General features: G+C 70.4%; 51 protein-coding genes and 1 pseudogene (2 of these 52 cut by a window edge). 31 read left to right on the top strand and 21 right to left on the bottom strand.

Going from position 1 to position 57,671, the window contains the following annotated elements:
* Window positions 1–1,359, top strand: the 3' portion of a protein-coding gene (locus MYK68_RS10290; protein WP_247867884.1) for a cation:proton antiporter domain-containing protein. The gene continues 429 nt to the left of window position 1, outside the view; the window shows 1,359 of its 1,788 coding nt (coding positions 430–1,788); its start codon lies off the left edge, out of view; the stop codon is at window positions 1,357–1,359.
* A gap of 456 nt (window positions 1,360–1,815) precedes the next feature.
* Window positions 1,816–1,914, top strand: a pseudogene (locus MYK68_RS10285) (helix-turn-helix transcriptional regulator); the annotation flags it as partial.
* Between the two features lie 254 nt (window positions 1,915–2,168).
* Here MYK68_RS10285 and pgl read toward each other — a convergent pair.
* The 5 genes from pgl to tkt are packed head-to-tail and all read right to left on the bottom strand — an operon-like array spanning window position 2,169 to window position 8,627.
* A complete protein-coding gene (gene pgl / locus MYK68_RS10280) occupies window positions 2,169–2,888 on the bottom strand; it encodes a 6-phosphogluconolactonase (RefSeq protein WP_247868005.1) in 720 nt (239 codons plus the stop codon).
* A gap of 5 nt (window positions 2,889–2,893) precedes the next feature.
* Complete coding sequence (locus tag MYK68_RS10275) at window positions 2,894–3,799, bottom strand: glucose-6-phosphate dehydrogenase assembly protein OpcA (RefSeq protein WP_247867883.1); 906 nt, start codon at window positions 3,797–3,799, stop codon at window positions 2,894–2,896.
* A gap of 31 nt (window positions 3,800–3,830) precedes the next feature.
* Window positions 3,831–5,369 carry a glucose-6-phosphate dehydrogenase gene (gene zwf / locus MYK68_RS10270; protein WP_247867882.1) on the bottom strand — a complete coding sequence of 513 codons (1,539 nt, stop codon included), beginning with the start codon at window positions 5,367–5,369 and terminating at the stop codon, window positions 3,831–3,833.
* A 4-nt stretch (window positions 5,370–5,373) separates the two neighbouring features.
* Window positions 5,374–6,492, bottom strand: a complete 1,119-nt coding sequence (tal, locus tag MYK68_RS10265; RefSeq protein WP_247867881.1) for a transaldolase — start codon at window positions 6,490–6,492, stop codon at window positions 5,374–5,376.
* A gap of 35 nt (window positions 6,493–6,527) precedes the next feature.
* Window positions 6,528–8,627 (bottom strand): transketolase, encoded by a 2,100-nt coding sequence (gene tkt, locus MYK68_RS10260; protein ID WP_247867880.1) that lies wholly within the window; start codon window positions 8,625–8,627, stop codon window positions 6,528–6,530.
* A 244-nt stretch (window positions 8,628–8,871) separates the two neighbouring features.
* Here tkt and MYK68_RS10255 point away from each other — a divergent pair, with 244 nt between their 5' ends.
* The gene (locus MYK68_RS10255; protein WP_247867879.1) at window positions 8,872–9,873 is read left to right on the top strand and encodes a heme o synthase; all 1,002 of its coding nucleotides are present in this window, start codon (window positions 8,872–8,874) and stop codon (window positions 9,871–9,873) included.
* 27 nt (window positions 9,874–9,900) lie between these two features.
* Window positions 9,901–11,130, top strand: a complete 1,230-nt coding sequence (locus tag MYK68_RS10250; RefSeq protein ID WP_247867878.1) for a hypothetical protein — start codon at window positions 9,901–9,903, stop codon at window positions 11,128–11,130.
* On the opposite strand, the gene MYK68_RS10245 is transcribed toward MYK68_RS10250, so the two are convergent.
* Complete coding sequence (locus MYK68_RS10245) at window positions 11,116–11,811, bottom strand: hypothetical protein (RefSeq protein ID WP_247867877.1); 696 nt, start codon at window positions 11,809–11,811, stop codon at window positions 11,116–11,118. The genes MYK68_RS10250 and MYK68_RS10245 overlap by 15 nt on opposite strands.
* Window positions 11,808–12,797: a quinone oxidoreductase family protein gene (locus MYK68_RS10240; RefSeq protein WP_247867876.1), complete on the bottom strand. Its 990-nt coding sequence runs from the start codon at window positions 12,795–12,797 to the stop codon at window positions 11,808–11,810. Before MYK68_RS10240 ends, MYK68_RS10245 begins: the two co-directional genes overlap by 4 nt.
* Before the next feature lie 51 nt (window positions 12,798–12,848).
* On the opposite strand from MYK68_RS10240, the gene MYK68_RS10235 reads away from it, so the two are divergent.
* From MYK68_RS10235 to MYK68_RS10225, 3 genes are read left to right on the top strand one after another with little or no spacing between them, the layout of a single operon-like run.
* Entirely contained in the window at window positions 12,849–14,240 is a 1,392-nt protein-coding gene (locus MYK68_RS10235; RefSeq protein WP_247867875.1) for an MFS transporter, read from the top strand.
* Window positions 14,230–14,655 (top strand): MarR family winged helix-turn-helix transcriptional regulator, encoded by a 426-nt coding sequence (locus MYK68_RS10230; RefSeq protein ID WP_247867874.1) that lies wholly within the window; start codon window positions 14,230–14,232, stop codon window positions 14,653–14,655. Before MYK68_RS10235 ends, MYK68_RS10230 begins: the two co-directional genes overlap by 11 nt.
* 43 nt (window positions 14,656–14,698) lie before the next feature.
* Complete coding sequence (locus tag MYK68_RS10225) at window positions 14,699–15,085, top strand: hypothetical protein (protein WP_247867873.1); 387 nt, start codon at window positions 14,699–14,701, stop codon at window positions 15,083–15,085.
* 164 nt (window positions 15,086–15,249) lie between these two features.
* Here the strand turns inward: MYK68_RS10225 and MYK68_RS10220 are convergent, their stop codons facing one another.
* From MYK68_RS10220 to mptB, 4 genes are read right to left on the bottom strand one after another with little or no spacing between them, the layout of a single operon-like run.
* Window positions 15,250–16,176, bottom strand: coding sequence for a COX15/CtaA family protein (locus MYK68_RS10220; protein WP_247867872.1), 927 nt, complete (start codon window positions 16,174–16,176; stop codon window positions 15,250–15,252).
* Entirely contained in the window at window positions 16,173–16,961 is a 789-nt protein-coding gene (locus MYK68_RS10215; protein ID WP_247867871.1) for an ABC transporter permease, read from the bottom strand. Before MYK68_RS10215 ends, MYK68_RS10220 begins: the two co-directional genes overlap by 4 nt.
* Window positions 16,958–17,908 carry an ABC transporter ATP-binding protein gene (locus MYK68_RS10210; RefSeq protein WP_371308109.1) on the bottom strand — a complete coding sequence of 317 codons (951 nt, stop codon included), beginning with the start codon at window positions 17,906–17,908 and terminating at the stop codon, window positions 16,958–16,960. Before MYK68_RS10210 ends, MYK68_RS10215 begins: the two co-directional genes overlap by 4 nt.
* A 34-nt stretch (window positions 17,909–17,942) precedes the next feature.
* Complete coding sequence (gene mptB, locus MYK68_RS10205) at window positions 17,943–19,706, bottom strand: polyprenol phosphomannose-dependent alpha 1,6 mannosyltransferase MptB (protein ID WP_247867869.1); 1,764 nt, start codon at window positions 19,704–19,706, stop codon at window positions 17,943–17,945.
* A gap of 115 nt (window positions 19,707–19,821) precedes the next feature.
* Between mptB and MYK68_RS10200 the strand changes: the two genes are divergently transcribed.
* From MYK68_RS10200 to trxA, 9 genes are read left to right on the top strand one after another with little or no spacing between them, the layout of a single operon-like run.
* Complete coding sequence (locus MYK68_RS10200) at window positions 19,822–20,580, top strand: helix-turn-helix transcriptional regulator (protein ID WP_247868004.1); 759 nt, start codon at window positions 19,822–19,824, stop codon at window positions 20,578–20,580.
* Window positions 20,577–22,028, top strand: a complete 1,452-nt coding sequence (sufB, locus tag MYK68_RS10195; protein ID WP_247867868.1) for a Fe-S cluster assembly protein SufB — start codon at window positions 20,577–20,579, stop codon at window positions 22,026–22,028. The genes MYK68_RS10200 and sufB overlap by 4 nt, the downstream gene beginning before the upstream one ends.
* Window positions 22,028–23,209 carry a Fe-S cluster assembly protein SufD gene (gene sufD / locus MYK68_RS10190; RefSeq protein ID WP_247867867.1) on the top strand — a complete coding sequence of 394 codons (1,182 nt, stop codon included), beginning with the start codon at window positions 22,028–22,030 and terminating at the stop codon, window positions 23,207–23,209. Before sufB ends, sufD begins: the two co-directional genes overlap by 1 nt.
* Before the next feature lie 50 nt (window positions 23,210–23,259).
* Window positions 23,260–24,036, top strand: coding sequence for a Fe-S cluster assembly ATPase SufC (sufC, locus tag MYK68_RS10185; protein WP_247867866.1), 777 nt, complete (start codon window positions 23,260–23,262; stop codon window positions 24,034–24,036).
* Between the two features lie 5 nt (window positions 24,037–24,041).
* The gene (locus MYK68_RS10180; protein WP_247867865.1) at window positions 24,042–25,304 is read left to right on the top strand and encodes a cysteine desulfurase; all 1,263 of its coding nucleotides are present in this window, start codon (window positions 24,042–24,044) and stop codon (window positions 25,302–25,304) included.
* Window positions 25,304–25,756, top strand: a complete 453-nt coding sequence (gene sufU, locus MYK68_RS10175) for a Fe-S cluster assembly sulfur transfer protein SufU (protein ID WP_247867864.1) — start codon at window positions 25,304–25,306, stop codon at window positions 25,754–25,756. Before MYK68_RS10180 ends, sufU begins: the two co-directional genes overlap by 1 nt.
* On the top strand, window positions 25,753–26,097 hold the full coding sequence (locus tag MYK68_RS10170; protein ID WP_247867863.1) for a metal-sulfur cluster assembly factor: 345 nt from the start codon (window positions 25,753–25,755) through the stop codon (window positions 26,095–26,097). The genes sufU and MYK68_RS10170 overlap by 4 nt, the downstream gene beginning before the upstream one ends.
* Window positions 26,098–26,119: 22 nt before the next feature.
* Entirely contained in the window at window positions 26,120–27,562 is a 1,443-nt protein-coding gene (locus MYK68_RS10165) for a S1 family peptidase (RefSeq protein WP_247867862.1), read from the top strand.
* A gap of 39 nt (window positions 27,563–27,601) precedes the next feature.
* Entirely contained in the window at window positions 27,602–27,967 is a 366-nt protein-coding gene (gene trxA / locus MYK68_RS10160) for a thioredoxin (RefSeq protein WP_247867861.1), read from the top strand.
* Here the strand turns inward: trxA and MYK68_RS10155 are convergent.
* Complete coding sequence (locus MYK68_RS10155; protein ID WP_247867860.1) at window positions 27,964–29,076, bottom strand: lycopene cyclase family protein; 1,113 nt, start codon at window positions 29,074–29,076, stop codon at window positions 27,964–27,966. The genes trxA and MYK68_RS10155 overlap by 4 nt on opposite strands.
* A gap of 68 nt (window positions 29,077–29,144) precedes the next feature.
* Here MYK68_RS10155 and MYK68_RS10150 point away from each other — a divergent pair, with 68 nt between their 5' ends.
* On the top strand, window positions 29,145–30,773 hold the full coding sequence (locus MYK68_RS10150) for an ABC-F family ATP-binding cassette domain-containing protein (protein ID WP_247867859.1): 1,629 nt from the start codon (window positions 29,145–29,147) through the stop codon (window positions 30,771–30,773).
* Between the two features lie 25 nt (window positions 30,774–30,798).
* On the opposite strand, the gene MYK68_RS10145 is transcribed toward MYK68_RS10150, so the two are convergent.
* The 4 genes from MYK68_RS10145 to MYK68_RS10130 all read right to left on the bottom strand — a co-directional run bounded on the left by MYK68_RS10145 (window position 30,799) and on the right by MYK68_RS10130 (window position 35,855).
* The gene (locus MYK68_RS10145) at window positions 30,799–31,056 is read right to left on the bottom strand and encodes a hypothetical protein (RefSeq protein WP_247867858.1); all 258 of its coding nucleotides are present in this window, start codon (window positions 31,054–31,056) and stop codon (window positions 30,799–30,801) included.
* A gap of 160 nt (window positions 31,057–31,216) precedes the next feature.
* A complete protein-coding gene (locus tag MYK68_RS10140; RefSeq protein ID WP_247867857.1) occupies window positions 31,217–32,434 on the bottom strand; it encodes a hypothetical protein in 1,218 nt (405 codons plus the stop codon).
* A 30-nt stretch (window positions 32,435–32,464) separates the two neighbouring features.
* Window positions 32,465–33,034, bottom strand: coding sequence for a TetR/AcrR family transcriptional regulator (locus MYK68_RS10135; RefSeq protein ID WP_247867856.1), 570 nt, complete (start codon window positions 33,032–33,034; stop codon window positions 32,465–32,467).
* Between the two features lie 7 nt (window positions 33,035–33,041).
* Window positions 33,042–35,855, bottom strand: a complete 2,814-nt coding sequence (locus tag MYK68_RS10130; protein WP_283255296.1) for an aconitate hydratase — start codon at window positions 35,853–35,855, stop codon at window positions 33,042–33,044.
* Between the two features lie 225 nt (window positions 35,856–36,080).
* Here MYK68_RS10130 and MYK68_RS10125 point away from each other — a divergent pair, with 225 nt between their 5' ends.
* The 8 genes from MYK68_RS10125 (at window position 36,081) to MYK68_RS10090 (ending at window position 44,285) form a co-directional block, all read left to right on the top strand.
* Window positions 36,081–36,680, top strand: coding sequence for an Rv1476 family membrane protein (locus MYK68_RS10125; protein WP_247867854.1), 600 nt, complete (start codon window positions 36,081–36,083; stop codon window positions 36,678–36,680).
* A gap of 266 nt (window positions 36,681–36,946) precedes the next feature.
* Window positions 36,947–38,377, top strand: a complete 1,431-nt coding sequence (locus MYK68_RS10120) for an NlpC/P60 family protein (RefSeq protein WP_247867853.1) — start codon at window positions 36,947–36,949, stop codon at window positions 38,375–38,377.
* Window positions 38,378–38,521: 144 nt separating this feature from the next.
* On the top strand, window positions 38,522–39,730 hold the full coding sequence (locus MYK68_RS10115; RefSeq protein WP_247868003.1) for an AAA family ATPase: 1,209 nt from the start codon (window positions 38,522–38,524) through the stop codon (window positions 39,728–39,730).
* Entirely contained in the window at window positions 39,717–40,649 is a 933-nt protein-coding gene (locus MYK68_RS10110; protein ID WP_247867852.1) for a DUF58 domain-containing protein, read from the top strand. Before MYK68_RS10115 ends, MYK68_RS10110 begins: the two co-directional genes overlap by 14 nt.
* The gene (locus MYK68_RS10105) at window positions 40,649–41,641 is read left to right on the top strand and encodes a VWA domain-containing protein (protein ID WP_247867851.1); all 993 of its coding nucleotides are present in this window, start codon (window positions 40,649–40,651) and stop codon (window positions 41,639–41,641) included. The genes MYK68_RS10110 and MYK68_RS10105 overlap by 1 nt, the downstream gene beginning before the upstream one ends.
* 16 nt (window positions 41,642–41,657) lie before the next feature.
* Window positions 41,658–42,383, top strand: a complete 726-nt coding sequence (fabG1, locus tag MYK68_RS10100; protein ID WP_247867850.1) for a 3-oxoacyl-ACP reductase FabG1 — start codon at window positions 41,658–41,660, stop codon at window positions 42,381–42,383.
* A gap of 28 nt (window positions 42,384–42,411) precedes the next feature.
* Window positions 42,412–43,248, top strand: coding sequence for an NADH-dependent enoyl-ACP reductase InhA (gene inhA / locus MYK68_RS10095; RefSeq protein ID WP_247867849.1), 837 nt, complete (start codon window positions 42,412–42,414; stop codon window positions 43,246–43,248).
* Window positions 43,245–44,285, top strand: coding sequence for a ferrochelatase (locus MYK68_RS10090; protein WP_247867848.1), 1,041 nt, complete (start codon window positions 43,245–43,247; stop codon window positions 44,283–44,285). Before inhA ends, MYK68_RS10090 begins: the two co-directional genes overlap by 4 nt.
* A 4-nt stretch (window positions 44,286–44,289) precedes the next feature.
* Here MYK68_RS10090 and MYK68_RS10085 read toward each other — a convergent pair whose 3' ends face one another.
* Window positions 44,290–45,084, bottom strand: a complete 795-nt coding sequence (locus MYK68_RS10085) for an Rv1486c family protein (protein WP_247867847.1) — start codon at window positions 45,082–45,084, stop codon at window positions 44,290–44,292.
* A 69-nt stretch (window positions 45,085–45,153) separates the two neighbouring features.
* On the opposite strand from MYK68_RS10085, the gene MYK68_RS10080 reads away from it, so the two are divergent.
* Together MYK68_RS10080 and MYK68_RS10075 are read left to right on the top strand one after the other, a co-directional pair.
* Complete coding sequence (locus MYK68_RS10080) at window positions 45,154–45,981, top strand: DUF3097 domain-containing protein (RefSeq protein WP_247868002.1); 828 nt, start codon at window positions 45,154–45,156, stop codon at window positions 45,979–45,981.
* A 31-nt stretch (window positions 45,982–46,012) separates the two neighbouring features.
* A complete protein-coding gene (locus MYK68_RS10075) occupies window positions 46,013–46,948 on the top strand; it encodes a hypothetical protein (RefSeq protein WP_247867846.1) in 936 nt (311 codons plus the stop codon).
* A gap of 108 nt (window positions 46,949–47,056) precedes the next feature.
* On the opposite strand, the gene MYK68_RS10070 is transcribed toward MYK68_RS10075, so the two are convergent.
* From MYK68_RS10070 to MYK68_RS10060, 3 genes are all read right to left on the bottom strand, one after another.
* Window positions 47,057–47,614 carry a hypothetical protein gene (locus tag MYK68_RS10070; RefSeq protein WP_247867845.1) on the bottom strand — a complete coding sequence of 186 codons (558 nt, stop codon included), beginning with the start codon at window positions 47,612–47,614 and terminating at the stop codon, window positions 47,057–47,059.
* Window positions 47,611–48,195: a sigma factor-like helix-turn-helix DNA-binding protein gene (locus tag MYK68_RS10065; protein WP_247867844.1), complete on the bottom strand. Its 585-nt coding sequence runs from the start codon at window positions 48,193–48,195 to the stop codon at window positions 47,611–47,613. Before MYK68_RS10065 ends, MYK68_RS10070 begins: the two co-directional genes overlap by 4 nt.
* Before the next feature lie 79 nt (window positions 48,196–48,274).
* Window positions 48,275–48,994 (bottom strand): TVP38/TMEM64 family protein, encoded by a 720-nt coding sequence (locus MYK68_RS10060; RefSeq protein ID WP_502798313.1) that lies wholly within the window; start codon window positions 48,992–48,994, stop codon window positions 48,275–48,277.
* A gap of 126 nt (window positions 48,995–49,120) precedes the next feature.
* Here MYK68_RS10060 and MYK68_RS10055 point away from each other — a divergent pair, with 126 nt between their 5' ends.
* The 3 genes from MYK68_RS10055 to meaB are packed head-to-tail and all read left to right on the top strand — an operon-like array spanning window position 49,121 to window position 54,288.
* Window positions 49,121–51,016: a methylmalonyl-CoA mutase family protein gene (locus tag MYK68_RS10055; protein WP_247867843.1), complete on the top strand. Its 1,896-nt coding sequence runs from the start codon at window positions 49,121–49,123 to the stop codon at window positions 51,014–51,016.
* A gap of 6 nt (window positions 51,017–51,022) precedes the next feature.
* On the top strand, window positions 51,023–53,281 hold the full coding sequence (gene scpA / locus MYK68_RS10050; RefSeq protein WP_247867842.1) for a methylmalonyl-CoA mutase: 2,259 nt from the start codon (window positions 51,023–51,025) through the stop codon (window positions 53,279–53,281).
* Between the two features lie 8 nt (window positions 53,282–53,289).
* Window positions 53,290–54,288, top strand: coding sequence for a methylmalonyl Co-A mutase-associated GTPase MeaB (gene meaB, locus MYK68_RS10045; RefSeq protein WP_247867841.1), 999 nt, complete (start codon window positions 53,290–53,292; stop codon window positions 54,286–54,288).
* A gap of 152 nt (window positions 54,289–54,440) precedes the next feature.
* Here the strand turns inward: meaB and MYK68_RS10040 are convergent.
* Window positions 54,441–55,720 (bottom strand): IS3 family transposase gene (locus tag MYK68_RS10040; RefSeq protein ID WP_247867840.1). Its coding sequence is split into 2 segments (ribosomal slippage): window positions 54,441–55,417 and window positions 55,417–55,720, totalling 1,281 coding nucleotides; the frame shifts between segments, so codons are not numbered across the junction.
* Window positions 55,721–56,357: 637 nt separating this feature from the next.
* Here MYK68_RS10040 and MYK68_RS10035 point away from each other — a divergent pair.
* Window positions 56,358–57,671, top strand: partial view of an IS1634 family transposase gene (locus MYK68_RS10035; protein ID WP_502798321.1) — the 5' portion only. It continues 195 nt past the right edge of the window; only the first 1,314 of its 1,509 coding nucleotides appear in the window; it begins with the start codon at window positions 56,358–56,360; its stop codon lies beyond the right edge, outside the window.

The following is a 57,671-nucleotide window of genomic DNA, read 5'->3' as shown; positions in this document are numbered from 1 at the left end:
GTGGTGATCGGTGTGCTCGTGATGCAGGACATCGGCGCGGTGGTGCTGATGTCGGTCTCGCAGGGCAAGCCACCGAGTCCGTGGGCGCTGACGCTGCTGGTGGTCGTGCCGGTGATCTCCTGGAGCACCCGCTACTGGAACCGGCTCGGTCACGGCGAGATGGAAGTGCTGTTCGGCATCGGGATGGCGCTGATTCCCGGGTATCTGCTGTTCACCGCGGTCGGGCTGTCCGGGAGTCTGGGCGCGCTGATCATGGGGATCACGCTGGCGCGCAACCCGGGCGCCGACCAGCTGTCGAACGCGCTGTTCCGGATCAAGGATCTGCTGCTGGTCGGCTTCTTCGTGGCGATCGGCTTCCACGGGATCCCGACCTGGGTGAATCTCGGACTGGGCGCGGCGCTGCTGGTCCTGCTGCCGGTGCAGGCGGTGGGCTACTGGGCGCTGCTGTGGCTGTTCGGGCTGCGCAACCGGACCGCGCTGCTGGCCGCCCTCGCACTCGCGAACTACTCCGAGTTCGGGCTCATCATCGCCGAGGTCGGCGCCGACGACGGCTGGCTGTCCGAGAGCTGGCTGCTGACCCTGGTGGTCGCCGTGTCCGGCGGCTTCGTGGTGGCAGGCTTCCTGAACCCGACCAGCGTGTCCGGGGTGTCCCGGCTGGCGCGGCGACTGCCCGCGCGCCATCCCGACCGGCTGCACCCGGAGGACCGGCCGATCGACATCGGCGACGCCGAGGCCGTCGTGCTCGGCATGGGGCGAGTCGGTTCCGCGGTGTACCGGCAGCTGGCCGACGAGTACGGCTACCGGACGCTCGGCGTCGAGCACGACCCGAATCGCACCGCCTATCTGGAGGAACGCGGCTACCAGGTGATCGAGGGCGACGCCACCGACTACGACTTCTGGACGCGGATGGTCGACACCGGCGGCGTCATCATGATCGTGCTGGCCATGCCCGCGCAGTACGCCAACATCGAGGCGCTGCGCGAACTGCGGCGCATCGGACACAGCGGCGCCGTCGTCGCGTCGGTGGCGCTGTACCGCGAGGACGTGCGCGAACTCGAGGAACTCGGGATCGACGTGGTGATCCACCTGTACCAGGGTGCCGGTGAGGCGCTCGCCGACCGGGCCGTCGAGGCCGTCCGCGCCCAGGGCGGCGAGTCCGCCGCGGCCGGGGCGACCGGACCCGTCGCGACCCCGACCGCCGGTACGGCGGAAACGGGCGACGCGGAGACCGGCGACGCCGCCGAGACCGGGGACGCCCTCGCCGCGCCGCTGGTCCTGGACCGCCACATGATCGGCAACCGCGAGGCCCGCATCCGCGACGACACCCGGATGCCCGGCGAGCCGGGCCCCCTCTCGTAGCAGCGTCGCGACACGGTGGCAGCGTGTCGTTCCCGGAAGCAGCGCCCGCGAGCCCTGACTCCGGACCACGAGGCGACGCTAGGGGGTGGCTCGGAGGTCGATCGGACTCCACGGGCCGGTGGGCCCTCTGCATGACAACAGCACTACGGCGAGTCACGATCGATATATGCGCGCGTGACCGCCCACAGCGCCGCCATCGTCCGAGGGCCGGCCCCGACCGAGGGGGTCGTTTCGACTCGCCACCTCGCCCTTTCGGGCTCGGCGTCGGCTCAACGGGCTGTTGAGGCGGTCGTCATCAACCTGTTGAGCTGACCGTCATCAGCCCGTTGAGCCGGTCAAGCCGCTAGGCGCAGACCGTGTCGAAACGGTCCCGAACACGTGCGGATCGTCGACTACCACTGAAGGGAGCAGCGAGTGGACGTGATCAGCCATCCCGGCGAGCACTTGCGGGAGTACATGGACGACTACGCGCTGTCGCAGCGCGGGCTCGCGCAACATCTCGGCGTATCGGTACGGACCGTGCATGAGATCGTGCACGGACAGCGCGGCGTGTCCGCCGAGATATCCCTTCGGCTCGGCCGCCTATTCGGCCAGAGCGATCTGTTCTGGCTGAATCCAGATGGACTACGACCTGCAGCGCGCCCGCGGCCGGGTCGATCTCTCGGCGATCACGCCGCTCGCCGGGTAGCGGCGCTCCCGCAACACCCGGCTCACCGATCTCATCGGACAGGGGTCGTTTCAACGATGCGGCGTCGAAGGGCTCCCTATCAGGCTCGGGTCGGCTCAACGGGCGGCAGGAGGCCTCGTGCTCAGAGCAGGGAGGCGGCGGCGGTGTCGAGGAACCAGACGGTGCGCTCGGTGCCGTGCGCGCCCGCGCACGGCCAGTCCGCGCGGGCGGCGCCGGCGGCGGCCGCGGCCACCGCTTCGGCCTTCTCGCCGCCGGAGACCAGGAACCAGACCTCACGGGAACGGTTGATCACCGGGAAGGTCAGGGTGATCCGGCGGGGCGGCGGCTTCGGCGAATCCACCACGGCCACCGCGGGCGCGGTCTCCTCGGCCGTCGCCGCGGAATGCGGGAACAGCGAGTTGATGTGACCTTCGCCGCCCATGCCGAGCAAGTGCACGTCGAAGCGCAGATCGTCGCCGATCAGCCCGGCGTACGCGCGCGCGGCGGCGTCGATGTCGTCGCCGAACTCACCGTCCGAGGCAGCCATCGGGTGGACCCGCGCCGGATCGACCGGCACCAGATCGAGGAGCGCCTCGCGCGCCTGCCGTTCGTTGCGTTCCGGGTCCCCGGCGGGCAGAAAGCGCTCGTCGCCCCAGTACAGCTCGACGCGCGACCAGTCGACGGCCGCCGCGTCCGCGGCCAGCGCCCGGAGCAGGCCGATGCCGTTGGAACCGCCGGTCAGCGCGATCGTCGCGAGACCGCGAGCCCGCTGCGCGCGGCCGATCGCGTCGACCAGCCGGGCGGTCGCCGTCGCGACCAGGTCGGTGGAGGTGGGGAATACCAGGTGCTCGGTCTCGCTCACGGTGCTCACTTTCCGATCGTGACGCCGGAGAGGCCGTCCAGCGCGCGGCGATAGACGACGTCGGCGTCGAGGCGCCGCAGCTCCTCGGCGAGGCATTCGGCGGTGGTCCGCCGGTGGAACGGCGCGCGGCCGTCCGGGTGGCCGGGGGAGTGCAGGACGCCGTCGATCCCGTCGACGGTCATCTCCAGCACCCCGTCGGGCCGGGTGAGCCGGATACTCCAGCGGCCGGTTCCGCGGGTCACCGGCACGCCGAGCTCACCGGCCAGCCAGCCGGCGAACAGGTCGACCGAGGGGAGGCGCGACGGGCCGGTGGCGCTCGCCGACAGGATCGGCTGGTGCGGCGGCCGATCGAGTGCCGAGACGAGTGTCGCCCGGAACGGGGTGATCGCCGACCATGCCAGATCGGTGTCGCCGGGGCTGTACGTGGCGCGCCGGGCCTCGAGGAACGCCCACGGGTCGGGGGCGTTGCGCGCATCGGTGATGCGCCGCGACGCCAGTTTGCCCAGCGGATCGGCGGACAGGCAGTCGGGCGCGGCCCCCGGCCACCAGGTCACCACCGGGGTGTCGGGCAGCAGGAACGGCGTGACCACCGCGTGCGCGTGGCCGGCCAGTTCGCCGGACAAGGTCAGCAGCACCACCTCGGAGGCGCCGGCGTCGCCGCCGACGCGGATCTCGGCGTCCAGGCGCACCGGCACCGACCGATCCCCGCGGATCACCACGATCACGCGGCACGGGTGCTCACGACTCACCTCGTTGGCGACCGCGACGGCGGTCTCGGCGACCTCTCCGGGCTCGGTGTCGATGAGCAGGGTGAGGACGCGCCCGACGGTCACCTCGCCGCCGCTGTTGCGCATCCGGACCAGCTTCTTGCTGACCTCCTGGGTGGAGGTGTCGGGCAGTTCGACGATCATTCGCGCGTCCTCCGCATCTCCGGCGCCCCGGTCACGGCCGCCGCCAGCTGCGGCCGGAGCGTTCCATCATCTCGTCGGCGCACTCCGGTCCCCAGGTCCCGGCCTCGTAGGTCTCCGGCGGCTCCGGCGAGGCGGCCCAGGTGTCGAGCACCGGGTCGAGGATCTCCCAGCTGAGCTCCACCTCCTCGTTCACCGGGAACAGCGACGGCTCGCCCAGCAGGACGTCGAGCAGGAGCCGTTCGTAGGCCTCCGGCGAACTGACCGTGAACGCCTCGCCGTAGCTGAAGTCCATGTTGACGTCGCGGACCTCCATCCCGGTGCTGGGCACCTTGGCGCCGAAGCGGATGTTGACGCCCTCGTCCGGCTGGATCCGGATCACCATCGCGTTCTGGCCGAGTTCGGCGGTCATCGACGCGTCGAACGGCAGATGCGGCGCCCGCTTGAAGATCAGCGCGATCTCGGTGACGCGCTTGCCGAGCCGCTTGCCGGTGCGCAGGTAGAACGGCACCCCGGCCCAGCGCCGGGTGTCGACCTCCACCGCGATCGCGGCGTAGGTCTCGGTGGTCGAATCGGGGGAGAAGCCCTCCTCGAGCAGCCCGGGCACCTTCTCCGAGCCCTGCCAGCCGGGACCGTACTGGCCGCGCGCCGAGTTCTCGGCGATCGGCTCGATGTTCCGGGTCGAGATGAGCACCTTGATCTTCTCGACCTGCAACTCGCGCGGCGAGAACGAGATCGGCTCCTCCATGGCGACCAGCGCCAGCAACTGCAACAGGTGGTTCTGGATCACATCGCGGGCGGCGCCGATGCCGTCGTAGTACCCGGCCCGGCCGCCCAGGCCGATGTCCTCGGCCATGGTGATCTGCACGTGATCGATGTAGTGACTGTTCCACACCGGCTCGAACAGCTGGTTCGCGAAGCGCAGCGCCAGGATGTTCTGCACCGTCTCCTTGCCCAGATAGTGGTCGATACGGAACACCGATTCCTCGGGGAAGACGCTGTTCACCAGGGCGTTGAGCTGCCGGGCCGACTCGAGGTCGTGCCCGAACGGCTTCTCGATCACCACGCGCTGCCAGGTGTCGGGCACGTCGGACGTCGCCATCCCGGTGCGCTTGAGCTGCTGCAGCACCGTGGGGAAGGCGTTCGGCGGGATCGCGAGGTAAAACGCGTGGTTGCCGTCGGTGCCGCGCTCGGAATCCAGCTCCGCGAGCGTGTCCCGCAGCAGATCGAACGCGGCATCGTCCTCGAACGACCCCTCGACGAACCGCATGCCCTCGGCGAGCTTGGCCCACTGGGCCTCCCGGAAACCGGTCCGCGAGCGCTCCTCGACGTCCTTCTTGACGAACTCCGCGAAGTCCTCGTGGTCCCACTCGCGCCGGGCGAACCCGACGAGCGCGAAACTCGGCGGGAGCAGCCCGCGATTGGCCAGGTCGTAGATGGCCGGCATCAGTTTGCGCCGCGACAGATCACCGGTGATGCCGAAGATCACCAGCGCGCACGGACCGGCGATCTGCGGCAGCCTCCGATCGTCCGGGTCGCGGAGCGGATTGACCCATCCGCCGGAGGCCGGCACGCCGCTAGCCCTTCGCGGCGGCGAGCTGGGCGGCGGTGGCGCTGAGCAGCTCGCTCCAGGCGACCTCGAACTTGTCGACGCCCTCGGCCTCGAGGACCTCGAAGACCTCCGGCAGATTCACGCCGATCTCGGCGAGCGCGGTGAAGACCGCCCGGGACTCCGCCTCCTTGCCGATGATCGAGTCGGTGTCCACCCAGCCGTGGTCGGCGAAGGCCTCCATGGTCTTGCCGGGCATGGTGTTGACCGTGTCCGGCGCCACCAGCTCGCTGACGTACAGCGTGTCGGCGTAGTCCGGGTTCTTCACCCCGGTCGACGCCCACAGGGCGCGCTGCGGCCGTGCGCCGTGCGCCTTCAGGTCCGGGAACCGGACGCCGAACTCGAAGACCTCGCGGTAGGTGGCGTAGGCGAGGCGGGCGTTGGCCAGCCCGGCCTTGCCGCGCAGCGCCAGCGCCTCGGGGGTGCCGATCGCGTCGAGCCTCTTGTCGATCTCGGTGTCCACCCGGGACACGAAGAACGAGGCCACCGACTCGATCCGGGCGATGTCGTGCCCGTTCTCCAGCGCCGCGTCGAGCCCGTTCAGGTAGGCCTCGATCACCTCGCGGTAGCGCTCCACCGAGAAGATCAGGGTCACGTTGACGCTGATGCCCTCGGCCAGCACCCGGGTGATGGCCGGCAGGCCGGCCTTGGTCGCCGGGATCTTGATGAGCGCGTTGGGGCGGTCCACCAGGTTCCACAGTTCGACGGCCTGCGCGACGGTGGCGTCGGTGTCGTGCGCCAGGCGCGGATCCACCTCGATCGAGACGCGGCCGTCGACGCCGGCCGAGTCGGTGAACACCTGCTCGAACACCCCGCACGCCCGGCGGACGTCGTCGGTGGTGATCGTGGTGATCGCGGTGTCGACGTCGGCGCCCGAGCCGGCGAGCTGCGCGATCTGCGCGTCGTACATGCTCGATCCGGCCAGCGCGGCCTGGAAGATCGCCGGGTTGGTGGTCACACCGACCACCGACCGGCTGTCGATCTGGTCCTGCAGCGCACCCGAGTCGAGCAGGTCGCGGGACAGATCGTCGAGCCAGACCGAGACGCCCGCGGCGGACAGTTCGGCCAGTTTCGGATTCTGCGTCATGGGGGTTCCTCCGATTCGTCCGGTACGGGTGGGAGTCAGCGGCCGAGCAGACGGCGGGCCGCCGCGGCGACCGCGTCGGCGGTGATGCCGAACTCCTCGTACAGCTTCTGGTAGGGAGCCGAGGCGCCGAAGTGCTCGAGCGAGACGATCTCGCCGGTCGACTCGGAGATTCCGCCGCCGCCGTGCACCAGCCGGTACCACGGCATGGCGATGCCGGCCTCGACGACGACGCGCGGCACACCAGCCGGCAGCACCGAATCGCGATACGCCTGGTCCTGCTCATCGAACCACTCGATCGACGGCATCGAGACCACGCGGGCCGCGACGCCCTCGGCGGCCAGCGCCTCGGCGGCCTCGACGGCCAGCGCGACCTCCGAGCCGGTGCCGATGAGGACCACCTCGGGGGCGACCGCCGGATCGGACAGCACGTAGCCGCCGCGGGCCACGCCCTCGTACGACGTCCCGGCCAGCACCGGCACATTCTGGCGGGTCAGCGCCAGACCGACCGGGGTACGGCGACGGCCGAGCAGGTGACGCCAGGCGTGTGCGGTCTCGTTGGCGTCGGCCGGCCGGACCACGTCCAGGCCGGGGATCGCGCGCAGTGCGGCCAGGTGCTCCACCGGCTGATGGGTGGGGCCGTCCTCACCGAGGCCGATCGAGTCGTGGGTCCAGACGTAGATCGGGTCGATCTGCATCAGGGCGGCGAGCCGCACCGCGGGACGCATGTAGTCGGCGAACTGCAGGAAGGTGCCGGCGTACGGGCGGGTCGGCCCGTGCAGCACGATGCCGTTGAGGATGGCGCCCATCGCGTGCTCGCGGATGCCGAAGTGCAGGGTGCGGCCGTACGGGTCGGCGGTCCAGGTGGAGGTGCTGATCGACGCCGGGCCGAACGACGTCGCGCCGTCCATGGTGGTGTTGTTGGAACCGGCCAGGTCGGCCGAGCCGCCCCACAGCTCCGGCAGTACCGGACCCAGCGCGGAGAGCACCTTGCCCGACGCCGAGCGGGTGGCGACGGCCTTGTCGCCGGCCTCCCATGACGGCAGCGCGTCGGTCCAGCCCTCCGGCAGCGCCTCGGCGTACAGCCGGTCGAACAGCGCCTTGCGCTCGCCGTTGGCGGCGGCCCAGGCGTCGAACTCGACCTGCCAGGCGGCCCGCTCGGTGGCGGCGCGATCGGCGAGTGCGCGGGTGTGCGCGATCACCTCGGCCGGCACCTCGAAGCTCTGCTCGGGATCGAAGCCGAGAATCTTCTTGGTGGCGGCGACCTCGTCGGCGCCCAGCGCGCTGCCGTGCGAGGCGCCGGTGTTCATCTTGGTCGGAGCCGGCCACGCGATGATGGTGCGGATGAGGATGATCGACGGCTTGTCGGTGACGCTCTTGGCGTGCTCGACGGCCTTCTCGATCGCGACGATGTCCTCGCCGCCCTCGATGTGCTGCACGTCCCAGCCGTACGACTCGTAGCGCTTACCGGTGTCCTCGGTGAGGGCGATCTGGGTGTCGTCCTCGATGGAGATGTGGTTCTGGTCGTAGAAGACGATCAGATTGCCGAGTTCCTGGGTGCCGGCCAGCGACGACGCCTCGGAGGTGACGCCCTCCTCGATGTCGCCGTCGGAGGCGATCACGTAGACGTGGTGGTCGAAGGGGCTGTCGCCGGCCGGGGCGTCCGGATCGAACAGGCCGCGCTCGCGGCGGGCCGCCATCGCCATGCCCACCGCCGACGCCAGACCCTGGCCGAGCGGACCGGTGGTGATCTCGACGCCCTTGGTGTGGCGGTACTCGGGGTGGCCCGGGGTCAGCGAATCCCAGGTGCGCAGCGCCTCGAGGTCGCCCAGTTCCAGGCCGAAACCGCCGAGGTACAGCTGGATGTACTGGGTGAGGCTGGAGTGGCCGCAGGAGAGGACGAAGCGGTCGCGGCCGACCCACTCCGGATCCTTCGGGTCGTGCCGCATCACACGCTGGTAGAGGGTGTACGCCAGCGGGGCCAGGCTCATCGCCGTGCCCGGGTGACCGCTTCCGCAATGCTGGACCGCGTCCGCCGCGAGCAGCCGGGCGGTGTCGACCGCCCGGGTGTCCACGTCAGTCCAATCGTCAGGGTGTACCTGCTTGGTCAGCTCGGCGATCTGTTCTGTAGCGGTCACGGTTCGGGGATCTCCTGAGGGTGTGAAACGGCTGATTCCCCCAGCCTAGGGCATAGGGCCGACGTTCGTCCGGCCAGGACGGGCCGATCGCGCGCGGCGGACCCGATTCTCCGCTCCGCCGCGCGAGGGCTACCATTCGAGGCGAAGCAGCCCTTCGGGAGAACTCTCCGTGGTGGCTGGCGTGCGCGCCGGTGCGCACTTCTCGAGCAGGCAAGGGAGCCAGGCGTTGAAGATCGGGCAAAGCGTGGATTCAGACGCTTCCGCCAGCGACTCCTCGTCGTCCCCGGATCCCGCGGCGGCACCGGCAGTACCGGCGACGATCCCGGCCCGGATCAAGGCCACGGCGGGCGCCTACATCGCGCTCACCAAGCCCCGGGTGATCGAGTTGCTGCTGGTCTCGACCATCCCGGTGATGCTGCAAGCCCACCGCGGGCACGTCGACATCGTGCTGATCCTGGTCACCGTCGTCGGCGGCTGGATGGGCGCGGCGAGCGCCAACAGCCTGAACATGGTCGCCGACGCGGATATCGACCAGAAGATGAAGCGCACCCAGCGCCGGCCGCTGGCCCGGCACGCGGTGCCGGTGCGCAACGCGCTGATCTTCGGCATCGTGCTCGCCGCCGCGTCGTTCGTGACGCTGTACTACGGCACGGCCGACGACGCCGGGCACCGCTCGTTCCTGCCGTCGATCCTGGTGATGATCACCATCGCGTTCTACGTGTTCGTGTACACGCTGATCCTCAAGCGGCGGACCTGGCAGAACGTGATCTGGGGCGGCGCCGCCGGGTGCATGCCGGCGCTGATCGGCTGGGCGGCGGTGACGCACAGCCTCAGCTGGCAGCCGTTCGTGATGTTCCTGGTGGTCTTCTTCTGGACCCCGCCGCACACCTGGGCGCTGGCCTGGCGCTACCGCGAGGACTACGCGGCCGCGGGCGTGCCGATGCTGCCGGTGATCGCCACCCCGGAGCGGGTGACCCGCGAGATGCTGATCTACACCTGGCTGACCGTGCTCACCTCCTTCGCGCTGATCCCGGTGACCAGCTGGATCTACCTGGTGGTCGCGGTCGGCACCGGCGCCTGGTTCCTCTGGTACGTCACCAAGCTGTACGTGAACACCCGGCGCGGCGCCGAGGTGAAGCCGCTGAAGATCTTCCTCAAGTCCAACGAATACCTGGCCCTGCTGTTCTGCGGTCTCGCGGTCGACGCGGTGCTGAACCTGCCGACCATCTCGTCATACTTCTCCTGACCGGCGCCCGTCTGGGACAGTGAGCCGATGAAGCACAGTTCCGTCGTCCCGCTGCTGGGTGTGCTGATCGCGGCGGTCGCCGCCGTCGGCGGCATGGTTCTGGCGTGCGTCGCCGAGGCGGCCGGCTGGCGCGTGGTCGGTGCGCTGATCGCCGTCGTCGTCCCGGTGGCGATCCTCACGTGGCTCCGGAGCCGCTATCCGTCGGCGGCCCTGATCGCGCTGATCCTGATCCCGACCGCCCTGTTCGCCGTCGGGATCACGGTGGTCGCGATGATGTCGGACAGCCGGGCCGGCGGTGCGGGGGCCGGGCCGCAGCCGGGCGGCGGCGCGCCGGTCACCGAGGAGCTGCCGGCCGATCCGCAGGGCGAGTTGCGTGCCGCGCTGGACCGCGCCGATCAGCTGGTCCCGAACGGCTCGCGCAGTGTACTGGAGATCCGCATCAGTGATCTGTCGACGTCGCTGCGCGTGTACGACCCGGCCACCGGCGACGCGGTGTACGCCAGTCGCAGCGACGGGCGGTGGTATTCCGCGGACCGCAGGCGTGCCACCGACCGGCGCACGTTCTCCCGCGCGGACATCGACCGACTCGACCTGAACGCCGCGACACCCGAGGTGGCGAAGGCGGCGGCCGCGCTGAAGATCACCGGATCGCATCCGGCCGACGGGATCACGCTCTCCCGGCGCAGCGACGACCTGCTGGTCGCCGAGTATCAGATCGACATGCACGCGATCCAGGTCGACGCCGCCGGGCACGTCGCGCCGACCACCGATGCGGCCTTCCTCGGCACCGCGATGCCGCTGCTGCAGAAGGTGATGCGGCAGTACCGCCTGGACCCGGCGGCGCCGCTGGTGCGGGAGATCGACTTCATGGCGCTCGCCGAGGGATCGTCGTCGGTGTTCGCCTCGGCGATCCAGAACTCCGGCGGGGTCAACGTGGACTTCACCGGCGGTCCCTACGAGTCGTTGAAGATCGTGCCCGGCTGCTTCCCCGAGCTGCGGCCGCGGAACTCGCGGGAGAGCGCGGGTTTCCGGGCCGATACGGTGACCACCGCGGCGCTGGTGAAGGCCCGCGACGACCTCTTGGCCCGGAACGACCTGAAGCCGTTCGACGGCGACCTGGTCGCCTTTCAGGCCGGACCGGCGCCCGGTGACCGGTCCGGTGACGAAGTGATCATGATGCGGACCGGGCCGATCGGGGTGCGCGCCGAAGGCGTCTACGCCCTAAACGGCACCTTCCTGCGCTCAGGTCTGTGGTGACTCGAGGGAGCGCTGCACCTGCTTGGTGAGTGCGTCCTGCATCGGCGCGGGCGCGGTGACGACGCCGCGCTCGGACAGCTTGTCGAGGCTGCCGATCACCTTCTCCAGATAGGTCGCCCGTTCCGGGCCCGCGGTGCCCTCGGCGTGCTGCAGCAGGCCGAGGGCCCGGCGGCATTCGCCGGCGTCGGTGTCGTCGAGATGGCCGGTGCCGGTGGTGCGCGCGTACCGGTCGGCGGCCGCCCAGTCCGTGCGGAGCATGCTCACCGCGTCGACGTACTCCTGCGCGTCGTCGTCTCCGGGGTAGGAGTCGGTGCGCAGGGATCCGGCCAGGTCGAGGGCGTCGTGGAAGTTCACGATCGGCGGGGCGCTCAAGTCCCACATCGCCGGGTAGCGCAGCAGCATCGACGGATCGAGTTCGTAGACGCCGTAGGCGGCGAGGATGTCGTCGTGATGACCGGTCGCGGCGGTCCAGCGCTCGCGGCGCGCCTGCCGGCCGTCCCGGGCGGCGGGCGCCGCCGTCCCGGCGCCGGGGAACGCCGCCACGATCACGCCGAGGCCGAGGAGCAGGGCGAGGCAGATGCTGAGGGCGACCGCGCTCATCGGCCGGACGGCCGCCAGCAGCACGACGGCCACGGTCACGGCGATCCCGATACCGGCCCGGGCAGGCGACACCCGTGTCACGGGAGGAGCGCCGTCGAGCCGGTCGTCTGCCGGTTCTCCAGGTCGCGGTGGGCCTGCGCGGCATCGGCCAGGGGATAGGTCTGTCCGACGCGGATCACGACGTCGCCGTCGGCGACCGCCTCGAAATACTCGCCCGCCCGCCACGCCAGCTCGTCGGGGGCGGCGATGAAGTGGGCGAGCGTCGGTCGGGTCACCGACAGCGAGCCGAGCGGATTGAGCCGCTGCAGATCGAACGGCGGCACCGGTCCGCTGGCGGCGCCGAACAGCACCACCGTGCCGCGCACCGCGGCCGATTCCAGGGACTGCTCGAAGGTGGCGGCGCCCACGCCGTCGTACACCACGGGCACGCCGTGTCCGTCGGTCAACTCGCGTACCCGGGCGGGGATGTCCTCGTGATAGCGAAGCACCGTCTGCGCGCCGGCGGCGAGCGAGAGTTCGGCCTTGCGGTCGCTGGACACCGTGCTGATCACCCGGATCCCAGCGCGCGTGGCGAGCTGCGTGAGGATCAGGCCGACGCCGCCCGCGCCGGCGTGGACCAGGACCGTGTCGCCGGCCCGCGGCTGCGCGCTGCCGCCGGCCCGCTGCGGCAGGGACGGATTCAGCAGGTAGTGCGCGGTGAGGCCGCGCAGCAGCGACGATCCGGCCGTCTCGTCGGAGACGCCGTCGGGTATCCGGAGCGCCCGTGCCGCCCGGACGACGACCAGTTCGGCGTAGCTGGCCGGCGCATCGCACCAGGCCACCCGGTCGCCGACGGCCAGTCCGTCGACCCCGGCGCCGAGCGCCACGATCTCGCCTGCGCCCTCGTGGCCGGGCACGTAGGGCAGGGCGATCGGGTAGAGACCGTGCCGGAAGTAGGTGTCGATGAAGTTCACCCCGGCGGCGCGGACCCGCACCAGGATCTCGCCGGGGCCGGGCGCCGGATCCGGGACCGGCCCGTACCGCAGGACCTCGGGACCGCCGGTGGACGTCACAGTGATCGCGCGCATGACTTCAGTGTGGCACGCGGCGCGGACAGTTGTGTTTATACAATTGATCGGGTGACCGGTCCCGCACCGCTCTCGACGAGCCGCAAGCGCGCCGTGCTCATCACCTGCTGCACGGCGATCCTCATCTCGACGATGGATTCCACCATCGTCAATCTCGCGCTGCCGACGATCGGCCGGGAGTTGCACGCCTCGCTGTCCCACCTGCAATGGGTGGTGGACGGCTACACGCTGACCCTGGCGAGCCTGCTGCTGCTGTCCGGGGCGATCGCTGACCGCTTCGGACGGCGGCGGGTGTTCCAGATCGGCCTGACGGTCTTCGCCGCCGGATCCCTGCTGTGCAGTCTGGCGCCGAACATCGAGGTGCTGATCGCGGCGCGGTTCCTGCAGGCGGTCGGCGGCTCGATGCTCAACCCGGTGGCGATGTCGATCATCACCGTCGTCTTCACCGACCGCGTCGAACGCGCCCGCGCCATCGGTGTCTGGGGCGCGGTCGTCGGCGTCTCGACGGCGGTCGGTCCGATCGTCGGCGGCACGCTGATCGACTCCCTCGGCTGGCGGTCGATCTTCTGGATCAACCTGCCGATCTGCGCCCTCGCCCTCGTCCTCACCGCCGCGGTGGTGCCCGAATCGCGCTCGGCGAGCGCCCGCCGCCTCGATCCTATCGGCCAGGTGCTGGCCGTTCTCGTCCTCGCCACCCTGGTCTTCGCGCTCATCGAGCGGCGGCCACTGCTGTTGCTGGTCACCGCCGCCGCCTTCGCCGCCTTCCTCTGGCACGAGAACCGGCACCGGGCGCCGTTCATCGATCTGCGCTTCTTCCGGAGCTTCCCGTTCTCGGCCGCGACGATGACCGCGATCGTCGCCTTCGCCGGTTTCGGCGCCTTCCTCTTCACCATGTCGATCTATCTGCAGTCCACCCGGCAGCTCAGCGCCGTCTCCGCGGGCCTGGTCTATCTGCCGATGGCGCTGGCCGTCCTGGTGATGTCGCCGCTGTCGGGCCGGCTGGTCGGCCGCTACGGGGCGCGGCCGTCGATGGTGAGCGCCGGCGCCGTGATGACCGTCGCCGCGGTGCTGCTGGCGCTGATCGGCGACGACACGCCGATTCCGGTCGTCGCCGCGGTGATGGCGGTGTTCGGCATCGGGTTCGGTCTGGTGAACGCGCCGATCACCAACGCGGCGGTCAGCGGGATGCCCATCGACCGCGCCGGGGCCGCCGCCGCGGTCGCCACGACGAGCCGGCAGATCGGCATCAGCGTCGGTGTCGCCCTGTGCGGCGTGCTGGCCGGCGCCGCGCTGTGGTCCACGGTGGCCGTCGCGATGGTCGGCGTGATCGTGCTCGGTGTCGTCTCGACCGGTGCCGCCGCTGACCGCTCTCTGCGGCGCGTCGCCCCGCTGTTCGACGACGACCCCGTCACCCGGACCGAGGCGGTGAGCGATGCCCGCTGAGCCGCAGCCGGACCCCGACGAGGTGTGGTCGCTCCTGGTGCACGCCGTCTTCGACAGTCGTGACGCCTGGCGCCGCGCGGTCGCCCGGCGCACCGGTCTCCCGTTCTCCCGGGTCCGGGTCCTGCGGCGCCTCGATCGAGGGCGCCCGCTCAGTCTGAAGGAACTCGCGCACGCGGCGGCTATGGACGCACCGGCGACCACGGTGGCGGTCAACGAGCTGGCGGCGGCCGGACTGGTCTCGCGCGACGTCGACCCCGCCGACAAACGGCGCCGCCTGGTGTCGCTGACCGCCGCCGGCCGCGCCGCGGTGGCCGTCGCCGACGCGACCCCCGACCCGGCGCCCCCGGAACTCGCCGCCTTCAGCGGCGACGACCTGCGGACCCTCGCCGGGCTGCTCCGCAGACTGGCACCGTGACGGCTGTCGTGGGCGGCGAGACCGCGCCGCTATCATGAGACCCATGACCGAAGAGACCACCGCCCAGACCGCGAACGACGCACCGGCCGAGTCCGCGCCGGGCAAGGGCGTCGTGAACTCGATCCGCGGCTACGTCGCCACGGAGGACGGCGCGGCCAAGGCCGTGCTCCAGCCCGCCGGGTCGGCGGGCGTCCGCATCACCCTGGTCGGGGAGAAGGACGGCGTGCTCGGCGACCGCGTGGTGCCCAGCCTGGACGACGCCCGCGAGGTGGTCGCCGCCGTCGACGGCCTCGAGACCGCCGAATGGGATCGCGAGCTCACCACCGCCGCCACCACCGGCCCCAAGCACTGGCGCAAGATGGCCGGCTGGGTGGCCAACTCCTCGCGGTTCCCGAAGCCGCGCAACCGCAAGGTCGTCGACTACCGCTGACCGCGGCCCCGCCGCAAGCCGTGGCGACCGAGCTGGCTTTTTGCTGGTCGAGCCGCCTAAAGCTGGTCGAGCGGAGTCGAGACCAACACCTCTCGACCGGGTGAGTGGTCTCGACTCCGCTCGACCATCATGTGGAGTCCGCTCGCCCGCCATGTCGCGGATCGTCAGGACAGATCGCGGGTACGACCGGCCTCGACCGCCGAGAGCAGCAGGAAGGTGGCGCCTGCCATCAGGAGGGCGGAGCCGAACATGTGCAGGATCACCAGCAGCATCGGCAGGTGCGTCAGGTACTGCACGTAGCCGATCACGCCCTGCAGGATCAGGATCGCGGCGAACCAGAGCGACGCGCGGCGCCAGGCGAGGTGGGCGAGGAACGCCAGGGCCAGCAGGCCGATGGTGGCGCCGACGAGCGTCCAGACGGCATCCACGTGCAACTGGGTGGCCTGCGTGGGCTGAAGCCCGTTGCGGTGTGAGTGCTCGTCACCGGAATGCGGACCGGAGCCGGTGACCACCGTCCCGAGGTACACGGTGATCCAGGTCAGCAGGTAGACGACCCACGCGAGGAGCAGGCCGAGCCGGGCGATCACCGAATCGCGGGGGAGGGCCACCTCGTCGACGGAGGCTGCCGCCCCGGCGGGGCGGGTCCGGTAGACCAGCCAGGTCGCCAGCGAGATGATCGCCATGGTCAGCACGAAGTGCAGCGCGACGACCCACGGATTCAGCTTGGTGAGGACCGTGATGCCGCCGATCACCGCCTGCAGCGGGATGCCGAGGGCCACCCAGGTCGCGAGCTTCCGGGCCACCCGGTCCTTCGGCCGATAGCGCATCGCGGCCAGCCAGGCACCGATCGCGACCACGACCAGCACCCACGTCAGCATCCGGTTGCCGAACTCGATGAGACCGTGATAGCTCACCGGCGGCGTGTACTTGCCGTCGCCGCACTGCGGCCACGTGGGGCAGCCGAGGCCCGATCCGGTGACGCGGACGGCACCGCCGGTCACCACCAGCAGGATGTTGGCCGCAAGGTCGGCGACCGCCCACGCGAAGAGGAAACGCAGTGACGGAGTCCGGAAACCGAACCAGTTACTCATTCGAACTTGAACCACCTGATAGCGAGCGCGCCACCGACGGCGGCCCAGAGGAGAAGCACGACGATCCCGGCGACGTCGAACGAGGAGTGCGCGGTGGCCCGGGTCAGCGCTTCGGTGAGCGCTCCGGAGGGGGTGCAGCGCGCGAGGATCTTGACCGCGCCGGGCACCTTGTCGTCGTACACGACGAGGCCGGCGAAGGCGAGCAGGACGAACCAGATCAGGTTGCCCAGCGCCAGGACCACCTCGGCCTTGAGGGTGCCGCCGAGCAGCAGGCCGAGCGCGGCGAACGCGAGGGTGCCGAGCGCGATCACCAGGATGCCGATCGCCAGGCCCGCGGCCGACGGCCGCCAGCCGAGCGCGAGGGCGATCAGCCCGATGATCACCGCCTGGCCGGCGACGACGATGACCACCGCGAACGACTTGCCCGCGATGATGCCCCAGCGCGGGATCGGGGTGGCCCCGAGGCGCTTGAGGGCGCCGTAGCGCCGGTCGAAGCCGACGGCGATGGCCTGACCGGTGAACGCGGTCGACATGATGGCGACCGCCATGATCGCCGGGACGAAGGTGGTGACCCGCGCGGCGGTGGTGTCGCCCGCATCGGTGGTGAGCGGGAGCAGGCTCAAGCCGATCAGCAGGGTGACCGGGATGAACAGGGTGAGGAGAAGCTGCTCGCCGTTGCGGATCAGCAGCAGCAGTTCCATGCGGGTCTGGGCCGCCAGCATCGCCGGCAGCGGGGCCGGGCGCGGGGCCGGGGCGAAGGTGCCGGGGGCGAAGCGGTTACTCATGCGCGCACCTCGCGTCCGGTCAGGCTGAGGAAGACCTCTTCGAGGCTGTCGGTGGCCGCGGTGAGCTCGGTGGCGAGGATGTCGTGCTCGGCGCACCAGGCGGCCACCCGCGCGACGAGGTCCGGGGTCACCGGGCCGGTCACCGTGACGGCGTTCGCGCCGGGCGCCGCGCCGCAGCGGTAGTCCGCGCCGAGCACCGCCTCCAGATCGGCGGGGGCGACGGGGACGGCGGTCACCAGCCGGAGCCGGTCCTGCGCGTGCGCGCCGGTCAGATCGGCCGGGGTGCCCGCGGCGACGACCCGCCCGCGATCGATGATGACGATCCGGTCGGCCAGTTCCTCGGCTTCGTCGAGCAGATGGGTGGTGAGCAGGACGGCGACGCCGTCGTCGCGCAGCCGGGACACCAGCTCCCACACCAGGATGCGGGCGTGCGCGTCCAGGCCGGCGGTCGGCTCGTCGAGGAAGACCAGTTCGGGGCGGCCGACCAGCGCGCACGCGAGAGCGAGTCGTTGCTGTTGCCCGCCGGAGAGCCGGCGGTAGGGCGTGCGCGCGCAGTCGGCGAGGCCGAGGGTGGTCAGCAGCCACTCGGGGTCGAGCGGGTCGGCGCTGTAGGCGGCGCACAGCGACAGCATCTCGGCGGCCTTCGCGCCGGGATAGGCGCCGCCTCCCTGCAGCATCACGCCGATGCGGGCGCGCAGGGCGTCGTTGTCGGCGATCGGGTCGAGACCGAGGACGCGGACCTCACCGGCGTCGGGCGCCGCGAAACCCTCGCAGATCTCCACGCTGGTGGTCTTGCCTGCGCCGTTGGGGCCGAGGAGGGCGAGGATCTCGCCGCGGGCCAGCTCCAGATCCAGGCCGTCGACCGCGGTGACGTCGCCGAATCGCTTGACCAGTCCGGTGACCTGAACGGCCGGAATGGAAGCGGGATCGGAGGGCACGACCAACAGCCTAGGCCCCGGGCGCGGTCGCCCGGCAGGCGGGTCAGCGGCGGCGCCGGGCCCGCATCCACCGCCGGAGCGGGTGGTCGATGAAGAAGAACACACTGGTCACGAGCATGACGGCGACGCCGGTCGCCAGCGATTGCAGCACCGTCAGCGGCGGTGTTCCGGAGGCGGCGGGCATCACGACGATGGCGATTATCGCCGAGATCACAACGGTGGTGATCCGGAACCAGCGCGTGGTGGCCCACGCGGCGAGCGGGATGACGGCCCACAGCAGGTACCAGGCCTGCACGAAGGGGAACAGCACCACCACGGTCGCCATCGAGATGCCGAGTCCACCGAGCGGATGGATGCGGCCGGACAGGCACGCCAGCAGCCACCGGACCACGAAGAGCGCGGCGATCAGCTCGCCGATCGGGCGGGCGATCTCCAGGATGGCCTCGGTCTGCTCGCCGAGACCCAGCCACAGGCCGAGCCGGCCGGACACCACGCCCAGCAGCGTCGGCATCGACATCCACGAGCGGACGATGCCGCCGGTGGAGAGCGTCCGCGTCCAGCCGAAGCCGAGGCCGGTGCCCAGGCAGATCGCGACCACCACCACGACCATCACCGTCGCGGTGACCAGCCCGGCGGCCAGCAGCGCCCGGATCGACTCGCGCGACCGGTCCCACCACTGACTCCGCGGGGCGTTGCGCAGGGCGGGCAGGGTGGCGCCCCAGCGGCGGGCGAGGGCGACGCCGACGAAGCCGAGGGCCAGCATCGAGGCGACCTTGATCATCGCCGACGCCGAGATCATCGCGATACCGGCCAGCAGCAGCCAACCGGCCGGCGACGGCCGGTAGCCGCCCGGCACCCAGAGCCGCCGGATCCCGTAGATCGCGCGGAAGCTCCATTCGACGCCGACCAGCATCATGCCGATCATCAACGACTCGTTATGGATGCCGCCGACCAGGTGGATGATGGTGAGCGGATTCATGGCGCCGAGCCAGAGCGCCGCCACCGACGACACGCCGCAGCGATGGGCCAGGCGCGGCAGCGCCCAGACGATCATCGCCAGCCCGCACAGCGCGAGCAGCCGGTGCAGCGCGATGCCCGCCGTGATGTCGTAGCCGGTGACCCGGGTGATCTGTTCGCCGAGCCACAGGAACAACGGGCCGTAGGGCGCCGGCGTGTCCTTCCAGAGGTTCGGCACCGACACGGTGAGCGGGTGGTCCACGCCGAGGCCGCGCATCGGGCTGTACCGGTAGGGGTCCATCCCCCGATAGGCGATCGCGCTCTGCGCGAGATACGAATAGACGTCCTTGCTGATCAGCGGTGGTGCGACGAGAAGCGGCGCGATCCACATCACCAGCGTCCGGTCGGCCTGCCGCCGTGACATCCGGCGCACCGGGCTGCGGTTCTCCGCGACCTCCACGCCGTAGCGGCCGATCGCGTAGCGCCCGAGCAGGATCCAGGCCGCGACCAGGATCATGGTGCCGCCGATGGTGAGGGTCAGCGCCGTGGAGAACATCCGCGACGGCAGCGACAGCACCCGCATCCCGACGATCGGGTTCTGCAGAACCGGCATCATACCGGTGCCGAGCGAGCCGATCAGGATGAGCACCGTCCCGGTGGTGCCGAACAGCCGGATGCGGCGCAGCCGCTTGTTCTCCAGCGCGTTGAGCGGGCCGACCTCGTGCTCGTCACCGTGCAGCCGGGCCAGGGTGACGCCGTAGTCGCCGGTCGCATCGCTGTCGGTGTTCCGCGACGGCCGGGACAGGCCGAGGTAGTCGAGTGCCGGGCGCACTCCGGGAACTTGCCGCACGGGTGAGACTCTAGGGCATGGCCGCGTCCGGGCCGGTGCGGCGACGTCGCCCGCGCTTAGGTCACCCTTGCTGGAACGCCCGGAATAATTACGTCACAATAATGTTGTGAAAAGCGTGGACGACGGAAGGCCGCTGCTCGCCGAGCAGCCCGCGGAAGGATCTGGTGCCGATGGCCAGACCCGCGCCGCCGTCGTGTCTCTGCTGGTCGACGAGGGTCCGCTCACCGCGAGCGACATCGCCGAACGCCTCGGCATCAGTCCGGCCGGGGTGCGCCGTCACCTCGACAATCTGGCGTCCGCGGGCGACGTGGAGACCGCCGCTCCCGGTTTCGGGAAGGGCGGCCGCGGCCGGCCCGCCAAATGGTTCCAGCTCAGCCCGGCCGGGCGCGGCAAACTGCGGCACGCCTACGACGACCTCGCCGGTGCGGCGTTGCGCAAGCTCCGCGAGATCGGCGGACAGGACGCGGTCGATGCGTTCTCCCGCGACCGGATCGACGGGATCGTCGCGCCGGTCACCCCGGCGACCGGCGACGGCGACGTGATCCGCGCCGTCACCGAGATCGCCGACGCGCTGACCAGCGCAGGCTATTCGGCGAACGTCCGCGAGGCCGGCACCGGCGTACAGATCTGCCAGCATCACTGCCCGGTGGCGCACGTCGCCGCCGAGTTCCCCGAACTCTGCGAGGCCGAGACGCAGCGCTTCACCGATCTTCTCGGCACGCACGTCCAGCGGCTCGCCACCATCGCCAACGGCGACTGCGTCTGCACCACCCACGTTCCACTGCATCCCCCGCCGGATACGCTCCCGCACGTCCGGCCCCTGCCAGTCCAGCCCCACAGTCCCGCACACCCCGACGGAAAGGCCTCACGATGACGGTCACCGATCCCGCCGCGACCACCGCGCCACCGGCACCGCTGTCCCAGGAAGAGACGATCGCGTCCTTCGACCGGTACGGCTACGGCTGGTCCGACAGCGATGTCGCCGGTGCCTCGGCACAGCGCGGCCTGTCCGAGGCCGTCGTCCGCGACATCTCGGCGAAGAAGAACGAGCCCGAATGGATGCTGGAACAGCGCCTCAAGGCGCTGCGCATCTTCGACCGCCAGCCGATGCCCCGCTGGGGCGCCGACCTGGACGGCATCGACTTCGACAACATCAAGTACTTCGTGCGGTCCACCGAGAAGCAGGCCCAGTCCTGGGAGGACCTGCCGGAGGACATCAAGAACACCTACGACCGGCTCGGCATCCCGGAGGCGGAGAAGCAGCGCCTGGTCGCCGGTGTCGCCGCCCAGTACGAGTCCGAGGTGGTCTACCACCAGATCCGCGAGGACCTGGAGGAGAAGGGCGTCATCTTCCTGGACACCGACTCGGGCCTGCGTGAGCACCCGGAGATCTTCCAGGAGTACTTCGGCAGCGTGATCCCGGCCGGCGACAACAAGTTCTCCTCGCTCAACTCGGCGGTCTGGTCGGGCGGCTCGTTCGTCTACGTCCCGCCGGGCGTGCACGTGGAGATCCCGCTGCAGGCCTACTTCCGGATCAACACCGAGAACATGGGCCAGTTCGAGCGGACCCTGATCATCGTCGACGAGGGCGCCTACGTGCACTACGTCGAGGGCTGCACCGCGCCGATCTACAAGTCGGACTCGCTGCACTCGGCCGTCGTCGAGATCATCGTCAAGAAGGGCGGCCGCTGCCGCTACACGACCATCCAGAACTGGTCGAACAACGTCTACAACTTGGTCACCAAGCGTGCCAAGGCCGAGGCCGGCGCCACCATGGAGTGGGTCGACGGCAACATCGGCTCCAAGGTCACCATGAAGTACCCGGCGGTCTGGCTCACCGGCGAGCACGCCAAGGGCGAGGTCCTGTCGGTGGCGTTCGCCGGCGAGGGCCAGCACCAGGACACCGGCTCCAAGATGGTGCACCTGGCGCCGTACACGTCGAGCAACATCGTCTCAAAGTCGGTGGCGCGCGGCGGCGGGCGGTCGTCGTACCGCGGCCTGATCAAGATCAACCCGGGCGCCCACGGCAGCCGGTCGACGGTCAAGTGCGATGCGCTGCTGGTGGACCAGATCAGCCGCAGCGACACCTACCCGTACGTCGACATCCGCGAGGACGACGTCACCATGGGCCACGAGGCCACCGTCTCCAAGGTCAGCGACGACCAGCTCTTCTACCTGATGAGCCGCGGCCTCACCGAGGACGAGGCCATGGCCATGGTGGTCCGCGGCTTCGTGGAGCCGATCGCCAAGGAGCTGCCGATGGAGTACGCCCTGGAACTCAACCGGCTCATCGAGCTGCAGATGGAAGGAGCGGTCGGCTGATGGCGGCCCCCACGGACAGGTCCACCGATACGACGTCCCCCGTCGTCAACAAGGGCGAGCTGTTCAGCTCGTTCGACGTCGAGGCCTTCGAGGTCCCGAGCCAGCGCGAGGAGGCGTGGCGGTTCACCCCGTTCCGCCGCCTGCACGGGCTGCACGACGGCACCGCGGTCGCCACCGCGTCGACCACGGTCACCGCCGAAGGCCTCGGCGCCGGCGTCCGGCTGGAGACCGTCGACCGCACCGACCAGCGGCTCGGCACCGGCGGTGTGCCCTTCGACCGGGTGGCGGCGCAGGCGTTCTCGTCGTTCACCGAGGCCACCGTGGTGACCGTCGAACGTGAGGCGCAGGTCGCCGAACCGGTCGTCGTGACCGTCACCGGTCCGGGCGAGGGCCAGGTCGCCTATTCGCACATCCAGATCCACGCCGAGGCCTTCAGCAAGGCGACCGTGGTGATCGATCAGCGCGGCGGCGGGGTGATCGGCGAGAACATCGAGTTCGTGGTCGACGACTCCGCGCACCTGACCGTGGTGAACGTGCACGACTGGGACGACGATGCCGTGCACGTCGCCGCCCACCACATCGGCATGGGCCGCGACGCGGTGCTCCGGCACGTCGCGGTGAGCCTGGGCGGCAAGACCGTCCGGCTCTCCCCGCGCGTCCAGTACCGCGCGCCCGGCGGCGACGCCGAACTGTGGGGCCTGTACTTCGCCGACGCCGGTCAGCACCTCGAGCAGCGGCTGCTGGTGGACCATTCCGCACCGCACTGCCGGTCGCAGGTGGTCTACAAGGGCGCCCTGCAGGGCGATCCGTCCGGCGACAAGCGCGGCGAAGCGCACACCGTCTGGATCGGCGACGTGCTGATCCGGCCGAGCGCCGAGGGCACCGACACCTACGAGCTCAACCGCAATCTGGTCCTGACCGACAACGCGCGCGCCGACTCGGTGCCGAACCTGGAGATCGAGACCGGCGACATCGTCGGCGCCGGTCACGCCAGCGCCACCGGCCGGTTCGACGACGAGCAGCTGTTCTACCTGCAGTCGCGCGGCATCCCGGAAGAGCAGGCGCGCCGCCTGGTGGTCCGCGGCTTCTTCGGCGAGATCCTCGCGAAGATCGCCGTCCCGGAACTCCGCGAGCGTCTGGCCGCCGCCGTCGAAGCCGAACTCGAATCCGCCGGCGCCTGATCATCCCTTCCGACGGTCGAGCACCGTCGAGACCTCGAGAAAGAGAATTCGTGAGCACCCTGGAAATCCGCGACCTGCACGTCGACGTCGCCTCCACCGATCCCGATGCCGAGCCGATCCACATCCTCAAGGGCGTGAACCTGTCGATCGACTCCGATCAGACGCACGCCATCATGGGCCCGAACGGCTCCGGCAAGTCGACGCTGGCGTACGCGATCGCCGGTCACCCCAAGTACGTCGTCACCCAGGGCTCGATCACCCTGGACGGCGAGGACGTGCTGGCGATGAGCGTCGACGAGCGCGCCCGTGCCGGTGTGTTCCTGGCCATGCAGTACCCCGTCGAGGTGCCCGGCGTCTCGACGTCGAACTTCCTGCGCAGCGCCGCCACCGCGGTCCGCGGGGAGGCCCCGAAGCTGCGCCACTGGGTCAAGGAGACCAAGGAGGCGATGGCCGAGCTCGAGGTCGATCCGTCGTTCGCCGAGCGCGGCGTCAACGAGGGTTTCTCCGGCGGCGAGAAGAAGCGCCTGGAGATCCTGCAGCTGGCCCTGCTCAAGCCGAAGTTCGCGGTCCTCGACGAGACCGATTCGGGTCTGGACGTGGACGCCCTGCGCGTGGTGTCCGAGGGCGTCAACCGCTACAAGGAGCGCGTGCACGGCGGCGTGCTGCTGATCACGCACTACACCCGCATCCTGCGCTACATCAAGCCCGACTTCGTGCACGTCTTCGTCGACGGCCGCGTGGTGGAGTCCGGTGGCCCCGAACTGGCCGACGAGCTGGAGGAGAACGGCTACGTGCGGTTCACCTCGGCGGCGGCCGCCGCGAGCTGATCGGCGTGACTACGACGGTCCCGACCTTCGACGTCGCGGCGGTGCGCGCGGATTTCCCGATCCTGGCCCGCACCGTCCGCGACGACAAGCCGCTGGTCTACCTCGATTCCGGGGCCACCTCGCAGCGCCCGCTGCAGGTGCTCGACGCCGAGCGCGACTTCTTGCTGACCCGGAACGCCGCCGTGCACCGCGGCGCCCATCAGCTGGCCGAGGAGGCGACGGACGCCTATGAGCACGCCCGCGCCCGGATCGCCGGTTTCGTGGGCGGCGCGGTCGACGAGATCGTGTTCACCAAGAACGCGACCGAGGCGCTGAATCTGGTCGCCTACACCCTGGGCGACGACCGGGCGGCCGGCCTGTTCGGCGGCACCCCGCTGGGGGAGGGCGACACCGTCGTCATCACCGAACTGGAGCACCACGCGAACCTGGTGCCGTGGCAGGAACTGTGCCGCCGCACCGGTGCCACCCTGCGCTGGTACGGGGTGACCGACGACGGTCGCATCGATCTCGACTCGCTGACCCTGGACGACACCGTCAAGGTGGTCGCGTTCACCCACCAGTCGAATGTCACCGGTGCCGTGGCCGACGTGCCCGAGCTGGTCCGGCGGGCCCGCGAGGTGGGTGCGCTCACCGTGCTCGACGCCTGCCAGTCGGTGCCGCACCTGCCGGTGGATTTCGCGGCCCTGGGCGTCGACTTCGCCGCCTTCTCCGGGCACAAGATGCTCGGACCGTCCGGCGTCGGTGTGCTGTACGGGCGCGCCGAGCTGCTGGGGCAGCTGCCGCCGTTCCTGACCGGCGGCTCGATGATCGAGACCGTCACCATGGAGGTCTCCACCTACGCGGCACCGCCGCAGCGCTTCGAGGCCGGGGTGCCGATGACCTCGCAGGTGGTCGGGCTGGCCGCGGCCGTCGACTACCTGGAGAACATCGGGATGGACGCGGTCGCCGCGCACGAGCACGAGCTGACCGCGCACGCGCTCGAGCGGCTCACCGCGATCGACGGGCTGCGCCTGGTCGGCCCGGCCACCGCCGAGAACCGTGGCGGCGCCGTCTCGTTCGTCGTCGACGGCATCCACGCCCACGACCTCGGGCAGGTCCTCGATGACGAGGGGGTGGCCATCCGCGTCGGCCACCACTGCGCGTGGCCGCTGCACCGCCGGATGGGCGTCGCGGCCAGTGCCCGCGCCTCGTTCGCCCTCTACAACACGACCGCCGAGGTCGACGCGCTGGCCGGTGCGATCGTCACGGCGCAGGAGTTCTTTTCCTGATGCGTATGGAGCAGATGTACCAGGACGTGATCCTGGACCATTACAAGCACCCGCACGGGCGCGGTCTGCGCGACCCGTATGACGCCCAGGTGCATCATGTGAACCCGACCTGCGGCGACGAGGTGACGCTGCGCGTGCACCTCGACGACGGCGTGGTGGCCGACGTGTCGTACGACGGCCAGGGCTGTTCCATCTCGCAGGCGTCCACGTCGGTGCTGTTCGACCAGATCGTCGGCCTGTCGATCGACGACGCGCTGGCGGCCGTCGACTCGTACAACGCCATGCTGACGTCCCGCGGCGCCGACGCCGGTGACGAGGACGTGATCGGCGACGGCATCGCCTTCGCCGGGGTCAGCAAGTACCCGGCACGCGTCAAGTGCGCGCTGCTCGGCTGGCTCGCCTTCAAGGACGCCCTCGCCCAAGCCCACCTGAAAGAGCGGAATCTGACATGACCGAAGTGAACGAACCGCAGACCTCGCTGCCCACCTACGACGACGTCGAAGAGGCCATGCGCGACGTCGTCGACCCCGAGCTGGGCATCAACGTCGTCGACCTGGGCCTGGTCTACGACCTGAGCATCAACGACGACGCGTCGGTGAAGGTCGACATGACGCTGACCTCGCCGGCCTGCCCGCTGACCGATGTGATCGAGGATCAGACGCGCGGCGCGCTGGTCACCAGCGGCCTGTGCACCGACGTGGAGATCAACTGGGTCTGGCTGCCGCCGTGGGGTCCGGACAAGATCACCGACGACGGCCGCGAGCAGCTGCGCGCACTCGGTTTCACCGTCTGAGGGCTGTGATAGTTTCACCCGGGTGAGGCTCCTCCTGCGCGCCGCGTCCTTGACCTCGGCGTTTCTCCTCGCGCTGCTCTGTGCGGCGCCCGCCGCCGCCGAGCCGAACGATTCGGAGATCTCGGCCGCGATCCGGTCGTCCCTGGTCTACCTGCAGAGCGAGTACACCGCGCGGGTTCAGGTGCCGTTGCGGTCGGGCCCGCAGTGGACCCCGCCGCTGACCGTGCAGGCCAGCTGCACCGGCTACATTGTCGACCCGGCCGGGTACGTGGCGACCGCCGGGCACTGCGTCAACGGCAAGGAACCGACCCTGCTCGACGATTTCCGCGCCGAGGCGGTGCGGATGACCGGCCAGAGCCAGAATGCATCGGACAGCTGGATCCAGCAGAACGCGCAGGTGGCGATTCACGACAAGTGGCCGGTCGCGGGCGAGTCCGGCGACGACGGCGCCGCGGTCACGGTCAAGCTTCGGCAGGCGGACGGTGCCGGGCAGGTCTTCGCCGACTGGGTTCCGGTGTCGGTGGTCGCGTTCCAGAGCTTCGAGCAGGGGGACAACGCGGTGGTGCGTATCGCCGCGCCGCCGAAGAAGCTTCCCGCGCTGGCGATCTCCGACCGCGCCCCGGAACCCGGGCAGGACGTGGTGTCGGCCGGCTTCCCCGGCGCGGTGCAGCTGACCAACGACTCCGACAAGCTGGCGCAGCCGTCGTTCCAGTTCGGCAAGGTGTCGTCGCGGCAGACCGCGGACAGCGGGCTGTACCGGACCGAGATCTCGGCGACGCTCGGCAAGGGCATGTCGGGCGGCCCGACGGTCGACGCGCAGTCCCGGGTGATCGGCACCAACTCGGCGTACGCGGCGCTGACCGACGACAAGGCCACCTTCAACTTCATCACCGACAACATCGCCCTGCGGTCCTTCCTCACCCAGAACGGCGTCACGCTCGCCGCCGTCGATGCGGCACCGTCGTCGTCGTTCCCCGGCCGGTGGCTTTGGATCGGTGTGGGTATCGCGGTGGCGGTGGTCGTCGTGGTGATCGCGGCGGTCACGGTGCTGCTACGCCGGCGCCGGCGCCGGACGCCCGCGGGTCCGCCGCCCGGTCCTGCGCCGTTCGGACCGGTCGGCGGGCCGCCCGGACCACGGCCGTACGCCGGTTCACCGGTCGCCGGACCGCCCCGCGGACCGGGTTTCGCCGCGCCACCCCGCCCGGGAGGACGTCCCGGCCCCCAGCAGGCACCGCCGCGCCCGGCACCGCCCCGGCCACCGATGCCGGCCCGCGCGGCGCCCGTCCCGCCCCCACCGCGGGAGGCGCCGACCGTGCTGAACCAGCCGCGGCCCGGCGGCGCCACCGCCGGCTTCGGGGAACAGCCGACGGTGCTCGATCAGCCGAGGCCGGTCCTGCCGGCCGATACCCAGGGATCCGCCCCTCCCGGTGGCGGTAGTGCCCCGGGCGGCGGGCCGTCCCGGTAGCCTCGGGAATATCCCGGTGTCACCGATGTTGAGGAACACATGAGCACTATTGAACTGACCGGCGAGAACTTCGAGCAGACCATTCTGGACAGCGAGATCGTCCTGGTCGATTTCTGGGCGTCGTGGTGCGGCCCGTGCCGCCAATTCGCGCCCACCTTCGAGGCCGCCTCGGAGAAGTACCCGAACCTGGTGTTCGGCAAGGTCGACACCGAAGCCGAGCAGCAGCTCGCCTCGGCGGCGAGCATCCGCTCCATCCCGACGCTGATGGTCTTCAAGAAGGGCCACCTGGTGTTCAACGAGGCCGGCGCCCTCCCGCCGCAGGCACTCGAGTCGCTGGTGGAGCAGGTCGAGGCCCTCGACGTGGAGAAGGCGATCGCCGAATCCCAGGCGCAGGGCAACGACTAGCGAGAGCGTCCAGCCCAGACGGCGCGCCCGGCGAGTCTCACCAGGCGCGCTTTCTGCTGTCCGGGGAGCGCCCGGAAGACCGCCCGCATCGTGGCAAGCGTGCCCCGCAGGTCGTCACGACCGCCGAGGTAGGCGCGCTGGCGGTGCACCGGCAGCCCGAAGAAGGCGTCGAAGAACGCGGTCAGTTCGCGGCCGTCGAACCCGAGCAGCACCGCCAGGCCGACCAGCCGGAGACGGTAGGTCCAGCGGGCGCGCCGGGGCCACAGCGCGCGCACCGGATCGCCGCCGCGTGCCAGCGCCGCCGCGAGGCCGTCCGCCGCGCCCAGCGAGGCGGCGATGCTGTACCCGGTCGCCGGGTGCATCAGCCCGCCGGCGGCGCCGTAGCGCGGCACACCGTCCGGTGGCCGCCACGGCGCCGGCCCGGGGTGGAGCGGGAAGTCGACCAGTTCGGGTTCTGCGCCGCCGGGTTCTGCGCTGCCGGCGCGTCGTGCGTTCCGGGCGGCGAGCACGTCCAGCGGGACCGGGGGAGCTCCGGCCAGGCAGGTCTCCTCGATCAGCCGCCGCCCGCCGCCGAGGCCGACGCGATAGCTGAACGTGGGCGCCGCCGCACCGGTCTGCCGCCAGTCCATCAGCACCATCTCGGTCCCGTCGCCGGAGACCACCGCCCCGTAGGCGGTCTGCCGGGGGATCCGCGGGTCGGTGGCCCCGCCGCCGCGGGCGTCGATCACGTGGTCGGCGGACAGGAGCCGGCCGTCGTCCAGCCGGACCGTGTGCGCGGTGATCTCCCTCGCCCGCGACGCCTCGAGGCGGGCGCCGTCGAGCGTGAGCGCGCGCTGCAGGGAGGGTGCGTCGAGCACGCAGTAGCGGCGCCCGACTTCCCGGCGCTCCGGGGTGAAGACGGTGAAACTGGTTGCGTCGCAAGCGATCACGTCGCGGGGCAGCCACCCGGGCAGGTCGTCGTCGAACATCCCGAAGGTCGACCGCCACGCAGCATCCGGTGCCGGGTCGACGACGGTGACCGACATCCCGTGCACCAGCGCGCGATGCGCGAGGGCCCGGCCGGCCGGTCCGGCGCCGACCACCAGCAGGGTGCACGCCGACGAGGTCATGGGGCCAGGGTAGGGGATGACGGCGACGATTTCGGGGGGCGCCGGGCCCGGCGGTAGCATGGCTCGTCGTGATCACCGCGACCGACCTGGAGGTTCGAGCGGGCGCCCGGACCCTGCTGTCCGCGCCCGGCGATGCCCTGCGCATCGCCCCCGGCGACCGCATCGGCCTGGTGGGACGCAACGGCGCGGGCAAGACGACGAGCCTGCGCATCCTGGCCGGCGAGACCGAACCGTACGCCGGTTCGGTGCGCCGCAGCGGGCCCATCGGTTATCTGCCGCAGGATCCGAAGGAGGGCGACCTCTCCGTCCTGGCCAAGGACCGGGTGCTGTCCGCGCGCGGTCTGGACGAGATCCTGGCGCAGATGACCAAGCAGCAGGTCATCATGGCCGAGGCCGTCGACGACAAGAAGCGCGATCAGGCGATCGCCAGGTTCTCCCGGCTCGAGGAGCGTTTCGGCACGCTCGGCGGTTACCTCGCCGAGTCCGAGGCCGCTCGTATCTGCAACAACCTGGGCCTGCCCGACCGGGTGCTGGAGCAGGAGCTCGCGACGCTGTCCGGCGGTCAGCGCCGCCGCGTGGAGCTGGCCCGGATCCTGTTCGCCGCCTCGGACGGGTCCGGCAAGTCGGACACCACCCTGCTGCTCGACGAGCCCACCAACCACCTCGACGCCGACTCCATCTCGTGGCTGCGGACCTTTCTGCAGAATCACGACGGCGGGCTGGTGGTGATCAGCCACGACGTCGAACTGCTGGCCGATGTCGTGAACCGGGTGTGGTTCCTCGATGCGGTGCGCGGCGAGGCCGACGTCTACAACATGAACTGGCAGCGCTACCTGGATCAGCGTGCCACCGACGAGCAGCGTCGCCGCCGCGAACGCGCCAACGCCGAGAAGAAGGCCGGGGCGCTGCGTGCGCAGGCCGCCAAACTCGGGGCCAAGGCGACCAAGGCCACCGCGGCGCAGCAGATGCTCAAGCGCGCCGAGAAGATGATCGACGAGCTCGAAGAGGAGCGGGTGGCCGACCGGACCGCGAAGATCCGGTTCCCGGAGCCCGCCGCGTGCGGGAAGACGCCGCTGACGGCCACCGAACTGACCAAGGTCTACGGGTCGCTGGAGATCTTCACCGGCGTCGACCTGTCGATCGACAAGGGCAGCCGCGTCGTCGTCCTCGGCCTCAACGGTGCGGGTAAGACGACGCTGCTGCGCATCCTCGCCGGTGCCGAGCAGCCCGACCTGGGCACCGTGGAGGCCGGGTACGGCCTCAAGCTCGGCTATTTCGCGCAGGAACACGACACGCTCGACGATCGGGCGAGCGTCTGGGAGAACATCCGGCATGCGGCGCCCGACGCGGGGGAGCAGGACCTGCGCGGGCTGCTCGGCGCCTTCATGTTCACCGGCCCGCAGCTCGAACAGCCGGCCGGGACCCTGTCCGGCGGCGAGAAGACACGTCTGGCGCTGGCCGGGCTGGTGTCGTCGGCCGCCAACGTGCTGCTGCTCGACGAGCCGACCAACAACCTCGACCCCGTCTCGCGCGAGCAGGTCCTCGAGGCGCTGCGCAGCTACACCGGCGCCGTCGTGCTGGTGACGCACGACCCCGGCGCCGCCGCGGCCCTCGATCCGCAGCGGGTGATCCTGCTGCCGGACGGCACCGAGGACCACTGGTCGGACGAGTACCAGGAGATCATCGAGCTGGCGTGACCGCCGCCGACACGACGGTGCGCGCTCAGCGCACGGTGACCCGCACGCCGCAGGCGCGCAGGTGGTCGAGCCGGGTGTCGTCGAAGAGTTCCCGCGGCAGGAAGTAGAAGAGGTCGCGGCAGTAGAGGAGAACGACGCCGTCTCGAACGTTCGCCCTGGTCAGGGTGGTGTAGTAGATGCGGACGATCTGGCTGCCCACCACGGCGATGTCCGCGAAATGGGGGGTGAAGGCGGCCTCGTAGCGATACTCGGGCGCCCGTACTCCGGCGGTGGCGCGCCGCATCGATGCCGCCGGTGAGGAGTGCCCACCGATCCGGGGTGTAGCAGCAGATCACCACGGACAGTGACGGCGCGGTCACAGTGAGGATGGACGTGGTGGGGGTGGACACAGAAGACTCCCGGATCGCTGAACTTAGGTAAACCTTCGCTAGCTTAGGGGATACTTATCCGAAGTGAGAACCCGGATCGTCCGCGAAGCGGCGCAATGCGGTGGAGATCACGTCCGTGTTCAGCCGGTCCGGGTGGAACGACACGCTCAGGGTCACGGCGCCGTGCACCCCGACGGAGGCGAGAGTCAGATCGCCCGGTCCCATCGGATCGACGCGCCCGTAGAAGGCCGCACGCTGGGTGTCGAGCCAGCCGAAGCGCCGGAACTCGGCCATCTCGTTGATACCGGAGAACAGCAGCCGCGGCCGTCCCGGCCACGACTCGCCCGCCGGGGTGCGGCCGCTCAGCAGCATCGAGCCGGCCGTGACGCTGCTGCGGACCGCACTCGCCACCGGCCGCCCCGAGGCGATCGTCTCGGTGATCGCGTGTTGCAGCGCGGCGGGGTCGTCGCCGGGCCGGTGGCGGAATTCCAGCCCGGCGACGAAGTTGCCCAGCGGATTGGTGCCGGATTTCAGATAGCGGCGCAGATCCACCGGGATCGCGATGTCGTCGTGCAGGGTGAGGCCGGCGTCGTCGAACGCGCGGACCATGCCGCACAGCAGCAGCGTCTTGAGCGACGCGCGGACACCGCGGAGGTCGCGCCAGCGCCGGATCTCCGCGACCGCCGTCGCGTCGAGACTCGCCGTCTCGACGCTCACCGGCAGCACCGGCCCCGCCGAGGCCGGTGCCGCCGCCGGCGGTTCGATCGGATCGGGCAGCCCCTCGAGGATCGTCAGCACCCGCCTGATCCGTCGCGGATCGCTGCCGAAGACACGGGCGGTCGCGGTCGCCAGCCCGGCGCGGCGGCCCCCGACGCCGCGATACAGCTCGGGCGACGGCGTCAGCAACCCGGTGACCGCCATCTTGACGTAGAGCGCCAGCTGGATCTCGCCGATGCCGTGGTCGTGCTCGGTGAGCAGGTAGTCCCCGGCAAGGGTGACCGACAGCGGGCGGGCCGACCGCGCACCGCGCAACAGCCGCAGCGGATCGGCGGGCGCCGCCGCGGTGGACACCGCGGCGGCGAGCCGCTGCGGATCGTGACGCCAGCGCCAGCGGCCGGCGGCCGGCCGCAGCCCGATCCGGGTGGCGGGGCCGAGGGCGGCGAAGGCCAGCAGTCGTTCCCGCGCGGTCTCCTCATCGGGGAGCTCGAGCGGACCCGCCACCGCGGCGACACGAGTGCCGGCGTGCATCCGGTCCAGCACGGTCGCGCGCACGGACGACGGAGAACGATCCACCCCGTGATGGTAGCCGTAGGTGAGGGAAGCCTAACCAATCGGGGCGCGGACCGAGGCCTCCACCATGTCGAGCACGGCGTGCAGATCGTCGGTGGACTGGCCGGTGGCCAGCCGGGTGATCAACCCGTCGAGGACGACGTCGAGGTAGGTCACCAGCACCTCCGTCGGCACGTCCTTGCGGAGGCTGCCGTCCTCGCGCTTACGCTCGAGCCGGGCCAGCGTCACCGCCTCCAGATCGGCGGAGTGCGCCGCCCACGCCTCGGCGAAAGCCGGATCACTGCGGATCTTCCGCACGATCTCCAGCCGGGTGCCCAGCCACTCGAAGTCCTTCGGCCGCGCGAGCATGTCGCGCATCACCTGCACCAGACCCTCCTGGGCCGCCACATCGGCCATCCGCTCGGCGTCCTCGCGGGCCAGGGCCAGGAACAGGGCTTCCTTGTCCTTGAAGTGGTGGAAGATCGCACCGCGCGAGAGCGCGGTGGCCTCTTCCAGCCGCTTCACCGTGGCGCCGTCGTATCCGTACTCGGCGAAACAATGCCGCGCGCCGTCGAGAATCTCCCGACGGCGCGCGGCAAGCCGGTCATCGCTGACCTTCGGCATGAACTGATCAGGCCTTGATCATGTTCCGCAGGACGTACTGCAGGATGCCGCCGTTGCGGTAGTAGTCGGCCTCACCGGGGGTGTCGATCCGGACCACCGCGTCGAACTCGACGACGTCGCCGTTCTCCTTGGTGGCGGTGACCTTCAGGGTCTCCGGGGTCACGCCCTCGTTGAGCTTCTCCAGACCGGTGATGTCGAAGACCTCGGTGCCGTCCAGACCCAGCGTCTTGGCGTTCTCGCCGGCCGGGAACTGCAGCGGGACCACGCCCATGCCGATGAGGTTGGAGCGGTGGATGCGCTCGAACGACTCGGTGATCACGGCCTTGACGCCCAGCAGCACGGTGCCCTTGGCGGCCCAGTCACGCGAGCTGCCCGAGCCGTACTCCTTGCCGCCCAGCACGACCAGCGGGATGCCGGCCTTCTGGTAGTTCTGCGACGCGTCGTAGATGAAGCTCTGCGGGCCGCCCTCCTGGGTGAAGTCGCGGGTGTAACCGCCGGACACGCCGTCGAGCAGCTGGTTCTGCAGGCGGATGTTGGCGAAGGTGCCGCGGATCATCACCTCGTGGTTGCCACGACGGCTGCCCAGCGAGTTGTAGTCCTTGCGGGCCACCCCGTGGCTGTCCAGGTACTGCGCGGCCGGGGTGCCGGGCTTGATCGGGCCGGCCGGGCTGATGTGGTCGGTGGTGACCGAATCGCCGAGCAGCGCGAGCACGCGGGCGCCCTTGATGTCGGCGACCGGAGCCGGCTCCATCGTCATGCCGTCGAAGTACGGGGCCTTGCGGACGTAGGTCGAGTTCTCGTCCCACGCGAAGGTGTCGCCGTCCGGGGTGTTCAGGCCCTTCCAGCGATCATCGCCGTCGAACACCGTCGCGTACGACTTGCTGAACATGTCGGCGTTGATGGCCGACTTGATGGTGTCGTCGATCTCCTGCGCCGACGGCCAGATGTCCTTCAGGAAGACGTCGTTGCCCTCGGTGTCCTGGCCGAGCGGCTCGGTCTCGAAGTCGAAGTCCATGGTGCCGGCGAGGGCGTACGCGATGACCAGCGGCGGGGAGGCCAGGTAGTTCATCTTGACGTCGGGGGAGATGCGGCCCTCGAAGTTGCGGTTACCGGACAGGACGGCGGTGACGGTGAGGTCTTCCTCGTTCACCGCCTTGCTGATCTCCTCGGGCAGCGGACCGGTGTTGCCGATGCAGGTGGTGCAGCCGTAGCCGCCCAGGTAGAAGCCGAGCTTCTCCAGGTAGGGCCACAGGCCGGCGGCCTCGTAGTAGTCGGAGACCACCTGCGAGCCGGGCGCCATGTTGGTCTTGACCCACGGCTTGGAGGTGAGGCCCTTGTCCACGGCGTTGCGGGCCAGCAGACCGGCACCGATCATCACCGACGGGTTCGAGGTGTTGGTGCACGAGGTGATACCGGCGACCGCGACGGCGCCGTGGTCGAGCACGAAGGTGTTGCCGTCGGAGGTCACCGTGACCGGCTTGCTCGGGCGGCCCTCGGCGCCGTTGGCGGCCGACGGGACCACCGAGTCCTCCTCGGCGAACGACAGCTTGGCCTCGGTGGGCGAGACGGCCGGCGGGTCGGACGCCGGGAAGCTCTCGTCCAGGCCCTCGTCCAGGCCGTTCTGCGGGGTCGGGTGGTTCTCCTCCACGTAGTTGTGGATGTCCTTGCGGAACGCGACCTTCGACTCCGACAGCAGGATGCGGTCCTGCGGGCGCTTCGGGCCGGCGATCGACGGCACGACGGTGCCCAGGTCGAGCTCCAGGTACTCCGAGTAGGCCGGCTCGTGGTCGGCGTCGTGCCACATGCCCTGTTCCTTGGCATAGGCCTCGACGAGCGCGAGCTGCTGGTCGCTGCGGCCGGTCAGACGCAGGTAGTTGATGGTCTCGGCGTCGATCGGGAAGATCGCGCAGGTGGAGCCGAACTCGGGGCTCATGTTGCCCAGCGTCGCGCGGTTGGCCAGCGGCACCTCGGCGACGCCCTTGCCGTAGAACTCGACGAACTTGCCGACCACACCGTGCTGGCGCAGCATGTCGGTCACGGTCAGCACGACGTCGGTGGCGGTGACGCCCGGCTTGATCTCACCGGTCAGCTTGAAGCCGACGACGCGCGGGATCAGCATCGACACCGGCTGGCCGAGCATGGCGGCCTCGGCTTCGATGCCGCCGACGCCCCAGCCCAGCACGCCCAGGCCGTTCTCCATGGTGGTGTGCGAGTCGGTGCCCACACAGGTGTCCGGGTAGGCCTGGCCGTTGCGGGTCATCACGACGCGCGCGAGGTGCTCGATGTTCACCTGGTGGACGATGCCCATGCCCGGCGGCACGACGCGGAAGTCGTCGAACGCGCCCTGGCCCCAGCGGAGGAACTGGTAACGCTCACCGTTGCGCTGGTACTCCAGCTCCACGTTGCGCTCGAAGGCGTCGGCGCGGCCGAAGACGTCGAGGATCACCGAGTGGTCGATCACCATCTCGGCGGGGGAGAGCGGGTTCACCTTGTTCGGGTCGCCGCCGAGCGCGGCGACGGCCTCGCGCATGGTGGCCAGGTCGACCACGCAGGGCACACCGGTGAAGTCCTGCATCAGGACGCGCGCCGGGGTGAACTGGATCTCGACGCTCGGCTGGGCATCCGGATCCCAGTTCGCGAGGGCGTTGATGTGGTCGGCGGTGATGTTCGCGCCGTCCTCGGTACGCAGCAGGTTCTCGGCGAGAACCTTCAGCGCGTACGGCAGCTTCTCGGTGCCGGGAACGGCCGAGAGGCGGAAGATCTCGTACGAGTCGTCGCCCACCTCCAGGTTGCCGCGGGCGCCAAACGAATCCTTGCTCAAGGTGTGCTCCACTCTCGTTGTGCGTGTTCGCCGGCGGGCTGCGCCGACGGGGGATCTCCGGAGCAGTCGCGAGCGGGCTGAACGCCCTCGACTGCTGCCCCCTCATCATAGCAGTACGCGCGTACTGGTTGGAGACTATGGGCAACACGACGCGCCGCGCCACGACCGCGCCGCGGGCCTGCCGTAAGGTGAGCGCGTCCCCATCCCGTCCGTCAGGAGCACCGCATGACCCCGGGCCCGGCCACCTTCACGCTCGCGAAGCCCGCCGACACCACGGCACAGTGGGCCGGCCTCGACCTGCCCGCGATCACCACGCAGCTGAAGAAGACCGGCGTCTACGCGCCGGCCGACCAGGCGCCGGCGCTGCAGAAGGTGGTCGATCGCGCGGATGCGGACGGTCACCACCTGCACGTGGTCGTCCTGGACCAGTCGTACAGCCCGTTCACCGTGTACCGGGACATCGCCACCAAGTTGCAGACCCAGGTCGGCGGCACGGTGATCGTGATGGGACCGAACGGCCGGGGCACCGCGTCGAACGAGTTCAGCCGGGTGCAGCTCGAGGACGGCACGAGCGAGGCGCAGACCATGGCGCCCGCCGCGGCGGCCGCGCACATCTACGACCGCGCCACCGCACCGTACGTCAACTGGACGGTGGTGACGATCCTGCTGATCGTCGTCGTGGTGATCGGCGCGGTGATCGCCCGCTGGACGACTCTGCGGGCCCGGCGCGCCGCCGGCCCGGCGGCTCCGCCCGCCACCGGCTCCGGCGACACCGGTGCCGGCGATGCCGAGCCGTCCGCACCGGCCGGTGCCGGCGACGCATAGACCGCCACCGCTTCTCTGACAAGACCCCGATCCGGGGATCCGTCTGGGCGTTACCGAACTGTGATTCGAGTTCGGCGCTCCGCTTTGCCCTGTTCACTGCGTTTCCGCAGGTAATCACCACCGTGTAATTCAGTTGCCCGGGTTTTCGGTGTGGTTCATGTGACGTACGGTGCAGTAGACACATTTGAGTAACCAGGGGACAGGCGGACTGCTGAGGCAGATGCGCCCGGGGTTACGCGATGGGCCTAAGTTAGGGAGATCCTCGGTTGAAGCAAGCAGCCAGCACCGCGCGCCGGACGTTGCGCGGCAGTGCCGTGGGCGCGCTGATCGTCGTCGGCGCGCTCACCGCCGGCACCGCCGGAGCGGATCCGCAGACCTCGCCCGCCGCCGGCCTCGTCAATCAGATCGCCGACGTCGACCAGCACCTCGCCGATCTGTCGTCGCTCGTCGCCGCGAAGCAGGAGAACGTCAACAAGGCGCTCGTCGACTTCCAGAGCGCTCTCGCGGCGCAGCAGGTGGCCGCCGCGGCCGACGATGCGGCCCAGTCCGCGCTCGCCAAGACCCAGAAGCAGGTCGAGGCCGCCCAGCAGCAGTTCAACGACCTGATGCGCCTGGTCAACCGGCAGGGCAACAACCTCGGCACGATGACCGACTACGTGTCGTCGTCCGACCCGGACAAGGTCCTCGAGAAGATGACCAGCGTCGACCAGGTGGCCCGGCAGCAGCGCGCCACCATCACGCGGCTGCAAGTGGTGCGCAACCAGCAGGCCAACCGGGTCGCGGCGACCACCGCGACCAAGCGGCAGGCCCAGGCCGCGGCCAAGGGTGCCGCCGGCCGGCGCAACGCGGCGATCGAAGCGGTCAACGACGCCCGCAAGGCCGTCGACTCCGAGCAGACCAAGCGCGCCGGCCTGCTGACGCAGCGCGCCGCGCTGACCGCCAAGCTGAACAAGCTGCGCGGTGTCCCGGCCCCCGCGCCCACGCCGGGTGACGTTCTCGGCGACGCCGCCAAGAAGCTCCCGTCGATCCCCGCCGAGGGCGAAGCCGGGGACCCGCTGGCGCAGGCCGCCGACGCGGTGGCGAAGCTGGCCGTCGACACCGGTCAGCAGCTGCTGGCCAGCCTGCTCGGCAGCACGCAGATCCCGCAGTCGGACCTCCTCAACGAGCTCGGTATCGGCGGCACCTCGCCCGGCGACGCGATCAGCAGACTCGGCACCGGCTCGCTCGGCTCGCTCTTCGGCGGGGGCGGCGGCCTGGCCCGGCCCGGACTGCGCGGACCGCAGGCCGTCGAACTGGTCGTGAACCGCGCCAAGTCACAGCTCGGCATGCCGTACGCGTGGGGCGGCGGCGACGCCAACGGCCCGACGCTGGGCATCCGCGACGGCGGCGTGGCCGACAGCTTCGGCGACTACAACAAGGTCGGCTTCGACTGCTCCGGCCTGATGGTCTACGCCTTCGCCGGCATCGGGATCGACCTGCCGCACTACACCGGCTACCAGTACACGGCGGGCCCGCATTACCCGCTGTCGCAGATGCAGCGCGGCGACATGATCTTCTACGGCCCCAACGCCAGCGAGCACGTGGCGATGTATCTGGGTGACGGCACCATGATCGAGGCGCCGCAGTCCGGCGACGTCGTCAAGATCTCGCCGGTCCGCACCGACGGCGCCATGCCCGACGTCGTGCGCCTCACCTGAGCCCCGCCCGCGGCCGGTAGGCTTTGCGGCAAAGCCCGATCGACGGAGCCGCGCGCTCCACCGCCACCGAGGAGTCCCGGTTTGAGTTCACCCGCCGCTGAGAACACGCTCACCCCCGAGGACGTGAAGCTCCTCGAACGAGCGATGTACGAGGTCAAGCGCGTCATCGTGGGTCAGGACCAGCTGGTCGAGCGGATCCTCATCGGTCTGCTCGCCCGCGGCCACATCCTTCTCGAAGGTGTGCCGGGCGTGGCCAAGACCCTCGCCGTGGAGACCTTCGCGACGGTGATCGGCGGCAGCTTCGCCCGCGTCCAGTTCACCCCCGACCTGGTGCCCACCGATCTGATCGGCACCCGCATCTACCGGCAGGGCCGCGAGGAGTTCGACACCGAACTCGGCCCGGTGGTGACCAACTTCCTGCTCGCCGACGAGATCAACCGCGCCCCCGCCAAGGTGCAGTCGGCCCTCCTCGAGGTGATGGCCGAGCGGCACGTCTCGATCGGCGGCGTCACCTACCCGATGCCCGATCCGTTCCTGGTGATGGCGACGCAGAACCCGATCGAGAACGAGGGCGTCTACCCGCTGCCCGAGGCGCAGCGCGACCGCTTCCTGTTCAAGGTGCTCGTCGACTACCCGTCGGTGGAGGAGGAGCGCGAGATCGTCTACCGGATGGGCATCACCCCGCCGACCGCGTCGCAGATCCTCGACCCGGCCGCCACCATCCGGCTGCAGCAGGTCGCCGCGAACGTGTTCGTCCACCACGCCCTCGTCGACTACGTGGTGCGGGTGATCAACGCGACGCGCCGCCCGGCCGACCTCGGCCTCACCGACGTCGCGACCTGGCTGAGCTACGGCGCCTCGCCGCGCGCGACGCTCGGCATCGTCGCCGCCGCGCGCGCCCTCGCCATCATCCGCGGCCGCGACTACGTGATCCCGCAGGACGTCGTCGAGATCATCCCGGACGTGCTGCGTCACCGCCTGGTGCTCAGCTACGACGCGCTCGCCGACGAGGTGACCCCGGATCAGATCATCACCCGGATCCTGCAGACCGTCGGCCTGCCGCAGGTCAGTGCCGCGCCGGTGGCATCGCAGCCGGCACCGGCCGCACCCGCCCAGCAGGCGGTACCGCAGGCCGCGCCCGCACCGCCGGCGGCACCCGCCCAGCCCGCGCCCGCGCAGCAGGCTCCGGCCGTGCAGCAGACTCCGGCCGTGCAGCAGGCGCCGGCCGCGCCGCCGTCGATGGTGGTCGTCCAGCAGTCGCCGTCCGCGGCCGCGTCGCAGCCGGCGACCGAGCAGCCGACCCAGGTGCAGGCGCGTCCCGCCGCGCAGCCGGAGGGTCATGTCGGCCAATAGCGACCTGCCCGCGCTGCACGGCGGCCGCCTCGACGACCCCCAGCTCACCGCGGCGCTGAACTCGCTGGAACTCACCGTGCGGCGCAAGCTCGACGGTGTGCTGCAGGGCGCGCACCTCGGCCTGATCCCGGGCCCCGGCTCGGAACCGGGCGAGGCGCGGCCCTATCAGCCCGGCGACGACATCCGGCGGATGGAGTGGTCGGTCACCGCCCGCACCACGCAGCCGCACGTGCGGCAGATGATCGCCGACCGCGAGCTGGAGACGTGGATCGTCTTCGATGCCTCGGCGAGCCTCGACTTCGGGTCCGGCGCGCACACCAAACGCGATCTGGCCGTCGCCGCGGCCGCCGCGATCGTGCACCTCACCGCCGGCGGCGGCAACCGGCACGGCGCGATCATCGTGACCGGCGACTCGGTGGTGCGCATCCCGGCCCGGGCCGGTCGCGCGCACGCCCGGAATTTGCTCCAGGCCCTGGCGACCACGCACCGGAGCGCCGCCGGGGTCCGCGGCGATCTGAACGCCGGACTCGAGGCGCTTCGCCGCCCGCAGCGCCGCCGGGGCCTGGCCGTGGTGATCAGCGACTTCCTCGGCCCGCTCGACTGGACCCGGTCGCTGCGCGCGATCGGCGCGCACCACGAACTCCTCGGCGTCGAGGCGCTCGACCCGCTCGACGTCGCGCTGCCGGACGTGGGACCGGTGACCCTCGCCGACGCCGAGTCCGGCGAGATCGTCGAGATCGACGTGACCCCGCGCCTGCGCGACGACTTCGCCGCCGCCGCCGCGGCCCACCGCACGGAGGTCGACGGCGCGTTCCGCGGCTGCGGCGGTGCCGTCCTCACGCTGCGCACCGACCGGGACTGGATCGCCGACACCGTGCGCTTCGTCGGCCGTCGCCGCCGGGCGGCGGGGGTGCGCTGATGGGCGGGCTCTTCTCCCACCCGTGGTGGCTGCTGTCGCTGCTGCTGGTCGCGGCGCTGATCGCCGCGTACGTGATCGAGATGCGCCGCCGCCGGGTCCGGGCGCTGCGCTTCGCCAACCTCGACGTGCTGCGCTCGGTGGCGCCGAGCAAGCGCAGCCGCCTCAAGCACGTCCCGTTCGCGATCCTCGCCGTGGGACTGGTGCTGCTCTGCGTCGCGCTCGCCGGCCCGCAGGCCGAGCGGAACGTCCCGCGCAACCGGGCCACCGTGATGCTCGTCGTCGACGTGTCGAACTCGATGAAGGCCACCGACGTCGCACCGTCGCGACTGCAGGCCGCACAGGCCGCGGGCAAGCGGTTCGCCGATGAGCTGACCTCCGGCATCAATCTGGGCCTGGTGTCGTTCGCCGGCACGGCGTCGACGCTGGTCTCGCCGACCCCCGACCACAACGCCACCAAGAACGCGCTGGGCAAGCTGAAGCTGGCCGACAAGACCGCGACCGGGGAGGGTATCTTCGCCGCCCTCGACCAGATCCAGACCCTGAACTCGGCGCTCGGCGGCAAGGCTGCCGCCCCGCCCGCGCACATCGTGCTGCTGTCCGACGGCAAGCAGACCGTCCCGGACAGCCCGGACGATCCGCGCGGCGGCTTCACCGCGGCCCGCAAGGCCAAGGAGGAGCACATCCCGGTCTCCACCATCTCGTTCGGCACCCTGAACGGCACCGTCGAGCTTCCGGGCCCGAACGGGCAGACCGAGCGCGTACCGGTGCCGGTCGACGACGACACCCTCCGCAAGATCGCCAACCTGTCCGGTGGCGAGTTCTACACCGCGTCGTCGCTGGACGAGCTGAACAAGGTCTACTCCACGCTGCGCAAGCAGATCGGCTACGAACGCCAGCGCGGCGACGACTCCCGGCCCTGGCTGATCGGCGGCACGCTGCTGGTGCTGGCCGGAACCGCCGGAGCCCTGTTCCTCAACCGGCGTCTCCCGTGAGATAGGTTGGACAACCATGACAGACAGTGATTTCACCCCGCGTTCGGTCCTCGTCACCGGCGGCAACCGGGGCATCGGCCTGGCCGTCGCCCAGCGTCTGGCCGCCGACGGGCACAAGGTCGCGGTGACCCACCGCGGCTCCGGCGCCCCCGAGGGGCTGTTCGGCGTGCAGTGCGATGTGACCGACACCGAGTCCGTCGACGCCGCCTTCAAGACCGTCGCCGAGCACCAGGGTCCGGTCGAGGTCGTCGTCGCCAACGCCGGCATCACCGAGGACACGCTCATCATGCGGATGAGCGTCGACAGCTTCGAGAACGTGATCGATGCGAACCTCACCGGCGCCTTCCGCGTCACCAAGGCCGCGACCCGCGACATGCTCAAGAAGCGCTGGGGCCGGTTCATCTACCTCGGCTCGGTGGTCGGCCTGATGGGCACGCCCGGCCAGGCCAACTACGCGGCATCCAAGGCCGGCGTGATCGGTCTGGCCCGCTCGGTGACCCGCGAGCTCGGCGGCCGCAACATCACCGCGAACGTGGTGGCGCCCGGTCTGATCGACACCGACATGACCCGCGCGCTGCCCGAGGACTACACCAAGACCGCGGTCGACCAGGCCATTCCGGCCAAGCGCATGGGCCAGCCGGAAGAGGTCGCGGCCGTCGTCAGCTTCCTCGCATCCGACGATTCGGCGTATGTCACGGGCAACGTGATCAACGTCGACGGCGGCCTCGGCATGGGCCACTGACCTCTCTACTTCAAGGAGCACATCTCTCGTGAGCGGAATCCTCGCAGGCAAGACCATCCTGGTGACCGGCATCATCACCGATGCCTCCATCGCCTTCGCCACCGCGGCGCAGGCGCAGGAGGCCGGCGCCACCGTGATCATCACCGGCATCCCGGAGCGGCTGCGGCTGATCAACCGGATCGCCAAGCGGCTGCCGCAGGAGGTGCCCGACGCGATTCCGCTGGACGTGACCGACGAGGAGAGCCTCGGCGCACTGGCCGACGCCGTCCGGGCGCTGGCCCCGCAGGGCGTCGACGGCGTCGTCCATTCGATCGCCTTCGCCCCGCGCACCCTGATGGGTCCGGACGCGCTGCCCTTCCTGGAAGGCCCCGGCCCGGACGTCGCCAAGAGCTTCGAGATCTCCGCGTGGAGCTACGCCTCGCTGGCCCGCGCCGTGCTGCCGGTGATGAACGAGGGCGGCTCCATCGTGGGCATGGACTTCGATCCGCGCACCGCCATGCCCGACTACAACTGGATGGGCGTGGCCAAGGCCGCGCTGGAGTCGGTCAACCGGTACGTCGCGCGCGAGGTGGGCTACGCCAAGCGCGTCCGCTCCAACCTGGTCGCCGCCGGCCCGATCAAGACGCTGGCCGCCAAGGCGATCTCCGGCACCGCGACCGACGACGCCAAGAAGCTCAACATGCTCAACGAGTATTGGGACGGCGCGTCGCCGATCGGCTGGAACGTCGACGATCCGACCCCGGTCGGCAAGAGCGTCGTGGCCCTGCTGTCGGACTGGCTGCCGGCCACCACCGGTTCGATCGTCTACGTCGACGGCGGTGCCAGCCACAACACCTGGTTCCCGGAGAACCTCCTCAACCAGTGACCTTCACGGCACTGCTGTTCCTCTCGTTCGGCGGGCCCGACGGCCCGGACGACGTCCGCCCGTTCCTGGAGAACGTCACCCGGGGCCGCGGGATCCCGCCCGAGCGCCTCGACGCTGTCGCCGAGCACTACCTGCATTTCGGCGGGGTGTCGCCGATCAACCGGCTCAACCTCGACATGATCGCGGCGCTGCAGGCCGAACTCCGCACCCGCGGCGTCGACCTGCCGATCTACTTCGGCAACCGGAACTGGACGCCGTACGCCGCCGACGCCGTCACGCAGATGTGGGCCGACGGGCACCGTCGTGCGCTGGTCTTCCCGACCTCGGCGTGGGGCGGGTACTCGGGGTGCCGGCAGTATCACGAGGACATCGCGCGGGCCCTCGAAGAAGCCGGTCACGACAGCGGGGACATGGTGCTGCGCAAGCTGCCGCAGTACTGGTCCGAGCCCGGCTTCCTCGCCGCCGGAGTGAGCGCGGTACGCCGCGCCCAGGCCGAAGTGAGCGACGGCCCGCCCGCCCGGCTGGTGTTCACCGCCCACTCGATCCCGGTGTCGGCCGATGCCGCGGCCGGGGTGTCCGGGCCGGGCGGCGGTCACCTGTACTCGCGTCAGGTGGCGGAGGCCTCGGCGCGGGTCGCCGCCGAGCTGGGCATCGACGACTACGACGTCGTCTGGCAGTCCCGGTCCGGCCCGCCCCAGGTGCCGTGGCTGGAACCGGACATCTGCGACCATCTGGAAGCCCTCGCCGAGCAGGGCGTGGGCCGGGTGATCGTGTTCCCGATCGGCTTCGTCTCCGACCACCTCGAGGTGGTGTGGGACCTGGACCACGAGGCCCGCGAACTGGCCGCGGAGCTCGGCCTCGAATACGTGCGCGCCGACACCGTCGGCACCGATCCGGAGTTTCTCTCGATGGTCGCCGGCCTGATCGAACGCTATGCCGGCGGCGGGGGAGACCTCGAGGCCTTCGGCTGCGGCGACAACGGCACGGTGTGCCGGCCGGGCTGCTGCGAGCCGCCGCGCCGCCGCCCCGCGCACTGATCCGTCAGCGGCGATAGTCGCGCAGCAGGGTGTTGATCGCGCCGGCCCGCGCTCGGCGGGTCAGCGCCGACAGCCGGCGGAGTTCGGTGTCGGCGGTGTCGAGCTGCGCCGCCGACGCCCCGAGGTCACCGCCGGCCAGATCGACGATCGCGTCGATCTGCGCGGCCGTGGCGAGGATCCGGTCCACGCGCGGCCGGTCGTGCGGCGGCAGGTCCAGCAGACCGGCCCGAGTGCGGGCGGCGAGGGCATCGCGCAGATCGGCCGGGCCCGACGAGCGGGGACCGGTCAGTCCGGCGATCACCGCGGCCGCCTCGCCGACGGCCTCGCGCAGCTCGTATTCCAGTTCGCCGACGCCGCGGTCGCCGCCGAGCGCTTCGACGTCGAGCGGTTGCTCCACGACGCGCACGGTCCAGCGGCAGCGTTCGGCGGTGCCGCGGGCGGTGATCGACAGCGGGGTGCCGCCGGGACGGGCGATCAGCAGGACCTCGGCGGTGGCGAGCACCTCGGCGTCGAGCAGGCCGGGACCGAGTCCTTGCGCATCGCCGGGCGCGGGAAACACCACCGCGGCCGCGGGCGCCTCACCGACCAGGCGGATCAGCTCCAGGGCACTCGCTCCCGAAGCGATCGGGGCGCCCGGCGCCGCATCGACGTCGTGCACCTGGGCGTAGTCGTGCAGGGTGTGCAGGACGTCGTCGGGCGCGGCGCTTCCGGCACGCCAGGCGGCGGCCCACAGGGCGAGCGCCGACGCGGGCCAGGCGCGCAGCAGGGCGTGACCGGATTCCGGCAGTGATCTAGACATGACGTCACCACGATACGCGGAGCGTCGCACCGCCGATCGCGTCCGCGTCGCCTACCCTGAGCACCCGTGATGGACGATCGCTACGGACGTGACGTACTGGCGCAGCCGCGCAGGCAGAAGCCGAAAGCCCCCGAGGTCGCCGGGGAGATGGGCCTGGTGGTCGAGGACGCGGCGACCGGCTACTGCGGCGCGGTGGTCGGCTGGGAGAAGACGTACGCCGCCGACATGGTGCGCCTGGAGGACCGGCGCGGCGCGACCCGGGTGTTCCACGCGTATCCCGCGGCGTTCCTGATCGACGGCAAGCCGGTCACGCTCGTCCGGCCACGGGGCCGCGGACCGAATCAGCCGAGCCGGATCCAGACCGCGTCCGGTTCACGGGCCCTGCCCAAGCAGCGGGCGCGGACCGCCCGGGCCAGCCGGATCTTCGTCGAGGGCGTGCACGACGCGACGCTGCTCGAGCGGGTCTGGGGCGAGGATCTGCGCGCCGAGGGGGTCGTGGTGATGAGCCTCGACGGCCTGGACAACCTCGACGACGCGCTCGCCGACTTCCAGCCCGCCCCGCATCGGCGGGCGGGGGTGCTGGTCGATCACCTCGTCGCGGGCACCAAGGAGGCGAAGCTGACCGCCGAGGTGGGTCCGAACGTCCTGGTCTGCGGCCACCCCTACATCGACGTGTGGGAGGCGGTGAAGCCGTCCGCGGTCAAGATCGCGGCCTGGCCGACCATCCCGCGCGGCACCGACTGGAAGACCGGGATCTGCGAGGAGCTCGGCTGGGGCACCCCGCAGGACGGCTGGCGCCGGGTACTGGGCGCCGTCTCGAGCTTCCGCGACCTCGAGGTCCCGCTGATCCGCAGCGTCGAGGAACTGATCGACTTCGTCACCGAGCCGCCGGAGTAGCCCTGTCGTGGGTGTGTTCCATGCTTGGCACATGAGTGAAGGACTGCTGTACGTCGCATGTTCGTGCTTCCGGGAAGGCCGCACCTCCGAACCTCCGCTTCCGCCGGAGAGGCTCGATCTCGACCGGTTCGGCAACGTCAAGCGGGTGGTCGATGCTTCGCCGGAGGACTCACCGGAATACCTGCAACTGTGGCGGTCTGGGCGGGCGTGTGAGCATACGGACATGCAGGTGTGGGAAGAGCTTTACCACGGACGTCGCCGAGAGTGGTCGAGCGATCTGGTCGAGGATCTGCTGACACGTCCCGCGTACCGCCACATCGCGGACGTGCTTCACCGGCCCGCCAGTGCGATGGCGGAGGTCCTCGTCGAGGCCCACGAGGCGGAGGTCGCGCTGTCGGAACTGCGAGCGCTGTGCGCGTTGCCGACCAGCATGGAGACGCGCATCGTGATCGATGAGCAAGGTGAAGCGTCGCGTCCCGTCGATGGAGCAGGTTTTCGCGGCGAACGTGACTTCGCCCGGATCGGCGTCTCCCAGGACGCGTACCCGGAAAGCACAGCGGGCGAGATCGGCGAAATCGGAGTCTCGGGTGTCGAGGTCGTCGTCCGAGACCTCGGGAGCGGCGCCGAGCGTATCCGGTCGACCACCGTCGAGGTGCTCCAAGACAGCGCGGTCTCGGTCGAATTCGGCGGGTACCGGATGTATCGGACGGTGTTCATACCACCCGGTACACCGGGCGCCGTCTGGCGATGGGCACCGCGACTCTCGTTCACTCCGGCCCAGGCCAGAAGAAGGGGACCGGACATGCCGCTGGAGACATCGCTGCGGGTTGAGACGCGTGATCTCACGATGCCGGAACTGGACCACGACCTCGCCGTGTTCGAGCTGATCCTCGCTGCCTCGGTCGACACCGGAAACCCCGTGGTCAGCTACTACACCGGGTGCAGCGGTGGGTACGACATCTTCTGACGCGTCCGGTCCCTCAGAACATCGGCCGCCTCAGCGCCGCGGGCGGCGATATTCCCTCGGTGCGCCGTATTCGGCCGGTGTTCTGCGGCCGATCCGCGCGGGGCGCGATCAGCGCCCCAGGAGCACGCCGATCCCGGCGGCCGCACAGGCCCAGAGCACCGAGGCGAAGGTGCCGAGGATGAACTGCTCGCTGGCATGGTGTTCGCGCAGTTGCGGGAAGCGCGCCAGGCCCTTGATCCCGAGGATCACCGCGATCCCGGCCGGCCACCCGAGCAGCAGACTGACCGCGACCCCGGTCCGTTCCAGCAGGCCGATCACGCGGCCGCCGCGCAGCGGGGGATCCGGCGCCGGGTCGTCGTAGTTGTCGTTGCGGGTGGGGATGCCACCGATGGCCAGCACCGTCCGGACCACCGGTCCGCCGGTCACCGCGGCGGCGATCACCGCCACCACCCGGCCGGCGATCAAGTCGTATGCCGGCAACGCGGAGCCCACGGCCGCGACGATCGCCGCGGCGGCCAGCAGCACGACCATCACCGCGGTCAGGACGCGGTCGGCGCCGCGCACGACACGATCCGGGTAGGTGTCGTCGGCGGCGAGTCGTGCCCGGCCGGGGGCCGCCACCACCGCGATCACGATCGCCACCACCAGCAGCACCACGGCGGTCATCGGTCCTCCTCGCACATCGTCATCAGCCGTACCGTCAGGTTCTCCGCGTCCGGCTGGAGATCCCAGCGGGCCGCGCGCAATCGCAGCGACACCGCCTGCGGCGAGATGCCCAGGCGCTCAGCGGCTTCGGCTTGTGTCAATCCGGCCGCGGCCAGGGCGACGGCCTCCCGGCCCGCCGGGCTCCGCGCGGTCAGCAGGTCGATCAGCAGGCATGCCGCCGTCTGCGCGCTCTGGCACCAGACCGACGGACCGGCCACCTGCAACGGCACCCGCCGGCCCTTGGCCGCTTCCACCGCCCGGCGTGCGGCCTCGAAGGCCGGCCCGCGGCCGGCGCGCGTCTGCTCCGGGAGCGGCTGCTCGACGTCGTCGACGCCGATGCCGACACTCCAATGGCCCGAGGAGACCAGGTCCACCGCCACCGTGGCGACGACCGCCGGGTCGTCGAAGATCGCTTCCACCTCGTCACCGGCCGTCCGATCGAAACCCCGGACCGCGACGGTGTCGCGGAAGCGGTCCAGCAGATGCGGCACTCGGTCCAGGTCGGTACGACTGGATCGCTGGTCTGCGGTGATCACGAACATGACTGACCTCGATTCAAGTCCTGAAGCTTGAATGCCTCTAATCAAGTATTGAGGCTTGATCTTCGAATATCAAGCCTCATCACTTGACCGGCATCCGCGCGTCCACGATCAGCCCGATCACGCCGACCGCGAACAGCCCGCCCGAGATCAGGATCATCACCGGGCTCGCCTGACCGGCCAGGGCGTCGCCGAGGAAGACCACGGCGGCGGTCCCCGGGATGGTGCCGAGCACCGAGGCGACCGTGTAGGGGATCGGCCGCACCGACGACAGCCCGGAGGCGTAGTTGAGGACCGAGAACGGGCAGAACGCGATCAGCCGGAGCGAGCCGACGGCCAGCCAGCCGCGTCGTTCCAGGCGTTCTTCGATGGTCCGGAACACCGCGCGATCGAGATAGCGCTGCGCCCGTGCGCGGCCCAGGCGGCGGGCCAGCGCGAAGGCGACCACCGCCGCGAACGTGGTGGCCAGCATCGAGCCGGCGAAACCGACCGCCGGGCCGAACAGGACGCCGGCGGTCACGGTGAACGCGGTCCGCGGCATCGGCGCGATGGTCACCACCGCGTACGCCAGGAAGAACAGCACCACGAACCACGGGCCCACCGCGTCCGACCACTCGCGGACTCGGCCGACCGAGGGCAGCGGCGCGAAGTAGGCCGCCGCCAGCACGGCGACCACCACGGCCAGTCCGCCCACCGCCCGCCAGACGGTCACCCGCCCGGCCCCCGCCGGGGCCGGCGCCACCGTGCCGGTGGCCAGGTCGACGGGCTCCTCGACGGCGCGGGGACGACGGGGGAGGATCACCCCGGTAAGTCTAGGCAGTGCCGGCGAGTGGCCCGCTTCACGATGGACCGCGCGTGGCCGCGAACACAGATCCGATATTGTGCATGGGGGCGCACAGTCCAGCGACCATGGAGGATCCCGCAAGCCATGACGGCCGACATCACGCACACCAGGCAGCAGCTCGACGACGACTACACCCGGTGGTCGACGGCCGCCGCGGCAGTCCTGGCGAAGGGGCGCCGATGCGATCCCGCCGATCTGCCCGCGACCCCGGAAGCGCTGCTCTCCACGCAGACCCGCGACGACGACGTGGTGGTCCGCCCGCTCTACACCCGCAAGGACGAGACCGGTGAGCGCGGCCTGCCCGGCGCCTTCCCGTTCGTCCGCGGCGCCGATCCGGCGCGCGACGTGAACCAGGGCTGGCGCGTCACCGAGCGCTTCGGCGACCTGCCCGGCCAGAGCGTCGAGGGTGTCAACGAGACGATCCTCGATGCCGCCGGGTCCGGCGCCAGCGGCATCTGGCTGGCCGTCGGCCCGGCCGTGAAGTACGGCGAGCTGGGTACCGTCCTGAACGGCGTGTACCTCGACCTGATGCCGGTCACCCTGGACGCCGGCACCGAGGGCATCGCCGTGGCCCACGAATTCCTGAAGGTCCTCGCCGATCGTCCGGCGCCGCCCCAGGAGGCGCCGCCGCTGCTCGGCACCACCCACAGCCTCGGCCTGTCGCCGTACACCGCGGCCTTCTCCGGCCGGCCCGCCGTGCCCGCCACGCAGGCCGCCGCACTGGCGATCGATGTCCCCGAACGGGTGCGCACCTTCCGGGTCGACGGCACCGACTTCGCGCAGGCCGGCGCCACCGCCGCCCAGGAACTCGGCCTGCTGGTCGCCGCTGCCGTCGCCCACGTCCGCGACATGACGACCGCGGGGCTCACCACCGAACAGGCCCTCGGCCAGATCGGCTTCGCCGTCTCGGTGAGCGATGACCAGTTCGCCGCCATCGCCAAGCTCCGGGCCCTGCGGCTGATGTGGGCACGCGTCGCCCAGGTCCTCGGAGTGCCCGACGCCGGCGCCGCGCTGACCCACGCGGTGACCGATCTGTCGATGCTCACCCAGCGCGACCCGTGGGTGAATATGCTGCGCACCACCGTCGCCGCGTTCGGCGCCGGGGTGGGCGGCGCCGACCAGGTGACGGTGCTCGGCTACGACGCGGCGCTGCCGACCGGCGCGCGCTCGTCGAGTCCGTCGTTCTCGGCCCGCATCGCCCGCAACACCCAGCTGCTGCTGCTGGAGGAGTCGAACATCGGCCGGGTCCTCGATCCGGCCGGCGGCTCATGGTTCGTGGAATCCCTCACCGACGATCTCGCGTCGGCCGGCTGGGCGGTCTTCACCGACACCGAGGCGCACGGCGGATACGCCGATGCGCTCGATCAGGGCGCGATCGCGCGGTGGATCGGCGACGCACTGGCGCTGCGCGACGAGGCCGTCGCGCACCGCAGCGCGCCGGTCACCGGCGTCTCGGAGTTTCCGAACCTCGGTGAAGCCGCGTTCGCGGCGGCCCTCGCCGACAGCACCGATCTGCCGACCGCCACGCCGGGGCTCGCCCGGGTGGCCCGGCGCTTCGAGGAACTGCGTGATCGCGCCGACGCCCAGGAGGTCCGCCCGAGCGTCCTGCTGCTGCCGCTGGGCAGCGTGGCCGAGCACAACGGCCGCACCACTTTCGTCAGCAATCTGCTCGGCGCGGGCGGCATCGAGGCGATCAACCCCGGCCCGGTCGCCGTCGACGCGCTCGATGGCCTGGTGGCCGACCACGGGTCCGCGATCGCCGTCCTCTGCGGCACCAAGGCCCGCTACGCCTCGGACGGACCCGGTGTCCTGGCCGCCGCCCGCGCCGCCGGGATCGGCCGCGTTCTGCTCGCCGGGCCGCTGAGCGAATGGCCGGACGGCGACGACCGCCCGGACGGCTCGCTGCGTGCCGGGATCGACGCGGTCGGGACGCTGACCGAACTTCTCGACATCCTCACCACTGCGACCGCGGGGGCCTGAATCACCATGAGCGACAACAGCATCCCAAGTTTCGCCGACGTCGAACTCGGCCTCGGTGAGCTCACCGCCACACCGACCACGACGCAGACCGAGAGCCTCGTCGAGTCCCTCGCGGGTACGCACGGCTACACGCCCGAGCAGACCGTCTGGCACACGCCGGAGCAGATCGACGTCGCCCCGGTCTACACCCGCGCCGCCCGTGACGCGACGGCCGCCGACGAGAGCTACCCGCTGGACTCGATTCCCGGCGAGGCGCCGTTCATCCGCGGCCCGTACCCGACGATGTACGTCAACCAGCCGTGGACCATCCGCCAGTACGCCGGCTTCTCCACCGCCGCCGAGTCGAACGCCTTCTACCGCCGCAACCTCGCGTCCGGCCAGAAGGGCCTGTCGGTGGCCTTCGATCTGGCGACCCACCGCGGCTACGACTCCGATCACCCGCGCGTCGCCGGCGACGTCGGCATGGCCGGTGTCGCGATCGACTCGATCCTCGACATGCGCCAGCTGTTCGACGGCATCGACCTCGGCAACGTGTCGGTGTCGATGACGATGAACGGCGCGGTGCTGCCGATCCTCGCGCTCTACGTGGTGGCCGCCGAGGAACAGGGCGTGCCGCCGGAGAAGCTGGCCGGGACCATCCAGAACGACATCCTCAAGGAGTTCATGGTCCGCAACACCTACATCTATCCGCCGGCCCCGTCGATGCGGATCATCTCCGACATCTTCTCCTTCACCAGCCAGAAGATGCCGAAGTTCAACTCCATCTCGATCTCCGGCTACCACATCCAGGAGGCCGGGGCGACGGCCGATCTGGAGCTGGCGTACACGCTGGCCGACGGCGTCGAATACATCCGCGCCGGGCTCGACGCGGGCCTGGACATCGACAAGTTCGCGCCGCGCCTCTCGTTCTTCTGGGGCATCGGGATGAACTTCTTCATGGAGGTCGCCAAGCTCCGCGCGGCGCGGCTGCTGTGGAGCGAGCTGGTCGCGAAGTTCGAGCCGAAGAGTGCCAAGAGCCTGTCGCTGCGCACCCACTCGCAGACCTCGGGCTGGTCGCTGACCGCGCAGGACGTGTTCAACAACGTCGCCCGCACCTGCGTGGAGGCGATGGCCGCGACGCAGGGGCACACCCAGTCGCTCCACACCAACGCGCTCGACGAGGCGATCGCGCTGCCGACCGACTTCTCGGCGCGCATCGCCCGCAACACCCAGCTGCTGCTGCAGCAGGAGTCGGGCACCACCCGGCCGATCGACCCGTGGGCCGGGTCCAACTACGTCGAATGGCTCACCGCCGAGCTGGCGAACAAGGCCCGGGCGCACATCGCCGAGGTCGAGGCCGCCGGCGGCATGACCCAGGCCATCAACGAGGGCCTGCCGAAGCTTCGTATCGAGGAGGCCGCCGCGCGCACCCAGGCGCGCATCGACTCCGGCCAGCAGCCGCTGATCGGCGTCAACAAGTACCGGGTCGACGAGGACGAGGAGATCGAGGTCCTCAAGGTCGACAACTCGAAGGTGCGCGCCGAGCAGCTGGAGAAGCTGGCCCGGCTGCGCGCCGAGCGGGACTCGGCCGCGGTCGAGGCCGCCCTGGCGAACCTGACCCGTGCGGCCGGTGAGCCCGGCGGATCGGACCTGGACAACAATCTGATGGCGCTGGCCATCGACGCCGCCCGGGCGGGCGCCACCGGCGGCGAGATCTCCGATGCCATGGAGAAGGTCTTCGGCCGGCACCAGGCCGAGATCCGCACCATCAGCGGCGTCTACCGGCACGAGGTGGGAGAAGACGTGAGCAACGTGGACCGCGCCATCGCCGTCGTCGATGCGTTCGCCGAGGCGGAGGGCCGTCGTCCGCGTGTGCTGGTCGCCAAGATGGGGCAGGACGGGCACGACCGCGGGCAGAAGGTGATCGCGACCGCGTTCGCCGACCTCGGCTTCGACGTGGACGTGGGCCCGCTGTTCGCCACGCCCGAGGAGGTCGCCAGCCAGGCCTCCGACAACGACGTGCACGTGGTGGGCGTGTCGTCGCTGGCCGCCGGACACCTCACCCTGGTCCCGGCCCTGAAGAAGGCACTGGCCGACGTCGGCCGCGAGGACATCATGATCGTGGTCGGCGGGGTGATCCCGCCGGGCGATTTCGACGATCTCTACGAGGCCGGCGCGACCGCGATCTATCCGCCCGGCACGGTGATCGCCGACGCCGCGGTGGAGCTGATCGGCAAGCTCGCCGGTGAGCTGGAGCTGGACCTGGCCCTGCCGGACGCGGGCTGATCCGGGAGATGGCACGACGCACCATCGACGTCGGCGCGCTCGCCGACGGGGTCCGCGCCGGGGACCGGTCGACGCTGGCCCGCGCGATCACCCTGGTCGAGTCGACGCGCCCGGAGCATCGGGCCAAGGCGCAGGAGCTGCTGCTGGCGGTGACACCCGACTCGGGGAAGTCGTTCCGGGTGGGGATCACCGGCGTGCCCGGGGTGGGGAAGTCGACCACCATCGAGGCGCTCGGCATGCACCTGATCGACCTCGGTCACCGGGTCGCGGTGCTCGCCGTCGACCCGTCATCGACCCGCACCGGCGGCTCCATCCTGGGCGACAAGACCCGGATGGGACAGCTGTCGGCGGCGCCGGAGGCGTACGTGCGGCCGTCGCCCACCTCGGGCACGCTCGGCGGCGTCACCAAGGCGACCCGCGAGACGATCGTGCTGGTCGAGGCCGCCGGCTACGACGTGGTGCTGGTCGAGACCGTCGGCGTCGGGCAGTCCGAGGTGAGCGTCGCCGGCATGGTCGACACCTTCACCTTCCTCACCCTCGCCCGCACCGGCGACTCCCTCCAGGGCATCAAGAAGGGCGTCCTGGAACTGGCCGAGATCGTCGTGGTCAACAAGGCCGACGGCAAACACGTCAACGAGGCCCGCGCCGCCGCCCGGGAACTCCGCAACGCCCTCGGCCTGATCTATCCGCACGACGCCCTGTGGACGCCGCCGGTGCTCACCATGAGTGCGATGGAGAACCGCGGCGTCGACGAGTACTGGCAGGCCATCCTCGATCACCGGAAGGTGCTCACCGAGGCGGGGGAGTTCGACCGGCGGCGCGCCCGCCAGCAGGTGGCCTGGACGTGGCAGATGGTCCAGGAGGCCATTCTGTCCCGGCTCGACGCCGACCCGCACGTCCGCGAGGTCCGGGCCGCCGCCGAGCGCGGTATCCTGGACGGCACGCTGACTCCGGCGCTGGCCGCCGAACAGATCGTGGCGGCGGCAGAGTCCCACCTCGCACCCTGAGGTGAGCCGCTCCTGAACCCGGACCGTCCCTGAGCTTGCCGGCAGGTGCCGTGTGCCTCGGGAGGCCGCTGCCGATGTGAAGCTCACAATGAATGGCGACTCACTCGACAAATACGGACTCTGAACCGCACTGGGTCTGGTGGAGGCTCTGGTCATTTGATTTCAACCAGGGCCTGGGTGCCCTGCTGGGTAGCGTAGGACCTCCCTTCGAACTCGGTGGGCGGGAGGTCGTCGAGGTAGCCGTGTAGCCGCTGGTGGTTGTGCCAGTGGACCCAGCCGAGGGTGGCGAGTTCGACGTCCTCGACGGTGCGCCACGGCCCTGGACGTGCCGGGCCACGGATGAGTTCGGCCTTGTAGTAGCCGTTCACCGTCTCGGCCAGGGCATTGTCGTAGCTGTCCCCGACGGTGCCGATCGAGGGGACCGCGCCGATCTCAGCGAGCCGCTCGCCGTAGCGCAGGCTCGTGAATTGACTGCCCGCGTCGCTGTGACACCGCAGGCCCTCAAGCTGGGTCCCGCGGGAGCAGCGGGCCATCTCGATCGCGTCGAGCACCATCTCGGTGCGCATGTGGCTCGCGACTCGCCACCCCACGATCATCCGGCTGAAGGCGTCGACAATGAAGCACACGTAGGCGATCCCGGCGAACGTCGGCACGAACGTCAGATCGGTGACCCAAAGTTCGTTCGGCCTGGTCGCGGTGAAGTTCCGCTTCACCAGGTCCGGATGCCGTGCGGCGGTGTTGTCACGCTTGGTCGTCCGCACCCGCTTCGTGCGCACGACGCCTTCGATGCCCTCGGCGCGCATCAGCCGAGCGGTCTGGTCGCGGCCGACATCGTGACCGGCACGCCGCGCGGCCTTCCACAGCTTCCGCGCGCCGTAGACCCGGTAGTTGGCCTCCCACAGTGCACGCAGCGCCGGCCGGAGCTCGGCGTCGCGCTGCGCGCGTGCCGACGGCTCGCGGGACCGGGCGGCGTAGTAGGTGCTCGGAGCCACCTGCAGCCCCGCCTTGGACAGTGTGGCGCAGATGGACTCGACTCCGAGCTTCTTGCCCTCGACGATCTCGTCGCGGTTGGCGTCGATGAACGCGACTACTTCTTGTGTTGGCGGTCGAGTTCCGCCCCGAAGAAAGATGCCGCTCGCTTGAGAATCTCGTTGGCTCGTTTGAGCTCGCGGTTCTCCTGCTCCAGTTCGCGGATCCGCTTTGCCTCCGCAGTGCTCACCCCAGGCGCGTGGCCCTCGTCGATGTCGGCCTGCTTGACCCACTGACGCACCGACTCGACTCCGTAGCCCAGCTGGGACGCGACCCGCTGGACCGTCCCGTGCTCGGTCCCCAGCTCTGCGCGCAGCGTGCGGACCATCCGGACCGCCGCCGCCTTCTCCTCCGGGCTGTAGCGCCGCGTCTGCGGCTTCCCGGGAACCTGTTCCTTCGGCATGTACTCATCCTCGTTTCCAAGGTCACGAGCCTCCAAAGAACCCAGTGCGGTTCACTCTCGATCCGATCACGAACTTCGTGCGAAACGTCATCCTATTGGGCAGCAGTGAAGGGTTTGGGTGGGTCCGGAACTATCCTTGAGCCCAAGGAGTCTCTCCAGGGCACCGACTACGGCCAGCCGTCAGTCAAGACTGACGGCTGGCACTGGATGTTGACTGGCACAGTACGAGGAATCGATAGCGCGAACAGTCAGGTGAACCGTAGTAGTGAACTCGTCGACAAGCCCTTCACTCTCGAATTCGCCTGCTCGACATATGGCAGCCTGAAGCCCGGGGCGTGGGAGCCAGACGACTCGTCTGACAATCCAAAGGCGACGCTGGGCCACGGGTACGGAATCCGAGATTCATCCGAATGGGCGAACTTCGCGCCTACTGGCGCTCGTGGGGTATCGAAGGATCCACTTCTCGAATGCCTCGCTGGTTGTCTCGACATGCATTTTCGAGGATCTGCCTTGCGACCATCAGGCCTGACTCGTGCCACTTTCGGGTGAGTTGGATCGGCGGGCTCTCGCTACCTGGGGTTTCGTTCTGATTTAGTGTCATTTTGGGTCACTAAATCAGGTGTCTACGATCGTCGGTGTGGGCCTGTTCGTCCGGAAGGTACGTACCGCGTCGGGTGCGACTGCGGTGCAGATCGTGTCGAAGGAACGCGGCGTGCGCCGGATCGTCGAGCACATCGGCTCGGCGCACACCGACGACGAGCTCGCTGCCCTACTCGAGGTCGCCGATACGAAGATCCACGCAGGTCAGCTCGCATTCGATCTGAACTCGCTGTCGCCGGCTAAGGTTTCTTCCATTCCGGAGGTCGCCGGTTCGCAGTCGCGTGTCCTGTGGGAAGTCCTCGACAACGCCTACCGTGATCTCGGGTTCGACCAGGTCGGTACCGAGACGTTCAAGCAGTTGGTGTTGGCGCGGATCGTCGAGCCGACCAGCAAAGCCGACACGATCCGCGTCCTGGCCGATCTCGGCGTTCGGTCGCCGTCGTCGCTGCGGACGATCTGGCGCACGCTCAATCGCAGCATCGCCGAGGACTGGCGCAGCCAGCTCGCCGCGGCAGCGTTCGCGCACGTCACCGCCGACGGCGCGCTGTCGATCGTGATGTACGACGTGACCACCTTGTACTTCGAGGCCGAGAACGAAGACCGGCTCCGCAAGGTCGGGATGAGCAAGGAACGGCGAGTCGATCCGCAGATCCTCATCGGGTTGTTGGTCGACCCGACCGGGTTCCCGCTGGAAGTACACGCCTTCGCCGGCAACCGCGGTGAGACGACGACCCTGCTTCCTGTGTTGAACGGGTTCCGCGAACGGCACGGACGAGCCGACGTGGTCGTTGTCGCTGACGCCGGCATGCTCTCGGCAGCGAACCTCAACGCGCTCGAGGAAGCCGGGTTCGACTTCATCGTCGGATCCCGAACCGGTTCAGCCCCAAGGGATCTGGCCGACCACTACGACCGGGTCGGGAACTTCTTCGCCGATGGCGCCACCGTCGAGACCACCCGGGAGATGGGAACCGGCCAGGCGAAGCGGACTCGGCGCGTCGTGTGGCACTACTCGCGGGCCCGCGAACGCCGCGACAACATCACCCTCAACAAGCAGATCGAGCGCGCGCAAGACATCGCCGAAGGACGACGGCCGCCGAAGAAGGACCGGTTCGTCTCCCTCGGCACCCGACCCGGCGTGAACTGGGATGCCGTGGAGAAGGCCCGCGAGTACCTCGGGCTGAAGGGCTACGTCACCAGCATCTCCACTGAGAAACTCGCTGGTGACAAGGTCATGGCCGCCTATCATGATCTGTTCAAGGTCGAGGCGTCGTTTCGGATGGCCAAGACCGACCTGAAAGCGCGGCCGATGTTCCATCACGAGCGTGACTCGATCGAGGCACACCTGACAATC

This window comes from Gordonia sp. PP30, assembly GCF_023100845.1.
GTDB lineage: Bacteria > Actinomycetota > Actinomycetes > Mycobacteriales > Mycobacteriaceae > Gordonia.
Note: the sequence above shows the minus strand (reverse complement) of the source record. Positions and strands in the feature narration are given on the sequence as shown.

Coding starts and splice junctions, on each gene's coding strand:
- MYK68_RS10275 (WP_247867883.1), bottom strand. CDS start 3,799: ATGATCGTCGAACTGCCCGACACCTCCACCCAGGAGGTCAGCAAGAAG.
- tal (WP_247867881.1), bottom strand. CDS start 6,492: ATGACGCAGAATCCGAAACTGGCCGAACTGTCCGCCGCGGGCGTCTCG.
- MYK68_RS10250 (WP_247867878.1), top strand. CDS start 9,901: ATGAAGCACAGTTCCGTCGTCCCGCTGCTGGGTGTGCTGATCGCGGCG.
- MYK68_RS10240 (WP_247867876.1), bottom strand. CDS start 12,797: ATGCGCGCGATCACTGTGACGTCCACCGGCGGTCCCGAGGTCCTGCGG.
- MYK68_RS10230 (WP_247867874.1), top strand. CDS start 14,230: ATGCCCGCTGAGCCGCAGCCGGACCCCGACGAGGTGTGGTCGCTCCTG.
- MYK68_RS10225 (WP_247867873.1), top strand. CDS start 14,699: ATGACCGAAGAGACCACCGCCCAGACCGCGAACGACGCACCGGCCGAG.
- MYK68_RS10220 (WP_247867872.1), bottom strand. CDS start 16,176: ATGAGTAACTGGTTCGGTTTCCGGACTCCGTCACTGCGTTTCCTCTTC.
- MYK68_RS10215 (WP_247867871.1), bottom strand. CDS start 16,961: ATGAGTAACCGCTTCGCCCCCGGCACCTTCGCCCCGGCCCCGCGCCCG.
- sufB (WP_247867868.1), top strand. CDS start 20,577: ATGACGGTCACCGATCCCGCCGCGACCACCGCGCCACCGGCACCGCTG.
- sufD (WP_247867867.1), top strand. CDS start 22,028: ATGGCGGCCCCCACGGACAGGTCCACCGATACGACGTCCCCCGTCGTC.
- sufU (WP_247867864.1), top strand. CDS start 25,304: ATGCGTATGGAGCAGATGTACCAGGACGTGATCCTGGACCATTACAAG.
- MYK68_RS10170 (WP_247867863.1), top strand. CDS start 25,753: ATGACCGAAGTGAACGAACCGCAGACCTCGCTGCCCACCTACGACGAC.
- trxA (WP_247867861.1), top strand. CDS start 27,602: ATGAGCACTATTGAACTGACCGGCGAGAACTTCGAGCAGACCATTCTG.
- MYK68_RS10155 (WP_247867860.1), bottom strand. CDS start 29,076: ATGACCTCGTCGGCGTGCACCCTGCTGGTGGTCGGCGCCGGACCGGCC.
- MYK68_RS10145 (WP_247867858.1), bottom strand. CDS start 31,056: ATGCGGCGCGCCACCGCCGGAGTACGGGCGCCCGAGTATCGCTACGAG.
- MYK68_RS10135 (WP_247867856.1), bottom strand. CDS start 33,034: ATGCCGAAGGTCAGCGATGACCGGCTTGCCGCGCGCCGTCGGGAGATT.
- MYK68_RS10125 (WP_247867854.1), top strand. CDS start 36,081: ATGACCCCGGGCCCGGCCACCTTCACGCTCGCGAAGCCCGCCGACACC.
- MYK68_RS10115 (WP_247868003.1), top strand. CDS start 38,522: ATGTACGAGGTCAAGCGCGTCATCGTGGGTCAGGACCAGCTGGTCGAG.
- MYK68_RS10110 (WP_247867852.1), top strand. CDS start 39,717: ATGTCGGCCAATAGCGACCTGCCCGCGCTGCACGGCGGCCGCCTCGAC.
- MYK68_RS10105 (WP_247867851.1), top strand. CDS start 40,649: ATGGGCGGGCTCTTCTCCCACCCGTGGTGGCTGCTGTCGCTGCTGCTG.
- fabG1 (WP_247867850.1), top strand. CDS start 41,658: ATGACAGACAGTGATTTCACCCCGCGTTCGGTCCTCGTCACCGGCGGC.
- MYK68_RS10085 (WP_247867847.1), bottom strand. CDS start 45,084: ATGTCTAGATCACTGCCGGAATCCGGTCACGCCCTGCTGCGCGCCTGG.
- MYK68_RS10080 (WP_247868002.1), top strand. CDS start 45,154: ATGGACGATCGCTACGGACGTGACGTACTGGCGCAGCCGCGCAGGCAG.
- MYK68_RS10075 (WP_247867846.1), top strand. CDS start 46,013: ATGAGTGAAGGACTGCTGTACGTCGCATGTTCGTGCTTCCGGGAAGGC.
- MYK68_RS10070 (WP_247867845.1), bottom strand. CDS start 47,614: ATGACCGCCGTGGTGCTGCTGGTGGTGGCGATCGTGATCGCGGTGGTG.
- MYK68_RS10065 (WP_247867844.1), bottom strand. CDS start 48,195: ATGTTCGTGATCACCGCAGACCAGCGATCCAGTCGTACCGACCTGGAC.
- MYK68_RS10055 (WP_247867843.1), top strand. CDS start 49,121: ATGACGGCCGACATCACGCACACCAGGCAGCAGCTCGACGACGACTAC.
- scpA (WP_247867842.1), top strand. CDS start 51,023: ATGAGCGACAACAGCATCCCAAGTTTCGCCGACGTCGAACTCGGCCTC.
- meaB (WP_247867841.1), top strand. CDS start 53,290: ATGGCACGACGCACCATCGACGTCGGCGCGCTCGCCGACGGGGTCCGC.